Source organism: uncultured Desulfosarcina sp., from assembly GCF_963664155.2.
In the GTDB taxonomy this organism is placed as follows: Bacteria; Desulfobacterota; Desulfobacteria; order Desulfobacterales; family Desulfosarcinaceae; genus Desulfosarcina.
Genome location: NZ_CAXXXH010000001.1, coordinates 1,441,122 through 1,498,792 on the forward strand (window position 1 = coordinate 1,441,122; position 57,671 = coordinate 1,498,792).

Annotated in this window: 58 protein-coding genes, 1 tRNA gene and 4 pseudogenes (2 of these 63 cut by a window edge); 19 read left to right on the top strand and 44 right to left on the bottom strand. The window is 45.2% G+C overall.

Translation table 11 applies throughout. The features are described 5' to 3' along the window. The 3 genes from ACHZBS_RS06425 to ACHZBS_RS06435 form a co-directional block, all read left to right on the top strand. Positions 1 to 826, top strand: the final stretch of a protein-coding gene (locus tag ACHZBS_RS06425; protein WP_319405697.1) for an ATP-dependent helicase. It extends 1,109 nt beyond the left edge of the window; 826 of the gene's 1,935 nt are visible here — the last part of the coding sequence; its start codon lies beyond the left edge, outside the window; the stop codon is at positions 824 to 826. Between the two features lie 744 nt (positions 827 to 1,570). Beyond that, the gene (locus ACHZBS_RS06430) at positions 1,571 to 1,855 is read left to right on the top strand and encodes an integration host factor subunit alpha (protein ID WP_319405698.1); all 285 of its coding nucleotides are present in this window, start codon (positions 1,571 to 1,573) and stop codon (positions 1,853 to 1,855) included. 1 nt (position 1,856) lies between these two features. Continuing rightward, positions 1,857 to 2,681: an SOS response-associated peptidase gene (locus tag ACHZBS_RS06435; RefSeq protein ID WP_319405699.1), complete on the top strand. Its 825-nt coding sequence runs from the start codon at positions 1,857 to 1,859 to the stop codon at positions 2,679 to 2,681. Positions 2,682 to 3,470: 789 nt separating this feature from the next. Here the strand turns inward: ACHZBS_RS06435 and ACHZBS_RS06440 are convergent. Then, positions 3,471 to 3,788 carry a helix-turn-helix transcriptional regulator gene (locus ACHZBS_RS06440; protein WP_319405700.1) on the bottom strand — a complete coding sequence of 106 codons (318 nt, stop codon included), beginning with the start codon at positions 3,786 to 3,788 and terminating at the stop codon, positions 3,471 to 3,473. Between the two features lie 175 nt (positions 3,789 to 3,963). Between ACHZBS_RS06440 and ACHZBS_RS06445 the strand changes: the two genes are divergently transcribed. After that, on the top strand, positions 3,964 to 4,701 hold the full coding sequence (locus ACHZBS_RS06445; protein ID WP_319405701.1) for a hypothetical protein: 738 nt from the start codon (positions 3,964 to 3,966) through the stop codon (positions 4,699 to 4,701). Positions 4,702 to 4,719: 18 nt separating this feature from the next. Beyond that, the gene (locus ACHZBS_RS06450; RefSeq protein ID WP_319405702.1) at positions 4,720 to 5,346 is read left to right on the top strand and encodes a hypothetical protein; all 627 of its coding nucleotides are present in this window, start codon (positions 4,720 to 4,722) and stop codon (positions 5,344 to 5,346) included. 192 nt (positions 5,347 to 5,538) lie between these two features. Here the strand turns inward: ACHZBS_RS06450 and ACHZBS_RS06455 are convergent, their stop codons facing one another. From ACHZBS_RS06455 to ACHZBS_RS06470, 4 genes are all read right to left on the bottom strand, one after another. Next, a complete protein-coding gene (locus ACHZBS_RS06455; RefSeq protein WP_319405703.1) occupies positions 5,539 to 6,057 on the bottom strand; it encodes a hypothetical protein in 519 nt (172 codons plus the stop codon). Between the two features lie 84 nt (positions 6,058 to 6,141). Then, positions 6,142 to 6,444, bottom strand: coding sequence for a hypothetical protein (locus ACHZBS_RS06460; RefSeq protein WP_319405704.1), 303 nt, complete (start codon positions 6,442 to 6,444; stop codon positions 6,142 to 6,144). A 67-nt stretch (positions 6,445 to 6,511) separates the two neighbouring features. Continuing rightward, positions 6,512 to 6,919 (bottom strand): hypothetical protein, encoded by a 408-nt coding sequence (locus tag ACHZBS_RS06465; RefSeq protein WP_319405705.1) that lies wholly within the window; start codon positions 6,917 to 6,919, stop codon positions 6,512 to 6,514. 93 nt (positions 6,920 to 7,012) lie between these two features. Next, positions 7,013 to 7,435: a GIY-YIG nuclease family protein gene (locus ACHZBS_RS06470; RefSeq protein WP_319405706.1), complete on the bottom strand. Its 423-nt coding sequence runs from the start codon at positions 7,433 to 7,435 to the stop codon at positions 7,013 to 7,015. A gap of 174 nt (positions 7,436 to 7,609) precedes the next feature. Here ACHZBS_RS06470 and ACHZBS_RS06475 point away from each other — a divergent pair. Beyond that, positions 7,610 to 7,978, top strand: a pseudogene (locus ACHZBS_RS06475) (DUF4372 domain-containing protein); the annotation flags it as partial. 183 nt (positions 7,979 to 8,161) lie between these two features. Here ACHZBS_RS06475 and ACHZBS_RS06480 read toward each other — a convergent pair. From ACHZBS_RS06480 to ACHZBS_RS06515, 8 genes are all read right to left on the bottom strand, one after another. Continuing rightward, positions 8,162 to 8,419 (bottom strand): hypothetical protein, encoded by a 258-nt coding sequence (locus ACHZBS_RS06480; protein ID WP_319405707.1) that lies wholly within the window; start codon positions 8,417 to 8,419, stop codon positions 8,162 to 8,164. Positions 8,420 to 8,453: 34 nt separating this feature from the next. Beyond that, positions 8,454 to 8,741 carry an integration host factor subunit alpha gene (locus tag ACHZBS_RS06485; RefSeq protein WP_319405708.1) on the bottom strand — a complete coding sequence of 96 codons (288 nt, stop codon included), beginning with the start codon at positions 8,739 to 8,741 and terminating at the stop codon, positions 8,454 to 8,456. Between the two features lie 276 nt (positions 8,742 to 9,017). After that, a complete protein-coding gene (locus ACHZBS_RS06490; protein WP_319405709.1) occupies positions 9,018 to 9,350 on the bottom strand; it encodes a hypothetical protein in 333 nt (110 codons plus the stop codon). Positions 9,351 to 9,666: 316 nt separating this feature from the next. Continuing rightward, positions 9,667 to 11,898: a response regulator gene (locus ACHZBS_RS06495; protein ID WP_319405710.1), complete on the bottom strand. Its 2,232-nt coding sequence runs from the start codon at positions 11,896 to 11,898 to the stop codon at positions 9,667 to 9,669. Positions 11,899 to 12,189: 291 nt separating this feature from the next. Continuing rightward, on the bottom strand, positions 12,190 to 13,122 hold the full coding sequence (locus ACHZBS_RS06500) for a hypothetical protein (protein WP_319405711.1): 933 nt from the start codon (positions 13,120 to 13,122) through the stop codon (positions 12,190 to 12,192). 28 nt (positions 13,123 to 13,150) lie between these two features. Continuing rightward, entirely contained in the window at positions 13,151 to 13,426 is a 276-nt protein-coding gene (locus tag ACHZBS_RS06505; RefSeq protein WP_319405712.1) for an HU family DNA-binding protein, read from the bottom strand. A gap of 75 nt (positions 13,427 to 13,501) precedes the next feature. Next, positions 13,502 to 15,460, bottom strand: coding sequence for a response regulator (locus ACHZBS_RS06510; protein WP_319405713.1), 1,959 nt, complete (start codon positions 15,458 to 15,460; stop codon positions 13,502 to 13,504). Positions 15,461 to 15,552: 92 nt separating this feature from the next. Further along, positions 15,553 to 15,795: a hypothetical protein gene (locus tag ACHZBS_RS06515; protein WP_319405714.1), complete on the bottom strand. Its 243-nt coding sequence runs from the start codon at positions 15,793 to 15,795 to the stop codon at positions 15,553 to 15,555. A 367-nt stretch (positions 15,796 to 16,162) separates the two neighbouring features. Between ACHZBS_RS06515 and ACHZBS_RS06520 the strand changes: the two genes are divergently transcribed. Beyond that, positions 16,163 to 16,250: transfer RNA gene (locus ACHZBS_RS06520), tRNA-Leu, on the top strand. 26 nt (positions 16,251 to 16,276) lie between these two features. Here ACHZBS_RS06520 and ACHZBS_RS06525 read toward each other — a convergent pair. The 5 genes from ACHZBS_RS06525 to ACHZBS_RS06545 all read right to left on the bottom strand — a co-directional run bounded on the left by ACHZBS_RS06525 (position 16,277) and on the right by ACHZBS_RS06545 (position 20,650). Then, entirely contained in the window at positions 16,277 to 16,744 is a 468-nt protein-coding gene (locus ACHZBS_RS06525; RefSeq protein ID WP_319405715.1) for a hypothetical protein, read from the bottom strand. A 77-nt stretch (positions 16,745 to 16,821) separates the two neighbouring features. Then, the gene (locus ACHZBS_RS06530; RefSeq protein ID WP_319405716.1) at positions 16,822 to 17,298 is read right to left on the bottom strand and encodes a helix-turn-helix transcriptional regulator; all 477 of its coding nucleotides are present in this window, start codon (positions 17,296 to 17,298) and stop codon (positions 16,822 to 16,824) included. Positions 17,299 to 17,360: 62 nt separating this feature from the next. Further along, on the bottom strand, positions 17,361 to 18,746 hold the full coding sequence (locus ACHZBS_RS06535) for a transposase (RefSeq protein WP_394707969.1): 1,386 nt from the start codon (positions 18,744 to 18,746) through the stop codon (positions 17,361 to 17,363). A 443-nt stretch (positions 18,747 to 19,189) separates the two neighbouring features. Beyond that, positions 19,190 to 19,828, bottom strand: coding sequence for a TetR/AcrR family transcriptional regulator (locus ACHZBS_RS06540; protein WP_319405718.1), 639 nt, complete (start codon positions 19,826 to 19,828; stop codon positions 19,190 to 19,192). A 591-nt stretch (positions 19,829 to 20,419) separates the two neighbouring features. Beyond that, positions 20,420 to 20,650 (bottom strand): integrase core domain-containing protein, encoded by a 231-nt coding sequence (locus ACHZBS_RS06545; protein WP_394708033.1) that lies wholly within the window; start codon positions 20,648 to 20,650, stop codon positions 20,420 to 20,422. On the opposite strand from ACHZBS_RS06545, the gene ACHZBS_RS06550 reads away from it, so the two are divergent. Continuing rightward, entirely contained in the window at positions 20,567 to 20,812 is a 246-nt protein-coding gene (locus ACHZBS_RS06550; RefSeq protein ID WP_394708055.1) for a hypothetical protein, read from the top strand. The genes ACHZBS_RS06545 and ACHZBS_RS06550 overlap by 84 nt on opposite strands. A 304-nt stretch (positions 20,813 to 21,116) precedes the next feature. Continuing rightward, a complete protein-coding gene (locus ACHZBS_RS06555) occupies positions 21,117 to 22,334 on the top strand; it encodes an ISL3 family transposase (protein WP_319405719.1) in 1,218 nt (405 codons plus the stop codon). A gap of 602 nt (positions 22,335 to 22,936) precedes the next feature. Here the strand turns inward: ACHZBS_RS06555 and ACHZBS_RS06560 are convergent. From ACHZBS_RS06560 to ACHZBS_RS06615, 12 genes are all read right to left on the bottom strand, one after another. Further along, positions 22,937 to 24,175, bottom strand: a complete 1,239-nt coding sequence (locus ACHZBS_RS06560) for a Glu/Leu/Phe/Val dehydrogenase (RefSeq protein WP_319405720.1) — start codon at positions 24,173 to 24,175, stop codon at positions 22,937 to 22,939. Positions 24,176 to 24,620: 445 nt separating this feature from the next. Continuing rightward, positions 24,621 to 24,872, bottom strand: a complete 252-nt coding sequence (locus tag ACHZBS_RS06565; RefSeq protein ID WP_319405721.1) for a hypothetical protein — start codon at positions 24,870 to 24,872, stop codon at positions 24,621 to 24,623. A gap of 1,155 nt (positions 24,873 to 26,027) precedes the next feature. Continuing rightward, positions 26,028 to 26,957, bottom strand: coding sequence for a M14 family metallopeptidase (locus tag ACHZBS_RS06570; protein WP_319405722.1), 930 nt, complete (start codon positions 26,955 to 26,957; stop codon positions 26,028 to 26,030). Positions 26,958 to 27,461: 504 nt separating this feature from the next. Further along, positions 27,462 to 28,445, bottom strand: coding sequence for an ornithine cyclodeaminase family protein (locus tag ACHZBS_RS06575; protein ID WP_319405723.1), 984 nt, complete (start codon positions 28,443 to 28,445; stop codon positions 27,462 to 27,464). Positions 28,446 to 28,708: 263 nt separating this feature from the next. Next, positions 28,709 to 29,581 carry an ABC transporter permease gene (locus ACHZBS_RS06580; protein ID WP_319405724.1) on the bottom strand — a complete coding sequence of 291 codons (873 nt, stop codon included), beginning with the start codon at positions 29,579 to 29,581 and terminating at the stop codon, positions 28,709 to 28,711. Positions 29,582 to 29,605: 24 nt separating this feature from the next. Then, positions 29,606 to 30,607, bottom strand: coding sequence for an ABC transporter permease (locus ACHZBS_RS06585; RefSeq protein WP_319405725.1), 1,002 nt, complete (start codon positions 30,605 to 30,607; stop codon positions 29,606 to 29,608). A 134-nt stretch (positions 30,608 to 30,741) separates the two neighbouring features. Beyond that, positions 30,742 to 32,352: an ABC transporter substrate-binding protein gene (locus ACHZBS_RS06590; protein WP_319405726.1), complete on the bottom strand. Its 1,611-nt coding sequence runs from the start codon at positions 32,350 to 32,352 to the stop codon at positions 30,742 to 30,744. 11 nt (positions 32,353 to 32,363) lie between these two features. Beyond that, entirely contained in the window at positions 32,364 to 33,335 is a 972-nt protein-coding gene (locus ACHZBS_RS06595; protein WP_319405727.1) for an oligopeptide/dipeptide ABC transporter ATP-binding protein, read from the bottom strand. 51 nt (positions 33,336 to 33,386) lie between these two features. Next, positions 33,387 to 34,355, bottom strand: a complete 969-nt coding sequence (locus ACHZBS_RS06600) for an ABC transporter ATP-binding protein (protein WP_319405728.1) — start codon at positions 34,353 to 34,355, stop codon at positions 33,387 to 33,389. A 300-nt stretch (positions 34,356 to 34,655) separates the two neighbouring features. Continuing rightward, positions 34,656 to 35,606: a hypothetical protein gene (locus ACHZBS_RS06605; protein WP_319405729.1), complete on the bottom strand. Its 951-nt coding sequence runs from the start codon at positions 35,604 to 35,606 to the stop codon at positions 34,656 to 34,658. Positions 35,607 to 35,689: 83 nt separating this feature from the next. Then, the gene (gene panB / locus ACHZBS_RS06610; protein ID WP_319405730.1) at positions 35,690 to 36,541 is read right to left on the bottom strand and encodes a 3-methyl-2-oxobutanoate hydroxymethyltransferase; all 852 of its coding nucleotides are present in this window, start codon (positions 36,539 to 36,541) and stop codon (positions 35,690 to 35,692) included. A 105-nt stretch (positions 36,542 to 36,646) separates the two neighbouring features. Further along, positions 36,647 to 36,796 (bottom strand): helix-turn-helix domain-containing protein, encoded by a 150-nt coding sequence (locus ACHZBS_RS06615; protein ID WP_394707970.1) that lies wholly within the window; start codon positions 36,794 to 36,796, stop codon positions 36,647 to 36,649. 263 nt (positions 36,797 to 37,059) lie between these two features. On the opposite strand from ACHZBS_RS06615, the pseudogene ACHZBS_RS06620 reads away from it, so the two are divergent. Further along, positions 37,060 to 37,671: pseudogene (locus ACHZBS_RS06620) on the top strand (reverse transcriptase domain-containing protein). A 147-nt stretch (positions 37,672 to 37,818) separates the two neighbouring features. Here the strand turns inward: ACHZBS_RS06620 and ACHZBS_RS06625 are convergent. The 3 genes from ACHZBS_RS06625 to ACHZBS_RS06635 all read right to left on the bottom strand — a co-directional run bounded on the left by ACHZBS_RS06625 (position 37,819) and on the right by ACHZBS_RS06635 (position 40,715). Further along, a complete protein-coding gene (locus ACHZBS_RS06625) occupies positions 37,819 to 39,042 on the bottom strand; it encodes an amidohydrolase family protein (RefSeq protein WP_319405731.1) in 1,224 nt (407 codons plus the stop codon). 483 nt (positions 39,043 to 39,525) lie between these two features. Next, the gene (locus ACHZBS_RS06630; protein WP_319409067.1) at positions 39,526 to 40,032 is read right to left on the bottom strand and encodes a PLP-dependent transferase; all 507 of its coding nucleotides are present in this window, start codon (positions 40,030 to 40,032) and stop codon (positions 39,526 to 39,528) included. After that, positions 39,984 to 40,715 carry an aminotransferase class I/II-fold pyridoxal phosphate-dependent enzyme gene (locus ACHZBS_RS06635; RefSeq protein ID WP_319405732.1) on the bottom strand — a complete coding sequence of 244 codons (732 nt, stop codon included), beginning with the start codon at positions 40,713 to 40,715 and terminating at the stop codon, positions 39,984 to 39,986. Before ACHZBS_RS06635 ends, ACHZBS_RS06630 begins: the two co-directional genes overlap by 49 nt. 385 nt (positions 40,716 to 41,100) lie before the next feature. Between ACHZBS_RS06635 and ACHZBS_RS06640 the strand changes: the two are divergent. The 3 genes and pseudogenes from ACHZBS_RS06640 to ACHZBS_RS06650 form a co-directional block, all read left to right on the top strand. After that, positions 41,101 to 41,541, top strand: a pseudogene (locus ACHZBS_RS06640) (transposase); the annotation flags it as partial. Between the two features lie 14 nt (positions 41,542 to 41,555). Further along, positions 41,556 to 41,825, top strand: a complete 270-nt coding sequence (locus tag ACHZBS_RS06645; RefSeq protein ID WP_394707971.1) for a transposase — start codon at positions 41,556 to 41,558, stop codon at positions 41,823 to 41,825. A gap of 230 nt (positions 41,826 to 42,055) precedes the next feature. Beyond that, positions 42,056 to 42,754 (top strand): annotated as a pseudogene (locus tag ACHZBS_RS06650) (IS5 family transposase); the annotation flags it as partial. Between the two features lie 475 nt (positions 42,755 to 43,229). Here the strand turns inward: ACHZBS_RS06650 and ACHZBS_RS06655 are convergent. From ACHZBS_RS06655 to ACHZBS_RS06680, 6 genes are all read right to left on the bottom strand, one after another. Then, a complete protein-coding gene (locus tag ACHZBS_RS06655) occupies positions 43,230 to 43,502 on the bottom strand; it encodes a hypothetical protein (protein WP_319405733.1) in 273 nt (90 codons plus the stop codon). 279 nt (positions 43,503 to 43,781) lie between these two features. Next, a complete protein-coding gene (locus ACHZBS_RS06660; RefSeq protein WP_319405734.1) occupies positions 43,782 to 44,567 on the bottom strand; it encodes an IclR family transcriptional regulator in 786 nt (261 codons plus the stop codon). 569 nt (positions 44,568 to 45,136) lie between these two features. Beyond that, positions 45,137 to 45,892, bottom strand: a complete 756-nt coding sequence (gene istB / locus ACHZBS_RS06665; RefSeq protein WP_319404673.1) for an IS21-like element helper ATPase IstB — start codon at positions 45,890 to 45,892, stop codon at positions 45,137 to 45,139. After that, the gene (istA, locus tag ACHZBS_RS06670) at positions 45,889 to 47,355 is read right to left on the bottom strand and encodes an IS21 family transposase (protein ID WP_319404672.1); all 1,467 of its coding nucleotides are present in this window, start codon (positions 47,353 to 47,355) and stop codon (positions 45,889 to 45,891) included. Before istA ends, istB begins: the two co-directional genes overlap by 4 nt. Further along, on the bottom strand, positions 47,352 to 47,729 hold the full coding sequence (locus ACHZBS_RS06675; protein WP_319404671.1) for a helix-turn-helix domain-containing protein: 378 nt from the start codon (positions 47,727 to 47,729) through the stop codon (positions 47,352 to 47,354). Before ACHZBS_RS06675 ends, istA begins: the two co-directional genes overlap by 4 nt. Beyond that, complete coding sequence (locus tag ACHZBS_RS06680; protein ID WP_319404670.1) at positions 47,689 to 48,210, bottom strand: hypothetical protein; 522 nt, start codon at positions 48,208 to 48,210, stop codon at positions 47,689 to 47,691. The genes ACHZBS_RS06675 and ACHZBS_RS06680 overlap by 41 nt, the downstream gene beginning before the upstream one ends. 47 nt (positions 48,211 to 48,257) lie before the next feature. Here ACHZBS_RS06680 and ACHZBS_RS06685 point away from each other — a divergent pair, with 47 nt between their 5' ends. Together ACHZBS_RS06685 and ACHZBS_RS06690 are read left to right on the top strand one after the other, a co-directional pair. Continuing rightward, positions 48,258 to 48,536 carry a hypothetical protein gene (locus tag ACHZBS_RS06685; protein ID WP_319405735.1) on the top strand — a complete coding sequence of 93 codons (279 nt, stop codon included), beginning with the start codon at positions 48,258 to 48,260 and terminating at the stop codon, positions 48,534 to 48,536. A gap of 545 nt (positions 48,537 to 49,081) precedes the next feature. Beyond that, entirely contained in the window at positions 49,082 to 49,570 is a 489-nt protein-coding gene (locus ACHZBS_RS06690) for an EF-hand domain-containing protein (protein WP_319405736.1), read from the top strand. Between the two features lie 492 nt (positions 49,571 to 50,062). On the opposite strand, the gene ACHZBS_RS06695 is transcribed toward ACHZBS_RS06690, so the two are convergent. The 5 genes from ACHZBS_RS06695 to ACHZBS_RS06715 form a co-directional block, all read right to left on the bottom strand. Further along, complete coding sequence (locus ACHZBS_RS06695; RefSeq protein WP_319405737.1) at positions 50,063 to 50,659, bottom strand: hypothetical protein; 597 nt, start codon at positions 50,657 to 50,659, stop codon at positions 50,063 to 50,065. Positions 50,660 to 50,812: 153 nt separating this feature from the next. After that, positions 50,813 to 51,562, bottom strand: a complete 750-nt coding sequence (locus ACHZBS_RS06700; protein WP_319405738.1) for a response regulator transcription factor — start codon at positions 51,560 to 51,562, stop codon at positions 50,813 to 50,815. Positions 51,563 to 51,940: 378 nt separating this feature from the next. After that, positions 51,941 to 52,798, bottom strand: a complete 858-nt coding sequence (locus ACHZBS_RS06705) for a hypothetical protein (RefSeq protein ID WP_319405739.1) — start codon at positions 52,796 to 52,798, stop codon at positions 51,941 to 51,943. A gap of 236 nt (positions 52,799 to 53,034) precedes the next feature. Beyond that, positions 53,035 to 53,655: a hypothetical protein gene (locus ACHZBS_RS06710; RefSeq protein ID WP_319405740.1), complete on the bottom strand. Its 621-nt coding sequence runs from the start codon at positions 53,653 to 53,655 to the stop codon at positions 53,035 to 53,037. Between the two features lie 119 nt (positions 53,656 to 53,774). Beyond that, positions 53,775 to 54,419, bottom strand: a complete 645-nt coding sequence (locus tag ACHZBS_RS06715) for a DUF6515 family protein (RefSeq protein WP_319405741.1) — start codon at positions 54,417 to 54,419, stop codon at positions 53,775 to 53,777. A gap of 230 nt (positions 54,420 to 54,649) precedes the next feature. Here ACHZBS_RS06715 and ACHZBS_RS06720 point away from each other — a divergent pair, with 230 nt between their 5' ends. The 4 genes from ACHZBS_RS06720 to ACHZBS_RS06735 all read left to right on the top strand — a co-directional run. Beyond that, complete coding sequence (locus ACHZBS_RS06720; RefSeq protein WP_319405742.1) at positions 54,650 to 56,044, top strand: ATP-binding protein; 1,395 nt, start codon at positions 54,650 to 54,652, stop codon at positions 56,042 to 56,044. 13 nt (positions 56,045 to 56,057) lie between these two features. Then, positions 56,058 to 56,738 carry a response regulator gene (locus ACHZBS_RS06725; RefSeq protein ID WP_319405743.1) on the top strand — a complete coding sequence of 227 codons (681 nt, stop codon included), beginning with the start codon at positions 56,058 to 56,060 and terminating at the stop codon, positions 56,736 to 56,738. Between the two features lie 265 nt (positions 56,739 to 57,003). After that, on the top strand, positions 57,004 to 57,237 hold the full coding sequence (locus ACHZBS_RS06730; RefSeq protein WP_319405744.1) for a hypothetical protein: 234 nt from the start codon (positions 57,004 to 57,006) through the stop codon (positions 57,235 to 57,237). Continuing rightward, positions 57,237 to 57,671, top strand: the 5' end (the start) of a protein-coding gene (locus tag ACHZBS_RS06735) for an ABC transporter permease (RefSeq protein ID WP_319405745.1). Its footprint extends 777 nt past the window's final position; 435 of the gene's 1,212 nt are visible here — the first part of the coding sequence; it begins with the start codon at positions 57,237 to 57,239; its stop codon lies off the right edge, out of view. The genes ACHZBS_RS06730 and ACHZBS_RS06735 overlap by 1 nt, the downstream gene beginning before the upstream one ends.

Genomic DNA, 57,671 nt, shown 5'->3' on the forward strand with positions numbered 1-57,671 from the left:
AATCTATAGACATCATGGAGATGCATTTGAGTTGAGACAACAGCTGTTGAGAGCCAAGATCCCTTTCAAGGTATACCGCGATAAAAGCAAGCGTGATAGACCTTTTGTGCGTGTGGTGTTTGCTTTAATAAAAATAGTTGAATCCGATAATGTCGATGAAAACGCTTGGTATGAACTTTTGCCTAAAGTCAAAGGGCTCGGCAGAAAAAAAGCAGCCGATATTATATCTTTGCTTCACGGTCAGAATCTAACGAAAATTGAATTTCCTGATAAACTGAAAACATCCCAATCATTAGAAAAGCTGTGTTCAGACATAGGTCACCTTAAAGAATTCAATATGACATCTACGGAAAAGCTTGAAGGGATCTTTGACATAGCAAGAACGTTGCCCAAAGTGAACCGATATGTTGAACACCATATAAAACCGACTTTTTATAAATTGGCTTCAGATGGCGGTTTATTTGACATTATACGCAAATATCAAGATCGTTCCTTTCCATTGTACTATCCAGTTGAAGATAGCCATCCTTATTCAGATTCCTATATCACTTTGTCAACGGTGCATGGCATAAAAGGAGGCGAATTTAGAACTGTTTTCTATTATGGAAGTGGCAACGATTTGTATCGGAAATATCATCTACTTAAAGGGTCCAAAAGACGGGAAAACGAATTACAGGTCATGAACGTTGCCGTAACAAGAGCTACGCAAAAGTTGTATTTATTATTTCCGGTTGATAAAGCAAAGTGGAGCAAAAATGCCAATGTACAAAACCCGATTTCCTTTCTTAGCCAGGCTTCTCGTAACAATTCGCTATTTCGTTATTAAAGGCGAAAGCCTTTAATGTTTACCTGAAGTGAACAGACTTGGGGGATGGATGGCGGACAACAGATCACGCGCATCATTTTCTCCTATATTCCCACGGCGAATGGGGTTTGAATTTGCCCATAGTTTCCGGCCGGCGTTCCAGGCCGCACGTTCGAGGTAACGGGTCCGTTTCCCAACCAAGCGAAAAAGCGCCTGAGAGGCCAATTTGGCGACGATCTCCTGAAGTGCCCCCCCTTTCCTTGCAACCCTCCTTTAACTTGATCATGGGCAGCGTGAGCCAGTTCATGAAAGAAACCGCTTCCTCGTCCGTAGCCAGGAAGATTTCCTTGTGGGTTAACGAATAGCATCCTCAATGCAGTGTACCACCTTAAATTGTATCGTGGAATTTTTGATCTACTTGTGGGGTTCGAAAAGTGGCCTGCTAATCGGATAAGATCCTGTAAAATAAGTTAAAATGGCAATTATTTGCGTCCAAAACGACTGCTTTAGACCCGTAATTAAGTGGTTTTCAGGTCCCTAAATGTGCTCCAAGTGCCATGACCCGTAAATTGCCTGAAAACCCATTTCCGGCGTGATCTCCGGTCCTGGGCAACCAATATTCGGGATGACTGGAACGCTTGGATGGAACTCGGGGATGCCTGATTGTCAACCCGCACCAACCCCTTGACACTAAATGAAATCTTTGCCAACTTGGATTTAATTCCATCGGCTATTTTTACCATTACCAGCATGGAGCAAGACACCATGGCATTGACCAAACAGACTATCGCCGAACGAATCGGGGATGGGCTTGGCATCCCCAAGAACCAGTCCATCGAAATCGCCGAGGCTCTACTTGAACTGATCAAATCCACCCTGGCAGCCGGTGACGATGTGCTGGTGTCCGGTTTCGGTAAGTTCTGTGTAAAGGAAAAAGCAGAACGTAAAGGTCGGAATCCCGCAACCGGTGAGGTTGCCATTTTGCCCGCTCGCCGTGTGGTGACGTTCAAGTGTTCAGCGAAGTTGCGTGATAAGGTGAACGGGGGCTGACATGTGCGGCAGGTTCGTAGGATTCAGACGACTCGAAGAGCTACGAAATCATTTTCCTATTGATGTCGCCGACGTTGAATCAACGGAAAATTTCAATGTCGCTCCCACCCAGGAAATCCTTGCCATCGTTCGCCACGACGACCAGAACCACTTGGAAAAGCTGAATTGGGGCCTGGTGCCTTTCTGGGCCAAGGATACCACCATCGGCAGCCGAATGATCAATGCACGATCTGAAACCGTCGCTACGAAACCCAGCTTTCGCAATGCCTTTAGGAAACGTCGGTGCCTCATCCTCGCTGATGGTTTTTATGAGTGGGCTGGCGAGCCGGGACACAAAAAGCCGATGTTTATCACGCTGCCCAATGGTGAGCCCTTCGCGTTTGCCGGGCTTTGGGAAATCTGGGACAATAAGGGCAAGGAAAAGACTCCGTATCGGTCCGCCACGATCCTGACCCGGGAAGCCAGTGAATCGATGGTGGCGATCCATCACCGGATGCCAGTGATTTTGAAGCCGGCAGCTTTCAATGCCTGGCTCAATCCAAACAATCAGAACCCTGAATCGCTCCAAGAAATTATCCAGGACCAGATTTACACGGAACTCAAAGCGGTCCCTGTATCGAAGGCGGTAAACTCGGTGAACAACAATCGGCCAAGCATTGATGACGTTGCATCAATTTTCGTTCATTCTTGCCTTAATGCAATAGAACAATCAGACCAGGCATCAAGCGGTTGCAGATCAAATGGCGCGGCAGATACCAATACCAAACCGTCATCAATGGGCTTTACAGATACGCTGATCTTTCGCAAGGAGCTGACAGATTGGTAGGCAGCTGATAATATAGGCTTTTATCTACGTTGTAGACGGTAGGTTACCTGTATATATCTTTGTCATGAATGGACGTCACCATAGGGCACCTCCTCAAATTGCAGGGTTTATGGATTGGCTGGTTAGCTTAATCATCCCGGGTTGTTCTGAATGGATATATTGAACGAAAATCCATCAAAAATTGACAAATTTGGCAGATAAGGAGGTCGAAATCCCCCGCTTTTTAGCCATATTTGGGTGGTTTTCAGATCCCTAAATCGGCTCCAAATGCCAGGACCCGTAAATTGCCCACAGAAGCCCTTTCCGGGCATTTTCGGTATCCGTGACGCATGCGTCTGGTCGAGGTACGGAATCGACTCATAATCGTTATGAGTGGGTGCTACTAATCGGAGGCTATTGCGTAATCATTGGGCCGGGTCTGGCACATATTCAACGGTACAACTGCCAAAGGTGATTCTCCCAGAGACCTTAATCTCTGTCGACCGAGAATCCTTGGTTCATCCAGGCCCCGCCAGGCATAAGCTAAATCTTTCCTTTTAGTTGACCGGCTTTGAATATATTGCAAAGCTTTTCCATAGTGAAAAATATCCTTATTTTTGCCCGGCCTATAGTGAATTTTAGGATTATTAAATGATTTCGTGTCTGGATATGAGGCCCGTAATCTTCATCTTATGGGAAAAATCGTGGTAAACCGGTGAAAATGTGGATTTCTATAATGTCGGCAAAGGGAAGGTGGCTTCTATTCATGGGTATTAACCTAAGAATTGCTACATTCGGAAGAGGTTCGCTCTAGTGGAAGAGTGCTGATAGTACCTTTAGTGCTGATCGCTGCTGTTCGGTAGGTGCCTGTTCGATGAGTGTTAAAATAGCCTGGAGCCTCTTTTTAGGGTTTTCCACCTCAAGCTGGTAAAATAGTTCTCCGATGTTAACTCCCAAGGTCTCGGCAACCTTGATAAAGGTGTCCAGCGTCGGGTTTTCCTTTCCACGTTCGATACCGCTCAAGTATTTCGGGTTGATCCCCATCTTCTCGGCAAGCTGTTCCTGTGTAAAATGTCTATTTTTCCGCAGCTCCCTGATCCTTGCCCCGATCAATTGTTTGGTTTCCACTATTCCTCTCCCTTTTTTTGCTGATGATCGCAAAAGCAGGGAAATATCGGAACAATCCTAAGGACAGAAAAACGGTTGATTTTTCAGCCTGATAGACGTAATTGGTAGAGTGACGGGCTGAAATAGACAGATAAATGGAGCCTGTCACCTAAAACTATTAATATGAGAGGGGAAAATGTTATTTGCCGCCAAGCACCGGAAGGATCGAAACTTCAAGCTACGCGAGGACGAAGTCACTTCCAGCATACTCGGCCCCTTGTCGTACATGCCCCCGGAAGACGTCTGGGCGCTGTTTCAGGCATGGCTACCCTTCAAGGTGGAAATGTGGCCCACCGAAACTCCGACTGGTGTGGATCTGTCCTTTTGGCCGAACCTGGAGAATGAAGGACGAACCGAACCCGACATGGTTGTCCGCTTCACTAATAATGCCAAACCAATGTTGACGGTGTTGTTCGAGATCAAATGGGATTCCGCCATATCCGGCAGGCAGGAACTAGTAAACCAGTGGGAAGCCTTGTCCGATGCCGAAAAAAAGACGACTTTCCACATCTACCTGGTGAAAGACACCGGACGTGGGAATCGGGAGTTGATCCAGTCATTGACGGATTCTCCGACGAAGTTGTGGCGTGAACGGTTGATCTGTGTTGGATGGCGCAGTCTGATTGAGATCCTGCGCTACAATCGGCCAAAATTCGGAACAGGCATGAATCTCTGGGCAGACGGCGTAATTGCGTTTTTGCAGCGGCGGGGACAGATGACCTTTACCGGGTTCGAATGGTTGGCCAACGAAATGGTATCCATCGCTCCCGAAAAAAAGCTTTTCTGGAATCCTTTGCCCTGGTTCTTAATTGGAGACAAGGTATCAACGCCCTCATCGGCTCCTGTTTTCTGGAAAGCTAATCCGGACAATTAACCAAAAAAGGAAGGTATAATGAACGGAGAGAACCTATTCAATGCTGCAGCAGTCATTTACAAGGCCGGTGAAGAAATCGAAGCGATGTTGGAAAAGCTGTTCTCCCTGTTGGAACAAAAACTGGAGACGGTGGAGGGAATTCGCAAGGTCGAATTTAAGGATGACAATGCTGATGATACCAGTGAATGGGTTTATCGAGACTTGATCCGTAATTACTGTATCTACAAAAAGGGCGCCAGGAACCCCAGCGCCTACTTGGCCATTCAGATTAAACTGTGTGACCCGGAAGAAGCCGAAATCGTCGGTCGACAGCCTCTGATTTATGTCCTGTTTTCATCCGGCGGGGATTGGGCTCTTGACGAATTCCTGCTCCAGAGGGCGGTTAGTGAGGGATTTGAGTTGGAGGACGGGTGTCTGTGGCAACGGTACGACGACGATGAGGACCGCTCCCAGCAAAAATCCTGGAGTGATACAGAATGTGCCTTTGTGGTTCCCTTGACGGCTTTCAACACGCCTGAGGACTTAAAGGAAATGATTATTGATCCCATCTACCTTCTGATGACAACCGGACTGGACCCAAAAAAGATAGATCAACGGATTTTACGCTTCAAGATAGAAAATTCGAAAGTTAGCCTCCTGTCTTGATTTGAACAGGAAAGAACATTCCCAAGTATGAGATGCTCTGACTTATTGATATCACAAGATTTCCAATAGTATCGATATCAACAGGTTGGAGTAATCTGGACCACAATCAAACGAATTGGGGCACCGTATTCCTAAGGATTTCGAAACATGTTGGATTGGACAGACAGGGGTGGATCTGTGTATCCGCTACGTTTATATCTTAGGCTTCTCATCGGCACTATTGAAAAAGAATTTTTCACCGTAGAAAGATTCATAATTAACCTCTAAGTCCGCACGATCGATTGCATGCTTTACAAACTCTGGTGAGGGAAGTTTTTCCCCTTTGAACTGTAATACGACTACCACACATCGATCTTTAGCGCCCATAGAGTATCGACTTCCCAAATATGAGTGCTTGGCATCATATGGATATTGATCATTTGGAAATAGAATTTGTAGCGCCTTTTTTATCGGTTCCGTTCCCTCACCCGATATAATTTTGTCATCAACCTTTATTGTGAACCTGTTAATCAACGCCGGCCCTAAACCATTGTTCAAAAGCTCAACGGCATAAAAGCCTTGAGTGTGACGATCATGAGTCCAAGAGGTCAGATGTGGACGGAAAGATATTCTGTTGTGCCTCCTGGATTGAACACCCTGCCAAAACGAAAAAATAAGGGCGCAGAGAGCTATAACAACACTCGAAATTCCTACAATTATTTCCCAGTTCAAATTGCACTCCATAACGAAAAATTCACATGCACCGTGGGTTGATAGGCCCTTATGATCAGTTGTAGCGCCAGGCTCGGGGTCAAATTACGCCTCCGCATCGGCCAAGGCATGATGGATGTCAGAGATCGCAGAGTAAATATCTTCAAGCAAAACAGCCACCTCTATTTTCGATATCCGAACTTCCCGTCCTTCTCGTTCAAATTGTTGTGCGCGCTCTAAATATTTTTTATCCACTACCCCTAGATTGTGAGTTATTGGATGCCTCTTTTCGAAACACCTGCCAAAGTGTGTCCATAGATCCAGTTGGGATGGCGTGTAACCGAACAGCCTTAATAGATGTTTCTTTGTTCTTTCGGTATTTTGAAAGGAGTTTCCAATTTTTTTCATTTGATCAGCCGAACCGCCGGACACGTGACCCGTATGTCCGGTAGTGTGGGAGGGGGTAGCTGCGAGCCTACTCCCTATCCCGATATGTAGAGCTTCTCATGAAGTCTGAAGCAAAGGATTCTTTCAGAGGTCCTAAAATTGGCTCTAAATCTGACGAATAAACTATTTTTATTGATAGGCCTTCTTGTTCAGCTTGCTTTCTAAAGACAATATCTGATGGAGAGTTTCCAGTTAAGATTAAAATTTCGGCCCATTGGTTCTTCGCCTGGAATGCAGCTTGAAATAAATCTTTGACGTCCTTTTCTTTAGGAGCTTCATCCACTTCACGTGATAAGACATGCCCCAATACGTAGCAGCTTGCTGCATCCACAAGAACATAAATATCGTAAGGTTCATCCTGGACTAAGAGAAACTCCTCATTAATTCTGACCGCTATCCATGCTTCATTTACACGGAATTGATCTGGGCTGATCATATCGATACTCCATTTGTTGGCTATATGGGATACATAACGAGGCTCTTCAGCGGGCTCGACTTATTGCGATCCGCTGCAAGAGCATGGTTGGACTCATGTGCGATAAACGGTGAAGGAGGTATTCAAGAGTACTGTTTTTCCAGAGAGACTCATCGTTGTCTGGTCAAACGGGAACTCGTTCACGTATTCAGTATTCGCGGGTGGCTTGTGCTGATAGATCATTGTCGCCTCACAACGAACTCGAGAAGTGGCAACAACAGCCCCAAAGCTGTAACAGAGTTGTTCGCCGGCTTTGAGATGCCTCTCCCAGTCCCGTTGCTTTTCATGGTTTGAGATGCGTGAGCGTACATTGTCAGATTCGCCGATGTAGATCAGCATTCGCAAAGAGACGGTGTTTGCCTGTGTATTGTGAGTACATGCATACACGCAATAAATTCCAGACTCAACAGAAACACCAGATTTGTTTGGTTCGCGCCAGTACCCGTCGAATGCGATCGTGTAGGTTTGAGCTGCCATCTTATCCCTCCTTTATTAGTTGATCTCACTGCTGTCCGGTTAAAAATTTTCAAACATGACTTAGGCTATTGAAAAAACATTAAATATTAACAAAATTAAAAGGGATCGATTTGAATTTGCCGTTAGCTCCGTTTCGTGGTTTTTTGGCAGGAAAGTCGCGAAAGGAGCGTTATCATGAATCAGGGACAAACAATTTTTTCTCAAGTAATCGATTTCCTGCCAAAGAAGAAATTTCGTCAGTGTGTCAACATGTATAACGGCAATCTCCGTACTCGCTCTTTTACATGTTACGATCAATTTTTGTGCATGGCTTTTGCTCAACTGGCCTACCGTGAAAGCCTTCGTGATATCGAATGCTGTTTGAGGGCCATGCGCGAGAAGCTTTACCATATTGGAATAAGAGGCAAAGTCTCGCGCAGCACGTTGGCCGATGCAAATGAAAACAGGGACTGGCGTATTTACAGCGACTTTGCTCAAGTCCTGATCCATGAGGCGCGCCGGCTATATGTCGATGATGATTTCGGCCTTGAACTGAAAGAAACGCCAAGACGTTACATATTTGGTTGGCACTTTATACATAAAAAGGCTCACGGCAGTGGAACTACCGGAAGCCTTTAAACTGTTTTCGATTCAATCTCTATCGATTCTCTATCACAATTACCGAAAGCTGGATCATGATCCGTTTTGACAATTGCTTAAACTAATGCGCCAACGCGCTCATAAAAGCTACAACACTGTATTCTTAATTTTTTTTACCTTAGAAATCACTTCAGTAACCCGTTTTTTCCAGTTTTTGACATCTTCATTCGTTGAAAATTCTGCTATTTTCATTGGAGCGGCATTGACAAATTTCTGTTGAAAAATGACCTTTCCACCATTCTTGACCCAATTTTCTACTATTTCAAAATATGCGTTTACTATGTCCAACTTTTCTAAAGTTATTGCATCCTCAACGTCAGTAACTGAAATTGTTAAATCAAGCATCGGTTTTCCCTCCTTTGGTGTTAAAATTCATAAATCATTCTCGGCCGTTAATTTTCTGCCTCAACCGACCGGAACACTTGAACGTCACCACACGCCTTGCCGGTAGGATAGCATCTTCACCCGTAGCCGGATTTCTTCCTTTTCGTGCCTTTTTATCCTTGACGCAAAATTTTCCGAATCCGGAAACCAAAACATCATCACCGGAACCAAGAGAAGATTTGACAATCTCAAGCAGCGTTTCGACCACCTCGATTGACTGGGCTTTGGGAAATCCCATTTGCGCTTGGATTTGTGCTACGATTGATTGTTTAGTCAGCGCCATAAATATCGGACTCCGATTATGCAGATATTAAAAAGAAAGGGGATCGGGCGTTGGGGTTATGGGTCGCTCATTGTTCTGTTCAACGGAGGTCCGCCCGATCCCCAGCGGAATAGTTGGAAATGTTAACCGACCTGTTCCGCGTTGGCCATTTTTACCATGGCCATAGCAAAAGCGACAAGTCTAAAATACTGAATCGATGCCATTTTATATCAAAAAAACAGACAAATGATAGTCAGTCTTTTTCCATGTCGTCAAATCAAATATCAAGCAGAATAATCAGGCGATTTTTTTAAGCGATATGCCCGCTTTGGTCTTTCTAACGGCAAACTTATCACCCTCAGCTAATCCCATACTTTCGATCAATCCTTTAGATAGGATTACACTTCCTCGTTTGCTGATAAAGACTTCATTTGCAGGCGATGTTTTCGATGAAGTTCTGCCTGTCTTGATTTCTGGAGCCTTGCCAGTTTCTATCAACGCGCTGAGATAGTGGGTCTTAAACTGGGTCGCCGTGCTAAATTTAAACGCTTTCATAATTTCGGACTGAGGTGTTCCGCTCTCGACCAATTTAATCAGTTTGGCGTAATCAACTTTTTTTTTCGCTGGCATCAATAAGTTCCTTTCCGGAGGTAAAAGATTAGGTAAATAAGTTTATCCCATCATCGGCATATCAGAATAAAAATCAAGAAAAAATTCTGAGAATATGAACTATCTGGGTCGATTCTGGTGAAATTTACCTCACGATTGAAATCGATAACAGCCAATTTTGAGATTCCGATTATTACTGCCACCCAACTTAAACGGGAGGCATTTAAAAAGGGAAAGGGTTAGAAGATTGGGCCAGAAGTAATATCTAATCGTTCCAAAAGCTGCTTATCGCGGATTTGGATACATCTCAAAAAGGTCTGAGTACCTATAAATTCGTTCAACACAACACCCCTTTTATCGCTTGTCCCAACGCTTTAATAACAACGGGTTTTTTAATATATCTGGCGGCGCCTGCTTCGAGAGCCTTTTTGACCTCGTCGGTTTCGGCGAAGCCGCTTAAAATGATCGCTTTTTGATCAGGATGGATTTCTTTTATTCGATCATAGGTTTCCCGGCCGTTTATTCCAGGGTCCATGATCATATCGAGAAGCAACAGATCAACGCCGCCATGTTTCCTGACATATTCAATTGCCGCTTCTCCGGACGATACAGAATCAGGCGCATAACCCAGCTTATCTAAAATTTGACAGGCGATGTCCCGCTGGCTTTTGACATCGTCAACGACAAGGACACGTTCGCCTTGCCCATAAAGGCTGTTGATTTGAAGTGAGCATACCTTGTCTGCCGGCATTTCACGGGTGGCATGGCAATAGATTTCAAAGCACGTACCCTGGTCATTGCTGATTATGTCGATATAGGCGCCGTGGTCCTGGATCACATTCCATACCAATGTCAGGCCAAGGCCGGTGCCGCTTCGACCCATGACTTTTTTTGTATAAAACGGTTCGAAAATCCGATCGAGCGTTTCCTGGCCCATTCCCGGGCCATTGTCTACCACGGTCAAGACAGCATATTCTCCCTCGGGGATGGTGCCGTAGCCTTTCACGGGGCGGTCCAAATAACGGTTTGATGTCGAGACGATAACCCGTCCACGGCCTTCGATCGCCTCTGCGGCGTTGGATACCAGATTCATGACGGCCTTGCCAAAATGCATGGGAGATCCTTTGATATTGAGCAGTTGGGTTTCCAGGTCCGTTTCTACCCTGACCTTCGGATGGAACATCAACAGCTTCTTGTGCTCCGGGGATCTCACGTAGGCCTCTACGATCCGGTTTATATTCATCACTTCTTTTTCAATGGCCGCTCCCCTGGCGACGGTAAGCAATTCACTGACAATGGCCGCCGCCCGCTGGCCGGATTCCTGAATCGTCAGGATCGGTTGTCTAAGCTTGCTGTCGTCAGGCAAGTCCATGAGAATCAGCTCTGGATAACTGACGATCCCCGAAAGCACATTGTTCAGATCATGAGCGACCCCGCCGGCAAGCAATCCAAGAGATTCCATTTTTTTCAGGCGGGCGACTTTTTCCTCATTTTTCTTGCGTGCGTTCTCCTCGCGAATACGTTCCGAGATGTCCCTCAAGACTGCCAGAAAAGCGGTGCCGGCCTTATAGTGAATCGTGTTAGCGTTGATTTCGATTACAGATTCCTTCTTATCGTTCTTTTCGATTCGCACGGTGGTCGACTTTTCAGGATTTCCGGAATTCATTAGCGAATCGTAAAACCGTAAAAACGTTTCTTTATCGTTTCGGGCGATCTTGGATGAAAAGTCTTCAATCGTACAACCAATCACCGATTGGCCGATCAGAGACTGACAGGCCGGATTTTCAAAGACTGCTATCCCGTTTTGAACCACGAGGATGCCGTCATTTAGAAACTTGGTAACCGTGCGATACTTATCTTCCGATAACATTTCATAAAACGTGCCGGAAACAATCCAAAGCACAATACCTGAGAAGACAAGAAATCCATATTCCATGAGGTACTGAAAGGTCGTCATACCGAGGGCGGCCATGCCGTCATGGATGCCAAGCAGCGTCCAGAGTACAATTCCTGAAAGAAAGGATAGTTTGTAGCGCTTGCAAGGGTCCTTGAGTCGAAACCATATCACAACGGCCCACAGGCTTGCCGAGAAGCCGTACAGTACAAAATAGAGCCCTAATGGTCCTAACGCCGGTTCAATATAAGGTTGGGCCAATCCCAGGAAGTGGCGGGTGACGAATCGGTCGGCTACCAGGAGGTCGGTACGCCAGATCAAAAATAGCAGGATAAGATGGAATAAACCGGCAAGCTGGTGATAGCGTTTGCCATCAATCTTAAAGTAGGCAAACGTAAATCCGTATAAGAGATGGATCAGAAAAACAATCGCCGTCCATTCCAGCCGACCTGCCCATTGATTTACCGGGCCTGGCGGGGAATTGTATTCGAAGAATATTCCAATGGCGTAGAGAACCGCCGAAAAGGAAATTCCCAGGCTCCAGCCATAAAGGATGAATCTATGTTTTTTGAAGAGGAAGATTAATTGGAAGATCACCATTACCAGTGCCAGTACGGCAACGGATAATGAACCGGCCGATTGAAATACTATGTTGTCCACGGTCACGTCTATCACCTTCCCAGCTTTCCATCCAGAATGAGATGCAGTTTCAGAACAATTCCGCGCAGGCCGTTACGGGTTTCAAGACATAATGGTAACTTTAAACCATTTTAACCAGAAGCTACAAGCAATTTGATCGGACTATTTGTGAACGACGTCAAATACAATCTGGAGTTTTATTGATCACAGTCTGCCATTACATTGACTGCGTTGCATAAAAAAGTGGTTTTAACACTGGAGGCGACCAAGGCATCCGACTTTTTCAAACTCACCCGGGTAGACCTGTCAGGCAGCATATTGGCCAAATTAAACGTTTACAGCTTTTTTAGCCGACGGTCTTGAATTAAAATATTTTTCCTCATGAACCATTCGATCAAGCTCCAATACCAGGAATCGGCGATATACATACGCATTGTTTAACATGCTATCAAGCATCCGTTCTCTGTCGGTATAGTCAGGAGTTTCAATCGGGAAAATATGTTTATCCATGATCGTTTGCGGTTTTTCTCCCTGTCGGATACCGACACCGCAGCAATTACCACAGATCGATAATACTATCGTATCCAAAGACCATTCATGGATAATGTCAAACGGTTCACCATCACAGAGAATGCAGCCATATCGGTTTTTATTAACCGTGTACGTTTTGATTCTTCTTTTCAGGCTGGTTTGTAAATCATGGAAGTTTTCCTTAATGAATTTTTTCCGTTGATCCCTTTCCTTCTTGTATCTATTAAAATATGCTAAAAATTCATTGGTTATCGATGCTTTGGAACCATTGCAATCATTATCCTTTAGAGAAAAATCCAGCCCTGAATACGCATGTCGGTCATATACCAGATAGAATATGATCGATGCGACCTCAACATTGGAAAACTCACTGGTGGTGCTTGGCAAAACCAAATATTCTGCACAATAGTTTGTCCCACCCTCATCCATAGTCAGATGGTCAGGATTGATGTACCCGGTTCCTTTGCATTTTGCGCAGTAGGAAAATAAAAAGATTTCACCGTCTGCATTTTTAACGAAATTATCTTGCGCTTTCTTTTCGCAAAAAGGATGAACAGCCCTGACCGCCTTACAACCAGGACACACGCAATATCCCTCGGGAACATGGAAGAGAACCGTAAAAACTCGGTTCACCAACTCCATCGCCTTTTTAAAACGATGATATCTCACCTCGATTGGCATGGCTAACATGTTTTGAGAAATTGAGTTTATGTATGATTTTTTTAGCATGGCTTTCGACTTTGCAAACTGAAAATGTCTATCGATTCATTCTTTCTTTCAGCTCTTTCCCAACCCTAAAAAAGGGGAGTTTTTTCGGTGCTATTTTAACTTTTCTACCGGTTTTTGGGTTTCGTCCAATAAAAGATCGATAATGTTTTATATGAAACGTGCAAAAGCCTCGGATTTCGACCCTTTCACCTCTTGCCAATGCTCTGGCAATGGCATCGAAAAATGCAGTGACCACTTTTTCAGCATCGGTTTTATAAAGTCCACTGGCGTCTCTCAATTCCTGGATCAGTCCTATTTTGTTCATACGTTCAACTCCCCCTGATATACCTTCTGAACTATAGATATTTTGCCGAATGGCGGCGTGACTGCCAAGTGTGAGTCACTCGATTGCTTCGTCACCATCTAATAGTTGACGTATTTTCTGAGACAGGTCCGACAAAATAAACGGTTTTTGAATAAATCCGTTGCAACCTCGCTGCATGATCAGTTGTGCCTGCCCATCGAGGGTATACCCACTGGATAGGATCACCCGCATCTGTGGACAAATCTGATGGATACGGTCGAACACCTCACCCCCACCCATGCCTGGCATGACCATGTCAAGGAGAGCCAGATCTATCTCTGAACCCATCCGTTGAACGATTTCTACAGCGTCATCGCCACTATTAGCCGTTATGACACGATAGCCCAGTTTTTCTAGCAGGGCTCGGCCGACTTTTATAATCATATCTTCATCGTCAACCAGCAGCACCGTCTCGGAACCTTTGGTGATCTTCCCGTCTGACGGAATATCCCGAACCGCAGTTTTTTCAGACACTGGCAGGTAGATATGAAATGTTGAACCTTGCCCTTTTTCGCTGAAGACCGTAATTGCTCCTCCGTGATTCTTGACGATGCCAAAGGCCGAAGCCAGTCCCAGCCCGGTCCCCCGGTTTTTTTCCTTGGTCGTAAAAAACGGGTCGAAGATCCGCGACAGGATCTTTGCATCCATGCCGATTCCGGTATCGGTAACCGACACACGGGCATAGCGTCGCGGTTCCAGCTGATACGCCATGCAGAATTCATCATCCAATCTTGCAATTTCGGTTCCCAGATACAGGTCTCCGCCATCGGGCATCGCCTGCCAGGCATTCACGAACAGGTTGATCAGCACCTGTTCTATCTGTCTCCGATCCGACTCCACCACAATAGGTTCGTCATGGGTTTCAATGTGGATGCTGATCTCTTTTCTTGTCCGGCCAAACATGGTGGCGGTCGAATGCACCAGTTTATTGATGTTGGTGGGCTTGACCTCGTATTTCCCGCCTCGGGCAAATCCCAGCAACTGATTGGTCAGCTCCTTCGCGCTACGAATGTAATCGTCTATGGCCCTCAGATGTTCCACATGGAGATGGGACTCATCCAGCTCCATGGACATCAATGTAGCTCGGCCCTGGATTCCCATCAGCAGATTGTTGAAATCGTGGGCGATGCCACCGGCGAGCGTACCCAGGGCTTCCATCCGTTGGGCGCTGTGAAGCTGGGTCTGGAGTCGTTTCCTTTCGTTGATGTCACGGATAACCCCATGGGTGCCGACAAGCTGTTTCTTGCCATCGGATGTGGAGGTCTCATAGATTCCCATGGACTTGAGCTCGACAGTCACGAACCGGTCTTCGCGGGAAGGGGTTTTCCCGGTAACCTTCAAGCGCAGTTCAAGTCCCGAAGAGATGCGGTCGCCCGATCGTCTCTCGTTGAAAAACCAGTGGGCTTTTTCACGATCCGCTTCACACACAATCGTGGAATAGGGTTTGCCGATCAGATCATCGACCTTTGTTTCCAGCAGGTGTTCCACAGCCTCGCTCAAAAAGGTAAAATTTCCATCGGCGTCCAGGGTGTAGATGATGTCGGGGATGTTCTGGACCAGGTAGCGGTATCTTTCTTCAGATAGGCTCAGCTGTCTGTCGATGGCTTCCTTTTCTCTAAGCAGTGCCCCCTGGGCCAGCGCATTTTCAACGGTCCTAATGAGTTCATCGGGTTCGAAGGGTTTGCGGATATAGTCATAGGCACCGTTGCGCAAGGCCGACAGGGCAGAATCTATATTGGCATCCCCGGTAATAAAGATGACCGGGGTATCCGGACTTTTAATCTTGATGCGGCTCAGGATTTCATGCCCCAGCATGTCCGGCAGATGAACGTCTAGGATGACCAGATCGAATGCGGTTGCCTTTAGAAGCGATAACGCGTCCTGGCCGCAGGTAGCCGTCGACACCTGATAATGCTTGCTTTTAAGCAGAGTCTCCAGGCTGGCGCACATGCGAAGCTCGTCGTCGACGATCAGGATTGCCGGGGATCTGGCCATTGAGGATACCATGGGGTTATGGTGTAAAAGGCTTCATGACACGACTGAACATCCGACTTGTTTCATTATCGGCTTTATGCTTGAAAAGATTGTCATTGGGTGTTGAGCGCGTCTAACAATCCATTTAAATGATCGATTTGCGCATGCAGATCAATTCTACCGGCTTGAAACATGATATCCAGAATCTCCTGACGTATCTGTTCATCCGGGGCGGTGGACAACAGCAGGTCGACTTCGGCCTGCAGCTTTTTCAAATGCGGATGTTGCTCGATCAATTCTTCGGATTTAGCGGTTAACATTTCGACCACCTTGTCCTGGTTATTGTTGTTTTTCAAATCTGTCTCTCCTTGATTGCCAAATTTGGGTTTCCATTATTCACTCTGCAAGCAGTCGGGAAACCGACACATGGTATCTTTAATTGGTACTGTAAAGATGATTTCTTATTGTTTAGATATTATCATTTTAATTTGACATATTCCCATTGAAATTTTGATAAACCAGTATGAGCAATTTCAATTTATAACTAAATTTATTACGATATTTTTTTGTTTCATGGAGACCATAGTATTGATCGTAAAAGATTGAATAAAAAACTATTTATATTCATATTTTATCATTCGTCCTACTTGACATATCAATGGATTTTAACTAGCAAGGTAATCTATCTTTTCTATCAACATTTTTTTCTTGAATCCTACCATTGCCCGGGTGGCGGAACAGGCAGACGCAAGGGACTTAAAATCCCTCGATACATAGTATCGTGCCGGTTTGATTCCGGCCCCGGGCACCAAACAAATATTAGATTTCTTCCTTTTTCTATCCTGGCAATCCATTTTTCGGGATGAGCATTATCGGTATATGCGTTTCATTCATTACCGATGCTACGGTCTGCCCTAAATATCCTTGGGATAAAAACTCATCCGGAACGTCCATGACAATGAGATCCGATTTGTTTTTTGTTGTTTGATTAACGATCTGTTCAATAAACTCACCTTCAACCACAACGATTTTTCTGACAGTGCAACAGCACCTGTCATCGATCCCGGAATCCTCAACAAAGTGTCTAAGAGCTGACTGAATAATTTTGATCGTGTCTTCTTTTGATATTGATCCATCAATAGGGATTATACCATTATTCAGGTAGATTTCATTTAATCTATTTTCTCCAATCAATTCTTTTAAACCATCGATCACTCCATTGGAACTTTCGTTAAGTTGATACATTAAGACCAACGATGCGTTGTATGGGATAGCAATAAAAACCGCCGTTTCAAATGCGGACACAAAACTCTTTGACAACTTTGTCGCAATTAGTATCTCTTTTATCGGTTGATACATAAAACCCAATCTATATGATTTTTTTAGTTCTGCAGAGAGTTAAGGTAGCTGAACAGGTTTTCTTTTCTCTTATTCAGTCCCAGTTTGATGCGGATATTATTACGATGAAAAGAAATTGTCGCAATGGATACGTTCAGCAGGTCTGCAATTTCCTTGCTTCGCTTTCCCTGTTTGATCAGTTCAATGATGTGCATTTCGGTTGGCGTAAAGCCATGTGCCGATAATGCTTTAAAAGCGTTATCTAAAGATACGATCTTTTCCAGGTTATTTTTAATTAAAGTCAGATAGGTTTGTGCAATAGAACTCAGCGGAACGGTTGTCATCCTTTCTATAAAAGGAAACACATTTTTTTTGATATCGGCGGATATCGTCTGGTAAACATCGGCTTTCTCTTTATCCCGGCGTTCCAGCAAGACTTCAAGCGTCGTGCTGATTTTGTCTATCAGGATCTCCTGCTCCCTGACTTTCTCTTCCAGGCTTGTCGCTGCTTCCTTGGTCATCTTCCGGTCCGCTGAAACGTCGCCAATGTCCGTAAAGGATAACCACCTGTTAATCTAATAACTCAACTTTCGGGATTCGCTGAAAAACTGATAGTCCTATTCTTAACGATTCCCAACCTATTTAGAGCGACATCCATGGCCAAATAGAAAAAGGCGTCGAATGTTTTTTGACAATATGCTCCGATGCAGCGCATCCGATCTGCAGCCAATTCCAGTATTCGCATCAAGGCTTCAAGAAACGTAATGTCGCGTATCTCGTCGCAGCAGGCATAGAACAAATCGCCAAAGCTGCGATGATCGATGGATAATCGACAGTGATAGGCCACAAACAGATAGCGCATGAAGACGATGCTGGTATGGCCGATCAGGGCGTCGAAATCACGGCATTGGATCTCCTTGGCCAGACGCAAATGCTGTTTGATCATCTTAAAGAAAACCTCAATGTCCCAACGCTTTCCGTAGATGCGTACAATCTCCTTGTCAGGCAACGCGATGTCCGTCGACAAGACGGCCAGCCAGTCACCGTTGTTCCTGTCGCGAATGAATACCAGCTTGCACGGCAACCCACTGGACAGCGTCACCACCGTACTGGCAAGGATCTTCGCCCGACCCCGGCATTTTTTCAGCCGACGGTAGATGGCCATTAGATCCAGGCGCTGACCCTGAAAAGAGTAATGAACCGTTCGGATCTTTTTGACCATTCCGATGACCGGCATCAGGCCGGCAAGGGAGGTAACCGTCGCTGGCATGGTGAACCAACTGTCCATCAACAGATATCGTGCCGTCAAACCGGCTTTGAGGGCCCGGTTCACCATATCATTGAGATGGTCAGTAGCCTTGACGGTGGCTTCCCTGCGACGCTGGTTGGCACAGCAGCGTCTATCCATCGCCTTGAAATTATGACCAAGGCGTTTTTGGGCATCTGAAGAAGACAGCAGCGCGAAATCGACGGGTAGACAGCTGGCTCCATCAGACCAGCATAATGTCAGCATTCGGAATCCCTTGATGTATTTGCCTGTCGAATGGTCATAAACCCGCGACAGCAACTCTACCGTCTTGGATCGTGATCGGTCGTAGGTGCTGTCATCGATGATGAGAACCGACTCGCGATCATCATCGGTCAGGCGATTGAAGATCAGAAATATTTTTCGGGCCAAGGACAAGATCAGTTTACGCCAATTATGCCGAACCCCTTTGAGAAGTTCGTAGGCTGCATCTTTGCCGAAAGGCAAATCCTGGTTGAGGACAATGCCGCGATAAAAGTTTTGGCCCATAAATGACAGGCTGAAGATCGCTTGTGTAAAAGAACGAACGCTGTGGCCATGCCTTTTTCGGATGCCACATTGATGAAGCAAAGTGCCGATCCGGAATCGATTGAAAAAAGTGTCAATTTGCCCGTGAACACGAATGCCGGCTTGCGATTGGGAGGATATCTTGTTATGGTCCACTTGAGCCCTTTCTCTTTGTATTTATTGTGAATTTTCGCAGATCCACTATAAATCAAAGGACTGGGCTCTTCAAGTATTTTCTATATTAAATCAGATAGATAGACCATAAATTTGCTTCTCTATTCCAATCCCGAAAGTTGAGTAATAAGGCTATTATCTCGATCTTTGTACGGTAAAAATTCTATATCCATTCAACCGCCTTGGATGGTTCAAGGGTAATTGAAAAGATAGAGGACTGGGCACGCCATTTGGCCGTTTAAAAGATGGTGCGCCCAGTCCTCGGCGGGAGGAGGAGGTGCCAGGATGGCTTTTCCCGCAACATCATATATCCTTTTCCGTTCCAACAGACCGGCAAACCACCATATAAAGTACCAATACGGATTCATACGGTTTGACCGCCAAGTTCAACATCGCCAGTGCCAATATTGTTTTTCTTCCAGGCATCAATTTTGCCGTGCTTGCAGGCCTCTGATAAAGATGTCAAAGGCCAGGTCAAGGTTTTTACCGACAAAGTCCTCGTTACCATTAACAACTTTTTTAACTTCTTCTCTTAAAACTACCCCAGAAAAGGTACCCCAGAGGATGTCAGCCAGGGCGATAGGATGGTAATCGCTTAAAGCGTCTTCTTTCATGCTTCCCTCCAGGATCTGAACTATTTTACAAAGGATATTCCGTGCCAGGTCCTTGATCTCTGTCAGCAGTTCCAAAGAGATGTGGTGCAAAGTTTCGCTGGACTGAAGGGTAAACATGTTGATAAGAATCGGAGCGTCAAAATCGTAAACATCCAGCAGGGCATTTTTAAGACTCTCCAATCTCTCTTCGGCGGAGGTGTTCGCCTCTTTGCTTACGTGCTCCAGTCGGATCACCAGATACTGCAATATCCGTATGGAAAGTGAGGCGTACAGCTCTTCTTTATTTTTGAAATAAAGGTAAAGGGTTCCGGCGCTCAGTTCTGCTTCCCTGGCGATATCCTCCATCGTTGCAAAGCTGTACCCCTTTTCTAAAACCACCCGCCTGGTCGCAATCATAATCTGCTGACGCCTCCTGTCTTTTTCTCGCTCTTTTCGCTGTGGGATTCCCATTAAGTTTCTCAAATATTGATTCGCAGATTAAGGTATGTGTTGAATTAAAAATAAATCTTTAAAGATTTGAAATAGATTCCTTAAAGTCATATAGATAAGGTTAATTTATTATCTCATAATATGTCATTAAATAACCAATTTATGCTATCGATAACGACGTTGGCTTTTAATAGACTTTTGTTATATTTTATCACAAAAAATGGGCCACCATTGACAACTCCACAAAAGATAGACCAAAAAAACTGTTTATTAAATGGACACTCAAAATTTCTGGTCTTAATGAAAATAGAAAGGGATTCGTACTTCTCAAGTACATTAATGATTGAAATATTGGCAATTAGGATAATATCTATAACCTGCAGCATTAGTAATTATTTCATTTGATTGATTAAAGATTTCTGCATGGTATGCTCATTTTGGTTAAGTAAACTGGCAGTTATTAAATGTTTCCCATGAGATGCCGCATACTTATATCCACAGCGTATATTGTATTTCTCATTTTTAGTCAGAAGGAGGTGGACCCCATCGCCTGGACAGCCTGATGGCGTGAATAAGCTACAAGCTTAATACTATTGAAATGAGAAAAAGGCATCAGGCCGCCTCGGCGAAAGAATGAGGCAGATCGTAATAAACCTCATCCGGGATTCTGTCGTCAAGGGACGAATGGCCCCTTTCATGATTGTAATATTGCATCCATCCGGCCAAACCTCGTCGCAGCGCCTTGCCGGTACCAAATGAATGCAGGTAAATGTACTGGTGCTTGAGGGTCCACCACAGTCGCTCGATGAAAATGTTGTCCTGGCAGCGGCCTCGACCATCCATGCTGATGGCGACTTGATTATCCTTGAGCACCTGGGTGAAAGCGTTGCTGGTAAACTGAGCACCCTAGTCGGTGTTGAAAATATCAGGCGCACCATAACGGCTCAAGGCTTCTTCAAGAGCATCGATACAAAAGGCCGGCTCCATGGGTATTGGAGACCGTAAATTGACGTTTGCACTGATAGCATTCGTATAACCCTATGCAAAAATGCTGGCTTTTCAGTGCGCATGAATGACCACAACCGCAGTGCGGCCAGATAACAGATTCGAAGAAACGACGACAGGGTTGCTCATTGGGAAACTGTTCATGTAATTAGTTCATGATGACTGCTCCTTTCTGTTTGCTTAGAAGCAGTCTTATCAGCACCCTGTGACAGATCAGGTCACACGGTTTCCTTTTGGTTCCTCGCTGTTTCGTATGGGTAGATAGTTGATTGACTTACCGCACTAGTGATAATCGCTAAGCACTATGAAAGATACAGAACTCCTTCAAATGGCTCTTGGTCTGAAACCGCCCTGGCAGGTTTCGACAGCGGATTTCAACCCCGATGAAAAGCGTCTGGATATCCGCCTTGATTTTCCCAAAGGGAGCACCTTCACTTGCCCGAAATGTGGGCTATCGGGAGTCAAGGCCCACGATACCGTCGAGAAAACATGGCGGCATCTGAACTTCTTCCAGCACGAAGCGTATCTGACCGCCAGGGTTGCCAGAATCGACTGCAAAAAATGCGGCATCCGTCTGGTTGATGTGCCCTGGGCCAGACCCGGCAGCGGCTTCACGCTGTTGTTTGAAGCGATGATTATGATACTGGCCAAGGCTATGCCGGTGAAAACCGTCGCCGAGTTTGTCCGTGAGCACGATACCCGGTTATGGCGTATCTTGCATCACTATGTGGGCGAAGCGCGTAAGGCCGCCGACCACAGTCAGGTCAAGCATGTCGGCATGGACGAAACCTCAAGACGCCGCGGCCACAACTATGTCAGCCTGTTTGTCGATCTTGACGAAACCCGGGTTCTGTTCGCCACCGGCGGCAAGTATGCATCAACCGTTGATCGATTCAAAAGAGATCTCACCGACCATGGCGGCAATCCCGGCGCTATCGAGGAGATGTGCTGCGACATGTCTCCGGCGTTCATCAGCGGTGTCGAAAAACATTTTCCCGAAGCCCATATCACCTTCGATAAGTTCCATGTGCTGAAAGTCCTCAACGAAGCGGTGGACCAGGTTCGCCGGGAAGAATCCAAAGGCCGGCCGGTGCTAAAGGGCAGCCGCTATCTTTGGCTGAAGAACCCATCCAACCTCAAGGCGTCCCAGGCCGAACAGCTTGAACAATTGACGATCAAAAAGCTCAACCTCAAAACCAGCCGGGCGTACCACATCAAACTCAACTTTCAGGAATTCTACAATCAGACCGCCCGGACCGCCGAAACCTTTTTGAAGAAATGGTATTTCTGGGCAACCCACAGCCGCCTGGAGCCCATGAAAAAAGCCGCATACACCATCAAGAACCACTGGGACGGCGTCCTGCGTTGGTTTACCTCCAGGATCAATAACGGAATCCTAGAAGGGATAAACAGTCTGATTCAAGCTGCCAAAGCCAGAGCCCGAGGGTATCGAACTGAGCGAACACTTATCACCATGATTTATCTTATTGCAGGCAAACTGAAGTTCGATTTACCCACATGAAACAGCGAGGAACCTTCCTTTTTTTAGGTCATAGGTCCGAAAACATACTTCCATAATAAAAATTAGAAAAAGTATTTTTACTTAAATAAATATTTGCAGGAATTGGGGCGCTCATAGGAATCAATACCCAAAAACAAATAGCTCACTATAATAACTGTTAGAATTACAACTTATGACGGATCACTGTTCTGCCAGGACCATAAGCCAATATTCCCGAAGCAGTAATAGGTGACTATCTAATTGTGCTGAGTTGGGGAGCGAGCTCATTCACACATAGAAAACAGGCTGTACACTTGTATTATTCAATTCCGACGATAATTTCATTTGGTTCCGGCCGTTTATTGTAAGGGCCGGCTTTAACAGGGTGTTGAAAAAACTATTGAGCTTGGCCATTAGGCGCAAAAGTTCGGCTCAAAATGAAATTTTTCAACTATAAACTACGCTTTCTCGTCGTATATCATCTTGTCTTGTCTTCGTTCATAACGTTTTTCAACACCCTGTTAAAATAGTTCTAAAGCAAATTAACCTTTAGCCGAATCATGATGGCCCCTCACTAAAAATCCCTTAAAAATTTTGCTCATTGATAATACTAAGCGTGCAAATCAGATCCAGCCACGAAATTTCATCGCTTGGGCAATTTTGCGAAGTGCATTGATCCAGGCACCGCTTCTGATAGAATCGATTTCGTATTCCTCTGCTGTAGCGACAGCTTCATTATAGGCCTTCAGGATCCGCGCTTTCATTTTGCTGTTGACAGTTTCCAAGTCCCAGTAGTCATCGGTCAGCCCCTGGGTCCTTTCAAATGAGCAAACAATGGCACTGCCGCAGTTAGCGATGATGTCGGGGACGATTTTAACCTTTTTAGCCAACAACTTTTTTTCAGCATCCGGAGTGATTGGCCCGTTGGCACCTTCAACAATAAGTTTTGCATTGATGTCCATGACGTTGCCGGCGTTAATCACACTCTGGACTGCCGCGGGAATAAGGATTTCGCAATCCACTGCGAAAATTCGATCCTTGTCCATATCTATTGTATCTACTGCATCTTTCACAGTACCAGTTTTTTCGACATGATCTATAAGTGCAGGGATATTGATTCCCTCCTCGTTCTGGACGGCACCGTCGATGTCACTTACAGCCACGATTTTAGCACCGGCCTGGTATAAAAGTTTGGCAGCAATACTACCCACCTGGCCAAATCCTTGTATAGCCACCCGTGCCCTTTGTACAGGAAGGTCAATCTCTTTTGCCGCCTGTGATAGACAAGTAAATAAGCCAGTCCCCGTTGCATCCCATCCACCTTGTGATCCGCCTAAAATCGGTGGTTTGTCGTTTATGGCTGCAGGCTGGTGGTAACCGGAGATCTGTTCATATTCATCGAGCATCCACGCCATGGCCTGCTCGCCAGTACCGATGTCGGCCCCGGGAATGTCCACCCATTCGCCCTTCGGCTGAAGAGCGCGGATGAATGCTCGGCATAGTTTCTCATACTCATTTTGCGTGAGTTTTCTGGGATCTGCTTTCACGCCACCCTTTGCACCACCTGCGGGAATTCCCCCCACTGCATGTTTGATTGTCATAAAAAAGGCTAGGGCCTTAACCTCATCAAGATTTAGATCCGGAACGAAACGCGTGCCGTCTTTACAAGGTCCCAGTGCATCTGTGTAGTGTACACGAAATGCCTGGAATACTTCAATAGTACCGTCGTCCATTTTCAGCGGAATGCTCACCTGTTGAATGCGTTTGGGTGTCGTTAGAATTTTCATTACTCTTTCGTCAATTTTTCCGATTCTTCCTGCCTCCTTCAACGTGCTCAACGCTGTGTCGAAAACATTTGACATTGTATTTCTCCTTTTGATGCAATAGCAATCAAGAATATATTTTAAGATTAATATTGAGATTCCCATTACCCTTTCAATTCATGTTCGTTGCCTTTTTTTTATTGACTTTACATGTACGTTTAATTCTATTTTGTTGAGAGTTGTTATTGGTTGGGATGTTGGATAATATTTTAATTTATGATGTTTGAAAACATACTTATCAACATAATTTTAGTTATTTTTTCATTAATTAGCCCTTTCTATTTGAGATTAATATATCTTATATTACCGACCATTTTTTGTCTGTTATGGGCGGGTGAAATCATGGAGCGGTCTGTAACGTTAGACCTTCTGCGCACTTTCTCGAAGTATTCAGGGCCGGGGTATAAAGTGCCATCACTTGAGGAAAAGAGTTCCACACCAGAATTAAAAAAAGAGCCCACCTCAGTATTAGCACCGTGGGGAATCAGAGTTTGTAAAGAAACTCTTTGGCCAGATACTCATATTCCCTGGCCTCAACATCTACCTTCCTCTGACTTTCATCATCATAAATTGAGATTGACACATAGCCACCGCCCCCTTCAAATTTAATGAAGCATGGAATGCATGTACTCCGCTCATTTTCTATTAAACCTTCACCTTTTTTTCCAAAATACCTTGATGCAATATTTATGATTTCATTTGGATCTAACTTTGTATGCTTAGATATTTTAATCATAGTTACCCATCCATTTATAACCATCGTTTATATCAATCAGCACCCTTTTTATTATTAGCTTGTTGATACCTATTTTCTTTTAGTAATAAAATTTTCTAAGAAATATAAGAGGTCAAAATATTTTTTTATTATAAAATTCACTAAAATGTAATGGTCTTTAAGAGAAAAGATTCGCAAACTTCGATGTAGTATTAACTTTAATCATCGAATTATCGTTGGGATGGTTTACCTCCAATAATACCCTGAAATACGAAATCAAATTACCGAAATATTTAAGATCTAAATTGTCTTTTTGTTTGCATAATAAAAAAGTTTTACAAATCTAATTTCTTGCTTATCCCAATATTTTAGTTGATGCATACTCCGTGACTTCTGCTCTATTCGATAGTTAAACTTAACTGATATCAAGCTTAAAATTTTTTTAGCTTTCCAATTTTGCAGCATTACTTCGAAAACAAACAATGGTTCTAATCACTTTTTAACATCTGACCTTCATTTTTCTTTTCGGCAAGGGTGAGAGGGCTTACCATTACCCCTGGGTTCGCTATATCAGAAAAGGTGTACTCAAAGTCAATAATGTTGGCTAATTAAGAATTTACGTAGAAATCATGAGAATTCGGGATTTTAAAAGATGTGGCTAAAAATAGTGTTTCCTGTACTCCGCTCATTCTCTCTATTAATTCTACAATATTTTGTCCAGCTTCTATCTAATATTGAACACCGAATCATATTGGCTATTAAATTTATTGCAGTACTCTTTGCAATATTTACTACATCATTCAGAATGTCTTTAGAAGTTAATTTCCCAACATACTGTCAAATAGTTCTTGTAGGCTGAGTCTATACTTAAATTGTATTTACTATAGTCATTGTTCTCCTTCTTTTCTGGTCATTAATCTATTTCCTCCTTAACGCGCAATAAGACACAAAGGAGAGTTAATTTTTTATGTATTTGAATTTTTTTCTGGCATTTTACTCCACTTTCGGGATTCGCAGAAAGATTTTATCTAATGTGATTACACAATGATAAAATCTAATAAGTGCTAAAAAAACCGTTTTAAATTAAGTAAATGAAAAAAATTAGCGTTGTAAAGCAATTGATTTTAAAAGACACAAAATGAATCCAGAATTTTGAGTATTTTAAAACTCCAGTAATTAATTTCCGCTAAGTGCCATCAGCAACCCTTTTTCCTTTACTGCAGGACTCGTTGTTATTATAGTTATTTTTCCTGATATAGGCGCATGAATGATCTCAAGTTCATTGCCTAAATAATCTTCAATTGTACCTATAATTTCACCTTGTGATACTTCTTGTCCTAACTCACAATTCCTATAAAAAATACCTTTCTTTTTCGCTCCAACCCAAACAAAATGTGAAAAATGCGGGAACTTTTTATCTATCTCAAGAACTCCTTCTATACAGGCAACGTATTTCAAAACATTGTTCAAGCTTTTCATTATTTTTTCTATATCATTGACCGTTACCTGGCCTATCCCTCCTACTTCTGCAATAATCGAAGGAACTCCAGATTCAGAGGCCATCGCGTAACTGGTCCCTCCGTCCTGGAATCCCAAATTTGTCGATGTAATAACAATCGGAACTTCGAAACACTCAGCCAACTCCTTTGAACTTTTATCAATATTTTCATTTCCAGTTTGATGCATCAAAGCAATAGGTAGTAAATTCTCCACCATATCTCCACAATGTAAATCAATATGGTAATCACTATTTTTTATAAATTTATTAAACAAATGATAAACCAGAACTTCAGTATACGTTCCGTCTAACCTTCCCGGAAAACAGCGGTTGGGGTTTTTCCCGTCGATCGGACAAACAAACATCGTCCTCGTTTCAAAGGCGGGAAGATTGACAATCGGTATGATCTTTATAGTCCCCTGAATTTTTGCTGGTTCCAATTTTTTATATAGTTGTATAGCGCTCAATATTCCGGGATATTCACACCCATGTACGCCTGCTGTGATTGTAACAACAGGGCCTGGCTGTCCGCCTTCAATATATAAGAGAGGAAATTGTATCGTAAAATCCCCTGTTTGATAGGTCAGTATTTCGCTTTTTTTAACCATGATTGCACCTTTTCTCTATGAATTCCTTTAAATGATTCTAATCCCTGATTAAAATCCGTAGATAAAATAACCCGCCGCAGGCAGAAGGTATTGGCATAAAAGCAACTGCAGGGCATCATGCAGCGTATTGTATTTATTCCTATGACTCTTAATGTATTCGCTATTGCGTTGTCATTACCCTGGTTACCGATCGTTTAGGCGAAGCAATTGTCTGATTAATAAAGTTCGCCGTCTGATGAGCTTTTCCGCGATCTTCGAAATTTTTTAGTAAAACTTCTATATATAGAGAAGCATCCTTGATCATGACACCCATACAGGATAGAACACTGACCTACAATAATTGGAAATCAGAATTCTAATATTATTGCTCTCATGGAGATGCCCAATCACATTCCGACATCGCATGTTGCGCCGTAGGCGGCGGGTGATTGGTGATTCAACATAGAAAGGTTAAATCTATTAGTACATAACCCATGGCTAAGGCCTACAATTGTTAATCATTAATTATTCCATGTAAGGCAAAATAATCCCAAGCCCTTTTTCTTTTGCCACCTTCACAACCTGAGAAGCAAGTGCCAAATCATGCATAGCCATGCCCTCGTGCATACTCACTATTTTTTCACTCTTGGTTTCTCGGCCTTTCTTCTTGCCGACAATAATTTCGCTAAGTTCTGCGTATAAAGGAGGCAGCTTAGGATTATAATCATCTATGTGAAAGAGAGTACTGTACTGATTCCAATCGTCAACAACAAATTTGTCGGCATTTTGCAATGCTGAGAACTCCCAACCATGGTTATGAACGGGTAGGACATGTACCCCTTCTTTAAGCCATTCTTCCATAAAGATCGGCGGTTTGCCCGTCAAATCTCCGGTAGCCGTGACAACAACATCCGATTCCCTAATCACGGCTTCTATGGAGGGACTATCTACAATTTTGCAAGAAACTTGTTTCCTCATTGTATCAATGAATTTTCGTGTGATCTTTTCATTTATATCATATACTTTAACAAGTTCTATCTCCTTTAAAACCTCCGTTAGAACATTCAAATGAAACCGTGCCTGCTCCCCGGTTCCGACTATCCCCATCACCTTCGAGTCCTTATTTGCTAAATATTTCGCGGCAACTCCTGAAGCGGCTGCAGTTCGCTGTGCGGTAATATACCCGCCATCCATGACTGCAATGGGTTGTCCAGTGTTCACATCGTTTAATATAATTATTCCCATTGTTGAAGGTATACCAAGTTTAGGGTTGCTTGAGAACACACTTACCCACTTTATTCCAAGAGCATTCAATCCTGGTAAATATGCAGGCATGGCGTTCAAAAAAGCGTCACTAAGCGGAAATACTCCGGGCTTGGGCGGATTTTGAAAATTTCTATTACCATGTTCGACTAATACTTTTTCTGCTGTAACTACTGCTTCTTTAAGGGTTATGCCTGTATCGATAACATTTTTACGTGTCAGATAAATAAGCTCCATTTTCTCCATTTACATTTCTCCTTTGATTAAAAGTGTTTGTGATAATTTTTAGGTCAATTATAAGTACTCATACATATCATTATTGTTATTTACAAGACACTTCCGGTCTATTTAAGAGATGATTAATTAATGGATTACTGACAGATTTATCATCAGAATTGTTTCACACTATTAATCCACAATGTTGGTAGTATTATTTTATAATAGGTGCGTACAAAAGATTCATTCATCGATTATTTTGGACATCAATTCCATTTTATTACTTCACTTTTTTATTTTTTCATCTTTGGGTCCAAAGCATCCCTAAGTCCGTCGCCGAACATGTTAAAGCCTAAAACCGTGAGCATAATGGCTAAACCGGGAAAAAGAACCGTCCAATAAGCTGTGACCACATACTGCCGTGAGTCCGCAATCATTTTTCCCCATTCAGGGGTTGGAGGCTGTGCACCGAGTCCGAGAAATCCGAGTGCCGCAGCGTAAAGCACAGCGGTTGCCACACCAAGCGTCCCTTGGACGATCACGGGAGCAACGCTGTTTGGTAAAACATGCATGAATAGGATGCGCAAATTACTCATGCCTATGACTCTCGCCGCGGCAATGTATTCTTCTTCCTTAATGCTGATGACACGTGAGCGGATTAATCGTCCAAATGTCGGCACATAGACGATAGATATCGCGATCAAAGCATTCAGAAGCCCTGGCCCTAAAACCGTCACGATGGCAATGGCCAGCAGAATTGCGGGAAACGCCATAATGATATCGAAAATCCGACAGATAATGGTATCAGTCCATCGGCCAAAATACCCGGCTAAAAGCCCAAGAATACTGCCTACAATAATCGAACCACTTACTGAAAAAAAGCCAAGCCAAACTGAAAAACGAGCACCGTAAATAATCCGAGTCAGGAGATCCCTTCCTAAATTATCCGTTCCGAGCCAATGACTGAAATTTGGCGATTTTAGACTTTGGGCCAAATCTTGCCCGTCCCATTGCCCGGGGGCAATCAGCGGGGCCAGTATTCCAATCAGGATGAAAAATACGATGATACCAATGCCTACCAAAGCTGTTTTATGTTTTCGCAGCCGTTTCCAGCTTTCTTTCCAAGGGGAGAAGGCCGGATGACTGACTTTGTTATTATTTTCCAACGCCTTTACATCCTCCGATTCCGTTTAGTAGCGAATTCGCGGATCGATATAAGCATACATAATATCGACCAGAAGATTGATAGCCACAAAAATGAACGCCACAATTAAGATGCCTGACTGCACTACAGGATAATCGCGGTAAGAAATGGCGTCATATATATAGCGACCAATTCCAGGCCAACCAAAGATTGTTTCGACCAGGATAGTTCCCCCAATAAGGTACCCAAATTGTATGCCTATTACCGTTAATATTGGTAATAATGCATTTTTCAAAGCATGCTTGTAGATCACCCAAAATTCGTTAAGTCCTTTAGCCCGAGCTGTTCTTATGTAATCCGAATTTATTACTTCCAGCATGGATGAACGTGTCATTCTGGCGATAATTGCCATCGGATACATTCCCAGCGCCATTCCCGGCAAGATTAGGTGCTTAACTACGTCCCATAAGCCGGCCCAATTACCTTCCAAAATAGCGTCGATAACATAGAAGTGTGTGATAATTTGAAGAGGTTCACGCACATTGTAACGCCCGATGGAGGGGAGCAGTCCGAGCTTCAGGCCAAATACCAATTGTTCCATCAGACCAAGCCAGAAAACCGGCATTGAAACTCCAGCAATGGCAATGATCATAGCCACATAGTCAACAGAGGACCCGTGTTTCCAGGCCGCAACTATCCCCGCGTTAATTCCAACAACAAAAGCGAAAATCAAGGCTGAGAGGGAAAGCTCAATTGTGGCCGCGAGATAAGGGAGAACTTCCTGGGCTATCGGATGCTGCGTACGGATTGAATTCCCAAGATCCCCGCTCACTATCTGCTTCAGATAGTGCAAATATTGCATATATATAGGATCATTCAGACCCAAGCGGATGTGCATATCCTGCACGGCTTCTGAAGTCGCCTGTTCTCCAAGAATCACCTGAGCCGGATCACCTGGAATCGCATGAATAATTGAGAAAACAATCAAGGACATGCCCAAGAGAACTGGTATTAATTGAACCAGGCGTCTTCCGATATGAAATAACATCTTCAACACCCCCGCTTGCCTTGCATAAGATTTCCCTCCCAGCCAAGTGAGATCCAGGAAATGGATAGAATTGCCCCGACAGCTGTAACCGGCCGTGTGATCAAATAATATGTCTTTCTCTGCTGATTGATGAATTATTTCTGAATATCTACATTCTCATATTTTTCAAGCGCTTCTAACAAAGGGATAAAATTCTTAACATAATCAGCTGCTGCCAGTACGGGGATCGAATGAACCAGGAATAATATAGGAGCGTCATCATGCGCGATTTGCTGTGCTTCCGCATAAAGCTTAGCTCTTTCATTCTGATTTACATTTTTACGGGCCTGACCAATGAGATCTGTGACTTTATCGCTCTTATACAGCGCAATATTCGTTGCGTTAGGCGGGGTGGCACGATTCTTATCATATGTGAAAGTCATAGCATAATCAGGTTCAATGGTGATGGTCAATCCCCACATAGCCATTGGAATTTCACCATTATACGCCTTCTTAAGATAAGTAGCCCAATCCAGGCTTATAATGTTGGTCTTAACTCCAATCTTGGCGAAATCCGCCTGAAGGGATTCAGCGATTGTTTGCGGCTGTGGCATGTATGGACGCGATACAGGCATCACCCAGAAATCGGTCGTGAAGCCATTGGGATATCCGGCTTCAGCTAAGAGCTTCTTCGCAGCATCCGGATCGTATTGGTAATCTTTAAGGTTCTGATTGTAAGCCCAACTTGAAGCAGACAGGACGCTTTTCGCCGGAATGGCTAGACCGTAGTAGAATGCATCGATCAATCCTTGCTTGTTAACGGCCATGCTAAGCGCCTGGCGAACTTTGACATTATCAAAAGGTGGCTTTGTCACATTGAAGTTAACTTCACCGACATTGACGGCGGGACGTTTGATTAGTTGCAGTTTACGGTCGCCAGTTACAGAGGCGACATCGCTTGGATTTAGTCCATCCATTAAATCAAGTTCACCGTTCTGCAAAGCGGTTAATCGGGCCGTAGCATCAGGAATAGTTCTGAAAATCAACTTGTCGAGTTTGGGTAGACCCTTTTGCCAATAAATTGGATTCTTAACTAGGCTGAGGGTGTCATTGGTTTTCCATTCCTGGAATATGAAAGGGCCTGTTCCTACCGGATGCCTGCCAAATTGGTCACCGTATTTTTTAATTGCGTCTGGACTGGCAATCGGCGTGTAACACATAGCCATATAGTATAAGAATGGGGCAAACGGGCTGTTCAGGGTGATCTGTACATGGTTTTTATCAACTGCCTTAACATCTTGTATTATGCTTTTTGGGTCACCCTTGAATCCGCCAAAGCCAAGGGTAAAATAAGGAAAAGTTCCCCCGGTATGATATGGGTTGCTCTTATCCCACCAGCGCACAATGTTGAAGACTACAGCGGCGGCGTTAAAGTCGGTTCCGTCATGGAATTTCACGCCATCGCGTAAGGTAAATGTATACACTTTGCCATCAGGGGAAATTTTCCACGAGGTTGCCAGAGATGGAATTATGTCGAAATTTTTCGGATTCAAAACAACTAAGTTGTCATAAATTTGTTCAGTGGCTCTCCAAGACTCATTATCACTAGCGTTGATTGGGTCCAGGATGACACTGTCCGCCATCCGTCCTACAACCAGGACTTTTTCCTTTGCTTCGGCAGCTGCACCAGCCTTGGAGCCAGTGCCGGTAAGCACCAGAGAAACTGCCAGCATCATACCAGTAAGCAACGTAATAATCTTTTTCATTTTTTTCCTCCTTAGTTATATAAATGGCAACTCACTCTATGTCCTTCCCCCACATCACGGAGCGAAGGGCTCTCTATCCGGCAGATATCCAAACTTGCGCGACAGCGAGGGTGGAACGTACAACCCCTGGGGGGATTGGCCGGGCTGGGAACATCTCCCTCAAGGATGGTGCGTTCCCGCTTGGCCTCCGGGTTAGCAATAGGTACGGCCGACAGAAGAGCTTGGGTGTAAGGGTGCAACGGCTTGGTATAAATAGTCTTTTTATCTGCTATTTCAACAATTCGTCCTAAATACATAATCCCAATGCGGCTAGAGACATGTTTTATAACGCTCAGATCATGAGCAATAAAAAGATAAGTAATCTCAAATTCCTGCTGCAGCTTTTTAAGCAGGTTGAGGATCTGGGACTGGATAGACACATCTAAAGCTGAGACAGGCTCGTCGGCTATAATAAAATGAGGGTTCACAGCTAATGCGCGGGCGATTCCAATCCTCTGTCTTTGACCGCCGGAAAATTCATGAGTATACCGGGTAGCGTGATGGGAGTTCATCCCGACAACTTCCAGCAACTCATTAACCTTATTTTTACGTTCCGCAGAAGTATAGAGGTTATGGACGATCATTGGCTCCATAATTATCTTTTCCACGGTCATACGCGGGTTCAGGGAAGCGTATGGATCCTGAAAAATAAGCTGCATGTTCCGGTAAACACTGCACATCTCCCGGGAAGACAGCTTCGCGATGTCCTGGCCATTAATATAAATCTCACCCCCTGTGGGTTGTATCAAACGCAGGATGCAGCGGCTTGTTGTGGATTTTCCGCAACCGGATTCACCGGCCAGTCCAAAAGTTTCGCCGGCGAAGATTTCCAGATCTACCCCGTCCACGGCTTTGATATATCCGCTTGTCCGTCTTCGAAAACCGGTTTTGATCGGAAAGTATTTGGTCAGGCCCTTAACTTTTATCAATGGCTCAATATTCATAATTACCTAAGTCGGCAGAATTCGTAAAATCGGAGTCTGCGAAAACGAGTGTCATCGTCCTGCTGCATTGTGGCAGCGTACTTTATGCCCGGAGGTTACCGTTATCAGATCGGGTTCCTTCTGACGGCAGAGCTCACTCGCCTGAGAACACCTGGGCTCAAAGCTACATCCTTTGGGCATGTTCAGAGGAATTGGTACGTTCCCAGGGATAGAGTCCAGCCATTCCCTTTCTGTCTCTAAAGAGGGTATGCAATTAAGAAGCCCAATAGTATACGGATGCATGGGGTTCCGAAAAACAGTCCGAACGTCGGCTTCTTCAACGACTTTGCCTGCGTACATTACGATTACGCGTTCACACATTTCTGCCACTAGTCCCAGGTCATGCGTAATCAATATTGTAGCAGAGTTGCTCTCATTTTTTAATTTCTGCATCAGATCAACAACTTGCGCCTGGATTGTCACATCAAGGGCTGTGGTGGGTTCGTCTGCTATCAATAGTTTGGGATTACACGCCAAGGCCATGGCAATCATCACCCGTTGGCGCATTCCCCCGGATAGGCTGTGGGGATATTCGTTGATAATCGCTTCAGCTCGTGGAATTCCAACCAAGTGGAGCAATTCAATCGATCGTTCAATGGCGCCCTTCCGTTTCAGATGCCAGTGCAATTTCAGAGTTTCTTGGATTTGATTGCCAATGGTAAACAACGGATTCAAGCTAGTCATGGGTTCCTGAAATATCATTGCAATATCATTACCGCGGATCTTGCGCATTTCAGGCTCGCTTAATGTAAGCAGATTGCGCTTTTGAAAATCAATCTGTCCTTCAACAACTTTTCCCGGACTTTGAATCAGGCGCAGAACAGATAGAGCTGTCACGCTTTTGCCACAACCCGACTCGCCAACAAGTCCAACTGTTTCCCCCTGGGCGATTTCAAAGTCTACACCGTCGACAGCCTTATAGGTTCCCTCATCCGTGAAAAAATAAGTTTTCAAGCCAGTAATTTTCAGCAATGATGACATCCTAACCCATCTTTCAAGTTATAATTAGAAACGTCAAATTTTTTGGAACTCATTGTGTAACTCTTTGTATATTCTGCCATAATTGCTACCTCCAAGTACACTCCTATCTTCTGTGATGTACGGTGCGTAGATCGGCCCAGTTCGGGAGGCCAATAGAAAAGTCTACTCACTTTGTTCACTCTCATCTGGTATTGAGCTATAAACCTATCGATGTTCATTCAGTAGTTCGAAATTGCTGGATGTGCTTTGACTCCTGTTAAATTTCCACCATAAGGAAATCAATTTCCCCCAATTCTACTGTTACTCGACCACTGGCAGAACCAGATCTGCCGGTCCCTTGGACGATACCTTCAGTTCGGGGGCATGTTTGTGCATGATTTCCAGAACGATTGAGGCGATTTTGACTTTTTCACGGATCAGGTTTTCGTGCCAGCTTTCCGCGATCCACGGTTTGTAAATGTCGCCCTCCGAAGTTCCCGGCTCGAATTTGAAATAGCAGGGGGAGGCCACGCGGGCGATCTCGGGTGCCTCGTAGGCGCGGAACATGCCACCGAAGGAGTCGACGATGATCACGTAGACGTCCAGTGGCAGATTGGCCGCCAGTCGAATGGAGCCCAGAATCGGCAGGGAGACGTCCGATATGGGGTTCATGGAATTGGCGCCCATGGATTCGATGACCTTGGCGCCGGCGGCGCTGCAGTATCCGCCGAAGACGGAAAACTTGAAAATCGTTTCTTTGGGGATGATCCCCTCGGCACGCATCTTGTTGAGAATGAAGAGCACCCCTTCGTCGTAGACCAGAAAACCCCGATGGCCTGCATCGATGTTGCGCATGATGTCGGCGATGTGATAGGAGATGTTGTCCGACCCTCTCAACCGAAAGCCCTGCATACAGCCTTCCGAAGTGGAAATTTCCTTGGCACCGGCGTCCCATCCTTTGCGGTGGCCGACGGTCATGATCATCTCGATCTTCTCATCGTGAGCCATCTGCGCCATATCCTTGAGTTCCTGGAAATCGCAGTAGGTGGATCCACCGACAGCAGCGATACACCGGTGAATGGTCACGTTGCGCTTGTTCGCCTCGTCGATCATCGCCTGCATGGTCGATGCCCGCTCCACACCGGCGATTTCGATGCGAAAATTGGCGCCATCGGGAAACGATTTCGCTGAGGTGGGCAGATCATAGGCATCTCGACCAGGGATGTCTTCCTTTTCCATGAAATCGCGAATCGTCTTCAACACATCAGACATGAAATCCTCCATCAAAGATTTATTAGTAATAATTGTTATTCTCAAATGCGACGGTTGGAGTGATCTCCTCGGTCAACGGAACATCATCCGCCAAGAAGCTGCCTGAGTTTGGGTAGTTCACCCTCAACCATTTTGTAAGCGTGTTCTTCTTTGGGGAACTCTCCGTTGCGGGCCTCCTGGACGTACTGCTTGAATGCGGTTACCGTCTTTTCTCCAAAATTTTCATATTTTTTGACGAATTTAGGGGTAAACGCCTGGAAAATTCCTAGAACGTCGCTACAGATCATCAATTGACCATCGGCTTCCCACCCGGCACCGATGCTGTATACGGGGATGCTCAGCCGTTCGCGGATAATCCCGCAGACCTCAGGCGGCACGGCTTCGACCAGCAGCGCGAAAGCGCCGGCGGCCTGGATGGCCATGGCATCCTCGATGACCTCTTTGGCGGCCTCGGCAGTTCGGCCCTGGGCCTTGAAACCGCCCTGCTGGCCGGAGCTCTGAGGCGTAAGACCAATATGTCCCATGACCAGCATCCCGCCGTCGGCAATGGCTTGAATCTGGGGGCATACGCGAACGCCGCCTTCCAGTTTAATGGCGTCAACGCCGGCCTCTTTGTGAAACCGCCCGGCATTTCTCACGGCTTCTTCCACGCTGACCTGATAGGATAGGAACGGCATATCACCGATGATGAAAGTGTTGGGGGCGCCGCGCCGAACGGCCTCGCTGTGCCAGATGCATTGATCCATGGTCACTGGCACCGTGCCGCTGTATCCGTAGACACACATGCCCAACGAGTCACCCACGAGGACCATGTCCATGCCGGCTTGTTCGGCAAAGTTAGCAGTCCAGTAATCATAAGCTGTTATCCAAACAGTTTTCATGCGGGCATCTTTCATCTCTTGTAAATCAAAACGTGTGTACTTTTTTGATGCCATTATTCCCTTTCTCCTTAATTATTTATATTCAATTTACTGTATGATCCGCAGGCTTGAGGATAGTTGACGACGTACCTCCGTAAGTTTTAATTACATTTCCCGTCATTATTCTTCTCCACATATCCCAAATCCCTTAAAGTAGCTAAAAAAACGATGAGATGTAGAACGTTGGATAGATAAAAGAACACCAACTTCCGAAACTGTTAATGGCCCCTGCTCTGACAAAAACTCCAAGATCTTTATCCCTTTTTCCAAGGATGTGATTTAGTAATATCTCTCTTTCATCGCATCAAGAACCTTCTAAAAATTAAACGTTCACTATGTGTGACTTGCATCACTATGTGTGACGTCATACATATATTGCAAATAATAGTGTGTCAAGAATTTTTTTTAAGAATTAAAATTTGTCTTTTTTTCCTTAACCAAAAAAAACAAGGTTCTTCTCCAAATTAGTTGGATCTAAGACAAGGGAAATGCCGTGATATCAAATAGAATGGACATCCGGTATCTCCGGGGATATGAGTTTGTTTGGGACGAAAATCCATATCTCGACCCTGACTGACCGCATTGTCCAGCGCGCTATGCTCATGGTCATGGAGCCGATCTGGGAGAGTGATTTTCATCGCTGTTCTTACGGCTTCAGGCCCGAATGTAGCGTGCACCACGCAGTTCGTACCGTGAAATTGCAGTTGCAAGACGGGACCGCTACGAAGGGCCGCTGGGTCATTGAAGGAGATCTGGCGAGCTATTTCGACACGGTCCACCACAAGCTGCTTCTGAAATGTGTCCAGCGGCGTATTTCGGACAAACGCCTGGTCGATCTGCTCTGGCGGTTACTCAAAGCAGGCCATGTTGACAAGGGCCTGTTCATGGCCTCCAGTGAAGGTGTTCCGCAAGGCGGCGTGTTGTCGCCGCTGCTGTCCAACAAAACCATGCTGCACGAATTTTATCAGATTACTTTCAGAAAGAAGATTTACCGGGATATCGAAACACTTCAGTTTGATCTTGACCTGTGGCTTGAGGAATAAAATCATGAGCGAACTCATCAGGGAAAAATGTGTTGCGGCAGAACCCCGATGGAAACGCTTGAAGACGGCAAACGACTCTGGGAAGAAAAAAAAGTAGCCTGAATTTGACCTGACAGACACCTTCTCAAAATCGGTAACTGTCAGATCAAATCTGAACTTCTACAATTAAGTGAAAAGATGAAAGACACCGCCTGATTTGTTAACCAACGTCGTGATACACACATCTAACTATAGTTTTTTTATAACACTTTATATCCGCACACCCTTTTTATAAACTTTAATTATTTTTCTGATGTTACCGATATCAACAATAGGATCTTCTTCTAAAATTATAAAATCGGCCTGTAATCCTGTTTTTACAGCTCCCACGACATTATCTATTCCCAAATGCTTTGCGGTCCTTAATGTGGCCGAATAGATTAATTCTCGATTACTCATTCCACCTTCCTTCATCAGCTCTAAACCTTTTACAAGATTACCAAATGCATTGATTCTCCACCCAGCATCACTTCCTGCTATAAACGATATACCATCCTTCAGCTGTTTTCCAAAATTATCTATTAGAGATTCTTGAAATTTTAACCATTCATCTAACTCTGAATTCTCATTTTCAGTACGTTTTTTATTTTTCAAATACTGTATAAGTCCATATAATACTTGCAATGTCGGACATACATAAATTTTTCTTTTGAATATTTCCTCAGATAGTTTCGGGTCATATACAAGATTGTAATTTTTATCAAAAAACCAGCAATGTTCCATCCCATCTATGTTCGTTTTCAGTATCTGCCGTATACCTTCAATGGTTGTTACATGGGCAGTAACAAACATTCCTAACCGCTGCCCTTCTTCAACCACTGTATTCAATTCGGGCGTCGTGTAGTTTAGACCTGTGGCAACCACGCCATGGGAACCTCCGCCTGTGGCAATCAATTTTATAAAGTTTGCTCCATTTTTAAATTGTTTTCGAACCAAGTGACGAATCTTTTCTTCTCCATCCGCTTCACCTTTAAAATAATGAGTATGACCTCCTGTTGATGTTATAGGACTCCCACACACAATAAGATCAGGACCTGTTATCACACCGTTATCTATACAATTTCTCAATCCAAATATAACTTTAGGTATACTACCACAATCGCGTAATGTTGTTATACCATGTTCAAGTGCTTTAGTTGCGTTTTTTGCTGCGACTAATTGTATTTCGTATAAAGTATGTTTTGCCAGGTGATCTTCCGCAGGAGTACCATCTCCCGGCAATATCAAATGTACGTGTGCATCGATAAGACCTGGCATCATGTAATTATTTGAGTAATCAATTACTTCGAAATTATCTATATTGTATTTATTTAATTTTTGATCATCTACCACCTCAAAAATATCTATGAATTTCTCATCAAAGACAACAGTAACATTCTCCATGGAATTGTCTTTGCTGCCATCATATAATTTCTTGACTTTAATCGCTTTCATCGTTCTATTCCCTTCTTACCTGATTTTTCTAAGTATGACACAAAAAGAATTTCTATTCCCGTTTTTTTGCATGGTTTGCAAAATGTAAGTGGAGCCTGACTCTGTGCTAAAATTAAAAAACAAGTATCAAAGTAGGTTGTCGACCCATGAACTCAATTTAAAATCAATTTTTGGACAATTGGTATTTTCATAAAAATTGAATTCCTTCTAATCTGAACCAATTTCGAATATATTAAGAATAAATACTTATCCTTTTCCAAATGCTTCTTTATCAATAAATGTTATAAGTATAAATTAAATCACCACGCAACGAAGCACATAAGCAATACGGACTAAATTACTGCCGATAATCTTTATGAACAAAGTAAAGATCATCATAGCACACCTGTCAAATATGGAAATCATACTGAAATATCACCTGCCTTATAGGTAAGCATTTCGCTTTTATAACCATATGCAATTACCTACATTTGCTTTATATTTTCATTCAAATACTTCTAATGCTTGGTTAAACTCGGCAATTAAGTCATCTGGGTTTTCAATACCAACAGATACACGCATTAAGCCATCGGTAATACCTATTTCAAGTCTTTCAGCTTCAGGCATATTATGATGGGAGGAAAGAACTGGATAAGCCAAGGTAGTACGATAGCCACCCAAGGTCATAGCATAATGGACAAAATTTAGTTTCCGGATAAACTCGCTGATTTTCGTCCTATTATCAGGCATTACAAAACTGAGCATCGCACCATAGCCGTTTTTAAAGATTCTCTTTGCCAATTCATGTTGAGGATGGCTTTTCAAACTTGGGTGATACACTCTAATGACGTTTGGGTTGGCCTCCAAGGCTTTAGACAGCTTGGCGGCATTATCCATTTGTTTTTGAACTCGAAGATCCATAGTACGAATACCACGTTGGCAAATATATGCAGAAAATGGATCTAGCGAACAGCCAAATAAAACTTGTAAGTTATATGCATTATTAATAATTTATTTACAGAAGCTGTTATCGATCCGGCACAAACATCACTATGCCCGTTAGCAAACTTTGTTAAACTGTTTATGACTACATCAGCACCGAATTCCAAAGGCCTTATAACTAAAGATGTGGCAAACGTATTATCAACTACAAATTTGGCGTTATTATCATTAGAAATTTTAGCAATATCTTCGATATTAACAACTGTGATCATTGGGTTGGAGATAATTTCGGTGTAAACGATTTTAGTATTAGGTTTTATATCGTTTTTTATTTCCTCAAGGTTAGTAAAATCAACAATTGTGACCTCTATTCCATATTTAGGCAAATGTTTATTGAGCAGTTCCAGTGTTTCACCATAAAGAGTACAATTTGATAAGATATGATCTCCATCTTCTAACATAGAAAATAGAGTTGTAGAAATTGCTGCCATCCCTGAAGTACAAATAAGTGAGCTCTCACCATTCTCTAAGTAAGTCATTAAATCTGCCAAAGAATTGCGGTTAGGATTTCTGGTCCGAATATACGCGTAGCCTTTGTCACGATATAAGGCCGCCACCTCATCTAAATCCGGCACAGTAAATGCTGTTGTAAGATAAATTGGAACTGTTTCCGGAATATCAATTCTTCTGCCGTGAATTCTTGCCCCATACTGTAAAATTTGGGTCTCTCTACTCAAATTATTTTTTTCCAATTTTTAATTCCTTTCAAAATTAATAAAACAAGACCGTATGAAGAAGGTATCTCCACTTAGCATTTTTGCTAAGATTAGGGTGTGAGACCAATCACCACCCAAAAGGAGGTAGCTACATGTATTATACAGATATCGATCTGAATCGGAAAACATCTTTTATTACGATAGTTGATTCAGGTGGTCATATCGTCAAGAAATCCTATCTTTGCAATGACAAACCGATTATCTTTGAGTACTCTTAAAGTCTTGACGCTGATACGAAAGTTGTTATCGAGGCAACGGATAGTTAGTATTGGCTATACGATCTATTATCACTGCATGCGATACCGGTGGTCGTTTCCAATCCAGTTAAAACCAAGCCCATTGCCTCTGCCAGGATAAAAATGACAAGCTCGACTCCCATATGCTGGCCCAACAGCTCAGACCCGATCTGCTATCGACGTTCCATGTCAGTAACCAGCAGACACGGCAACTTAAAGAACTGCTGCGTCATCGGCATAAGCTGGTCACAGATACCCTTCGCATGAAGAATCGCATCCATAACATCATGGCCAAAAACAATTTATGCTTTCCTGCCAGCAATCTGTTCGGCAAACTGGGGATGGCGTTCTTGTCTGACGCGGAACGACCGGCTTACCCGCGGCGCCAAGTAGACACCTATCTGAGCCTTTATCGTCCATTGAAAGAACAGGTTGATGCGCTGACACAACAGATCAAGCAGATGGCCAAGGTTGATCCAATGGTGCAATTGCTCATGACGATACCAGGCGGCGGAGCTATCACAGCCATGTCATCGTTGCTGAGGTCCAAGACATTGGCCGGTTAAAATCATATCGACCCATGGTTCCTCGGCTGGATTCCAGTGAGGACAAGCAACGCCTGGGACGCATCACTAAGCAGGAATCGTCGTATCTTCGCACCGCTTTGGTTGAGGCAGCCCAGGAGACAACGCGAACCAAGAGCCGACTGAATGTTTTCTTTCGCAAGCGGATTGTTCGTTCTGGATACCAGAAAACCGTTGTGGCTATCGCCCGTGAAATCATTCAGTATGCCTATTATATTTTGAGAGTTCAAACACCGTATCGAAAAAGCATTGACGCTTTGGCGTAACCCGCTTTGAGATATGGCCCACGTTTAAGGTGAGGCCATGAAGCTGATTGGGACGCCGACAATCAAATGCATGATAATATGACACCTTCGGAGTGAACACGAATAGGTATTTGGCGATGCACCCGGTCAAAGTTCTTTTTTTTGGTTGACGGTAAATTTTTCATAGGTAACTATAGGCTATCTCAAAAATAAATCTAGACATATGCGCAAAAATATAGCAAATACTGGGGATGGAACTCACAAACGAACAATGGACCAGACTAGAGCCTTTAATTCCATCCCCTCAACGCAAACACGGTGGCAGAGGACGTCCTCGGAGGAATCCCTGGGATGTGCTCAACGGTGTCTTATGGGTATTGCGTACCGGAGCACCCTGAAAAGATCTGCCGCAACGTTACCTCCCGCATCAGACCTGCCACCGCTGGTTCCAAACCTGGGTCCGGCAGGGGGTGTTCAAACACATCCTTACTGAACTTGGTGAGGACCTTTACCAACGCGGGGGCATCGATATTCGGGAAACCTTTATCGATGGCAGCTTCACCCCCGCAAAAAAAAGGGTCATTGTGTCGGCCCTACAAAGCGTGGCAAAGGGACGAAGATCATGTCAATCGCTGACGCTTTTGGTCTTCCTGTCGCCATTGACATACAAAGCGCCTCACCCCACTAAATGAAGCTGGTTGAACGTACCCTTGAAAGCCGTTTTGTGTCAGCAAACCGCAAAAACGCATGATCGGTGAGAAAGCTTACGACAGTGATCCCTTGGACCAACGCTTACGGCAGCTATACAGAACCGAGTTGATTTCCCCGCATAAGGCGAACCGAAAAAGCTCAAAACCCAGGATGGCCGCGTATTGAGACGATATCCACGCAGATGGAAAGTGGAACGTTTGTTCTCCTGGCTGTATAATTTCAGAAGGTCTACGACTCGTTGAGGATATCATGCTGATAACTTCCTCGGCATGCTACAACTGGAATGCATTATCATCCTGCAATGGTACTTTGGAGATTGACTATAGTTTCTTTAAACCGTGTCTATTTTTTTGGAGAAAGTCCAGTCCTTTTCAAGATAGAATCGGACTATACTACCCCCCTTTTCCCAGCTGTACTGAAATTCTCGCCGCAGATTCTTCAAGAGAATCGGAAAGTCCCCTGATCTTCTCTTCGGCAATCCGCGTGGTGGGTTCAGATAATCGAAATTGTACCCACTCCCTCATCGCGCTCATTGCGGTAATTAAAGATGGTAGCTGGAAATCTCTTGAACAGAATCTTCTCTTTTTCCTGCTCCAAGGATTAAAAGAATTCCTGTCTGTCGGGAATTGTATTTTCCGACATCTATTTCATTGAGATTTTGGCATCCTTCATTTTTCAGTTAGCATTATTTAATAATGTCAATCGGCTTGATTTTCAGAAAAAATCTAATGTACCACTGACGAACATCTTGGCACCTATCAGAAGGGCCTCCTCATCAATTTTAAATTGTGGATGATGGTGGGATAGGTGCGCGCCTATTTTCCGGCTATCCGTACCGAGGAACATAAATTCGCCCGGCAGGTGCTTGCTATACTTCGGAAAAATCCTCACTATCGATGGCATGATTGTCAATGATGACGGTTTTGTCGCAAACTCATCAAATGCCGTTTCTCTGGCCAACATCACCATCTCGTCATTTTTTTTCAAGGGTATATTTCCATTCACAATATCGACACCTCGCCGCTGGTGGGTAGGTACTTGGAGTCACCCATCAAACGCCGTTTATCAGCATCCAGAAACTCCTTGCTCCAGCTGTAATACAGGTTAGTAGGGATCCCCCCCTGCGCACAAGGCAAAGATGCTCCCCTCTCCTCGAAAACCCACAAGCACGATATGGATCTTATCCTCTGCAGAATACCGTTTTTCACTACTATGGGTTTCATAATTAACCCAGGAGTGTCTATTAATAAAGCCCTTGACTGTGTCTCAATGGCTCTGACGCTCTACAATGTTATGATACCCCAGGTTTGCCGATAGTTGACGACATACCTCCGTAAGTTTTAATTGTACTTTTTCGATTTTTTCCAGTGGTAGCCGCATGATTGGACAGGATATGCTTAAAGCGTATTTTACGCGGCCGGTATGATCAAACACTGGGGCACCAACACAACGTAGACCAAGCGCCAACTCTTCGTCATCGATTGCATACCCCCTCGTGAATGTTTTTTGTAATTCTTCCCGAAGCTTCTTCTTTAAAAGAATCGTTTTCGGGCCGTGAGGGATTAGCTTAGTACGCGAAAGATAATCGTTGAGTTCTGGCTCTGTGAGGTGGGACAAAATAGCTTTGCCAAGACCAGTGCAGTAAGCTGGCGCCTTCGACCATAATGTTGAATCGATACGCAATATTTCCGGAGAATCAATCTTGTCCAAATGCAACACTTCCCCGTCATCCAGGCATCCCAAGTTGACTGTTTCATTAAAAACTTTAGAGAGTATTTGCATATATTTACGGGCATCTTTCTTTATCTCAAAACGTCTTACAACCCTTTCTCCCATTCTCAATATTCGGGTGGTTAATTGGTACCGGTTGTCATCATTCTTTTCCACATATCCCAAATCCCTTAAAGTGGCCAAAAAACGATGAGATGCAGAACGATGGATAGATAAAAGAACACCAACTTCCGAAACTGTTAATGGCCCCTGCTCTGACAAAAACTCCAAGATCTTTATCCCTTTTTCCAAGGATGTGATTTGGTAATATCTCTCTTTCATCGCATCAAGAACCTTCTAAGAATTATACGTTCATTATGTGAGACTCATCACACTATGTGTGACATTTTTTTATATGTTACTAATTCTAATGTGTCAAGAACTTTTTTCATTAATAATTTTATAAGATAACAGTCAACTATCAACTATAAATAGTCGATCTTGAAAAAGTCATTTTATGACTAAGCCAGTTTGGCCTTTGATCTTTGATAAAATAGGAGCCGGAAGTAAAACTGAAACAAAAAATCTGCTGCCCAGCGCAGCAGTTTCCTGAAATTCATACCGGCAGCAGTGAAGATCGCGTTAAGGCAATCGCCGAGCGTTCCTTTGAGTCGGCAGCGATCCATACGATGATTCCTGTTTCAGATGTTCGGAACGGCGCCCATGCATGTCCCCCGCATCAACCTGTTGCGTCTGGAAGAGGAGTTGTCTGCGGTCCACCTGCGCCTGGTGTTAGCGGCGGTCTGAAAATGTTCTATTTTTGGCGATTTCAAATTGCATGATCCAACCAATGAGGATTTCAGTTGCCGGAACCCATTTCGAGTGAGCCCGGCTACGTTTTTACACAACCATCATAATTCGATTTGTTCCTTCATCCGGAAGCTTTTTCCTTGGATGAGAACGGTTTCGGCATGGTGCAGCAATCTGTCGAGAATGGCCGACGTAAGCGTGCTGTCGTTGTTGAAGATTTCCGGCCAGTCCTTGTAGGCGCGGTTGGACGTGATTACTAAGGCGCCCTGTTCATAGCGCTGACTGATAACCTGGAACAAAAGGTCGGCTCCGGCCTTGTCGATGGGTAAAAAGCCCAGTTCGTCGAGGATCAACAGTGATGGGCGAGTATATTTTTTCAGTTCCTGTTTCATTCTTCCCGCCGCCTGGGCCGCGGAAAGCGTGTTGATCACATCGATGGCGGTGGCAAACAGCACCGTATATCCTTTGAGGCAGGCCTCGTAGCCCAAGGCGGACGCCAAATGGGTTTTGCCGAGTCCCACGCCACCCAAGAAAATGACATTGGCCGACTGCTTGACAAACTGCAACCGGAACAGTTGCTGAACCTGAAGGCGGTTGATTTTTTTTGGCCATGTCCAATTGAACTGATCCAGCGTTTTAATCACCGGAAAGCGTGCCTGGTTGATGCGACGTTTGGTGGAACGATCTTTTCGCAACGCCGCTTCGCCGTCGGCCAGTTTCTCCAGATAGTCTTCGTGCGACCAACTGTTTTTGGCGGCTTTTTGGGCCAGCGGATGATGGTGCTCACGCATAAACGGCAATTTCAGGTATTTGAGGTTGAGTTCAAGGGGAGGGTCCGGCAGTTGCGTGTCAGTCATGGTCTCTCCTTTTGGTAGATGCTCAAATCGGGCGATTCCACCGTCAAGTCCAACAGATCTTCACGGCGGGTCAGATGCAAAGCGCCGGGTTTTGGCAGACAACGTGTGTGCTGTTCGAGCAGGTTGGCAATATACTCACAGGAGAACGCCTGGAAGGTAAAAGCGTCTTCCAACGCTCTGGCGACGGCTTCTGGGCTGTAGATTTCGCTTAGGGCGACGATTTTCTGCACATGATGATAGGGGTTCATGCGACGCTGTTCGAGCTTTTGATAGTATAGCGCGGATTGGGGCGACAAGGAGAGAAAGCGCATCACGATTTTCTGTTCACGGGCCTTCTTGCGCCAGAGCAAAAGCTGTTTGGGGTGATCCGGATCTTCGATGTCCAGATGGCGGTCATAGCTGCGAGCGTGGCGGGCAATCAGCTTGTTGTCATAATAAAGGCAAATCCGATCGGGATAGGTTTTCAACGTCAGTTGTCGGCCGGCATACTCGGCCGGCACCGAGTAGCGGTTGGCATCGAGTGCCACGCGGAACTGGCTCGATGCCCGGACCTGGGAGACGGTGGCGATGTCGAACCGGTGATGGGGCAACGGATTGAGATAGGCCCGCTCATTTTCGAAACGCACAATCGGCTGCTCGCGGGTCTCGCCGTGGATGCGCACGTTGGCCACCGTGTCGAGCCAGTGCCGGGCTGCCGGATGAATCGCGGTAAAATCGGAGATATCCAATCCGGCCAACAGGTTCTTTTTTACATAGCCGACACCGTTTTCCACACGCCCTTTTTCATTGCCCTTGCCCACATTGCAGGCCGCGATGGTAAAACCGTAATGATTGGCAAAGTCCAGGTATTTGGGGTTGAACACCGGCGCCGTTCCCACAATGCGCTTGAGCACGGCACTTTTAAGATTGTCGACCATGATTCGTTGGGGAACCCTGCCGAAGAACTCAAAGGCGTTTTGATGACATCCCAAAAAATGCTCCATGGTTTGGGAGACGGTAAACTCGACATACATCATACGGCTGTAGCAAAGGACCATGACAAAAAAGCTCAGTCGTCTGCGGGTGGAACCGACATTAACCGCACCAAAGGAACCCCAGTCCACCTGGGCACACTCCCCCGGAGCAAACGACAAGGTGAGAAAGGCGCGGGTCTTCGGCGGTCTGACCTTGCGGACATACTCCTTGACGATGGAATACCCGCCCTTAAAGCCCTGCTCACGCAGGCGTTGAAGAAGCTGGATTGCCGTGTAGGGATGGGCTTGGAGCAGACGGACAATATCGCTTTTGAAAGGATCGAGCTTACTGGCTCGCGGGGAACTTTGTCTGGGTCTGAACCGCGTTTGGTCGAGCCATTTTTTGACTGTTCTCACGTCCATGGCCAGTTCCCGGGCGATCTGTCGGGCGGTCAACCCGTCGTGTTGGTTCAGATGCCTGATTTTGCTGAAAAGGGCGTAATCGATCATTGTCTGCCCTCCCCGAGGTGCTTGAAAATCTGTTCAACGGATTGGAGGGTGCCGGTCTGCCTGATTGGTTCGGCATCGATGGCCAGGACCTGATACAACGGATTTCGATAGGCAATCAGGCCGATGTCGACCAGTTCGTCCCGGGTCCGGACCGAGGTGTGCTCATCCATGGCCAGACGCTGGGCCAGGGTTCGGGCAGAGTAATAGCTCATCCCCCTGGCATCGGCTACGGTGACCAGAAACAGGTACAGCGCCGCAGCAGCATGGGTACAGCGATCAATATAGTGGTCGCTGACCAGGCGGTGATCGAGCCAACTGAACCGTTTGGGTGTTCTACGGATACGGTCGGGGCAAATGGGTTGTTTGGCTACCATGGCGGCCTCCTTCACATTGGGGGTTAAGGATATCGTTGCCGAATTGTTGCATGCGACGGGCGGCCATGACGATGTCATCTTGTAACGCATACCCGGTTAATTGGGCAATAATGCCAATTAATACGGAAGGTTGTCGCGTTAAGAGATCTTGTAACGCATTGTCTGCAAAATCGGTATTATTATCAATTGTTTCAAGAGTTTGTTGGATCAAGGGATCTTGTAACGCATCGGAGGTGATTTTTGGTTTTCGGAGCCAGTAGCCAGGGTTGTCGTCTCGCCAGCGTTGGACCCGTTGCACATTCTCCGGCCCGCTAAAGTAATCGCGGTTGTCTGGTTTTTGGAGCCATCGCCTCTGACTGGCAGCCTTGCTGGCCTTGCGGCATTCAGGTTGGCGGCAGTAGCGTTGTCTATCTCTATTTCGAGGATCGGGAACGAATAAGATATGGCAATGACAACATTTTTTACGCTTAATCCCTGGCATCGGTCGCAGCCCTCCTGCGTACCAATGATACAGGAATTGAGATCGATTTGAATAATCGGGTGCGGCAAGAAAATGATAGAAGAAAAAGAGAAGAAGATCGTTTAAAATTTACATTATGGAAGAAAATGGACGGGGAAGGACCTGGACTATTTCAAACCGCCAGGAAGAAAACAGTTTTAGAACGCCGCTGGCACCTGGTGGGTGTCAGCATCGAGCATCTGTCCTGGAATGATTTTATCAAACGCTATGACAAGCCCGGGACGCTGTTTTATTGTGACCCGCCCTATTATAAATCTCCGGTACCAGGGCGAGAAAGGATGCGATAATGATGATTGCCAGTGCAGTTAGCTTGAATGTGGTGATGAAAAGTTTTTTCAATAGGCGTTCCTCCTCGAAAGTAAAATGGTTGTTGAAAATCCCACCTATTCAGTAATTCATATATCTACGTACAGTTGTTTAAATGGATTTTAGGAAAAAAAACAGGCTGGGTGCTATTGAACGGGAAAACGGAAAAGTTTTTTCATGATGAAAAATCGGTGCTGTCTGGAAGCGATTTTAAACATTGTCTGATTACCATATTTCCAAAACATCCTCCGCAATTTCCACGGGATACTTATTAAGTATCAAACTCACTATCCTCGCTATAATTTATATGGATATCTTTTCACAGGTATTCGATCATGGCGCCTCATTTATCTATTATCTCTCCTCTTCAACATTGTTACATACTGTTACCTTTCTGTAACACAAAACCAATAAAGACTCTTCTAAACAGGTCGATAACAATAACAGTTCACGATCACGAAACCCGGGAAGGCCATACTGGAAATTCCCGAATTTATCTTACCCAACAAAAAAAGGAGGCACAATCATGATGTCAGGTATTTCAGGGATGAGTGGTATGATGGCCGGAATACGTCCCGACCCGCAACAGATGTTTAATCGTATGGACAAAGACGGCAGTGCCAACATCGACAAGGATGAATTGAGTGCTGTGGTGCAGGAAATGGCGGAGCGTACTGGTACCGAAATCGATGTGGACAACCTGATGGTTGACTTTGATGAAGATGGGGACGGGGTTCTCAGCCAGGATGAGACTCATGCTGCCATGGAAAGCCTTAAGGAACAGATGGGCCCGCCACCCATGAATGGGCCAAAGCCTGGTGGCTCCATGCCGGGGCAGGAGGGTTCGGGTATATATGGTACAGACGGCACGGAAGAGCAATCCGCCATTGCCCAACTGCTATCATCCCTATCCGAAGCGGAGGATGAAGAAGAAGAATCGTCCATCATCCAGCAGTGGATACAAACGCTCAAAGGGGAAAATCAATCATACACTCCTGTCGATACCAAGGTATAGTCAGACACCGATCCCTCCGGGAGACGATCTACAGGTGATAATGGTTTATCCATTCTGCTTTTGAGCAAACGAAAAGAGTTTTCAGCAGTAGCGATGTTTTATCCGTTCCCTTGCGGTCCAGGCTACAAGTAAGAATATGGTTGGAGAGGATTTTCTATTGTTAGCCAGAAGCGCAATAACTGCCTCGATCAGGATATTACACAAGCCCCCCTAAAAGCGTTCGACCTGAATTTACAATTGTTGGTGGGAAATGTAGTAAGTATCATTTCCCACCAACAAACACCTATAGCGTCCGCATCATAATCCAGATTTAATAAATTTGATGCTACAAAAAGTGTTCAGCAAACGATAAAAAATTTGCCTCTTATAAAATCTATCGTCAGAAAATGGGGTAAAGCAGCTGAGGAATCGAAAATTTGTTAAAATGATGGCAAACTCAAAGTGATCCACCATTGAAGCTATCAATGTTGGAATGTATCTTATGGTTATAATTTATTCATTGAGAATTAGGCCAGGATAGTTTTTTTTTGCACAATCGGAGCATATCCCATGACTAAATTTCACAGTTGAATATTTATGAAAGTATTCATCAACCTGCTGCCAGCAATCGGAATCGTCTCTTACCTTGTGGCAGAATGAGCAAATTGGCACAATCCTGTGAAGTTCTGATAGTTCAGTAATATCCTCTAGGGTAAGGATAAAATAGTTATTGTTTTGATATCGGAAGGGTGCGCAGCTTACAATAAAGCATATTTCGTGGATTTTTCCGTTGTATTTAAGACTCATGTCAGCTATCTGCTTGAACACATGTGTTCCATTTATAAAAGCCTCTGAGGTTTGCCGAATAGCGCATTTGAAACAAGCATCAGCCTTTCCACAGGTGCCTGCGGTATTTAGCGTATAGATGCAATTAATCGCATAACCGCACAATCGCTTTTGTTTTAAGCTCCAATCGCTTCCAAGTATTCGTTCGGATGCAATATTTGCATCATGGATAATAAGATCCTTGTCGATAATTAAAACTGGTGAGAGGAAGGCGTTTATCATGGAACGCAAATATTCTTCACCGGCAAAACGTTGCTTTTTCATGCATAGACTCCATCGCAGACGAAAACCAGCTTGCCACATAAACCTATGGGGATTCCACTATATACGCTACCGGCTGTTCATACATTGAAAACCCATTAACAAATTACGATGCATACTTCACAGGCAATCTTTGGTGACTAACAAAAAGACCGCTTAGCGAGCACTACCTTCGTGTTCAACTAACAAATACCCAACGCCTCGAACGGTTTTTAGGTAATTGGGCTTTTCAGCGTCATCACCCAGTTGGTGACGGATTCGAGAAACATAAACATCCACGGAACGATCGAAGCCATTGTATTTCTCCTTGTACAAAGCTTCGTATAATTCTTCCCGGGAAACCACCCGTCCCGAGCGTTTAACCAGGTAGCAAAGCAGGTCGAATTGCATGCTGGTCATTTCAATACTGTGATCGGCCAAAGATACCATTCTCCGGGCTTCATCTACTACCAATTCGCCCACCCGGATCTGACGCTCCCCCACTTTACCAACCAATCTATGACCGCGTCTGAGATGGGCGCAGATCCTAGCCGTCATCAGTTCCTCCGATACGGGCATTACAATATAATCGTCGGCACCCCGCTCGAAAGCCAGCAGTTGAGCAGTTTCTGCGGCATCCTGCCCTTGGAGAAGGATAGGACCACTAAAATATGGCCTAATCGTGCTGCAAACCTCATAGCCACCGGCTCCCGGCAAATGAAAATCCAAGAGAACAATGTCCGGAACACAAGTGATAATTGCATCTATGGCCTGATTGCTTTCCGGTATACAATTAACGATAAAACCTTTGGCTTTCAAATAATCGGATAATGGGTGTGAGGTGCCACAACCTGCTTCACAGATAATGATGGCTGGGCGATTTTTAAAGACATCCGTGGAGTTCAAACTACCACCGTTTCTATTCATGCTTTAAGGCCTGAATGGGATCCAGGTGGGACGCATTTTAGCCGGTACGTATCCAAAAAAAGCAACACCCACAGCCCCGGAAAAAATAAACGCAGCTGCCACAATACTGGGCCTGAAAATTAAGGGACCGCCGAAAAGCTTAGAGCCGCTCCCTGAAGTGCCGAAGCCTATGGAAATGCCGATCACTCCGCCAAAGAAGGCCTACACTATTGATTCCACAAGAAACTGCATCAACACTTCCCGCTCCAGCGCACCAATGTTCAAGCGGGTGCCGATCTCGTGGGTATCAAGACGATAATGGTTCTGATATAAATTGCAAAATTGGCGAACAGATCTGTCTTTTCTCACTCCTTACATCTTTGCGACACGCGCTTTATGCTATCCTGATGCACGGTTGGCCAATTGAACCTGCAGCCAAACTTCAAACGGGTCGTTTTCCTCACCGAGATGGAGACCTTCAGATGCATGGCTAAAGACGCGGCCACCTGCACTTCCTCCTGGACCAGGCCCGCTCATGCCGCCACCGGGACCGCCGCGTCCCATCTGGCCGTTGGTAGGCGCCCTTTTCCGGCTTTCTTTTTCGGGTGTATTGATCTGGATGCCAACGCCTATGTCCATCCCCGGTTCAAGACCGGAAAGGCATGGTGCTGCCTGGAACCCGATGTCGAATTCATAGATCAACCGGCCTTCTTTGGATTGCCCTACCCCAATCTCTATGCCGGTAAGATGGACCTCATCCATTGTCATTTTTAAAGGGCCGGTGGTGTCCTTATAGGTGATTTCGAGCTTTTTTAGCGGCACTACAGAAGGCAGCTTCGGTTGATTGCCCATCGAACTGCCCCGATCATCTGTTGGCCTCATAACACCTGTCTCGGATCGTGACCCCAGAGTCGGTCCTTTGGGATCTCCGCTGGACAGATGAATCCCGAAAGTTTTCGCTTTACCACCCTGAGGATCCAACCAGATGGTTAATCTTCCGAGGCCATTCTGCTTTTTCAAAGCGTTGTCGCTTATTGAAATACAAAGAAACAGCGCCTCGGCATGATTGGCCATCCGGACGGCTATCTGACGGCCTTCATCATAATATTGGGGAATTTCCTGCCATTCATTGTCACACCCGTTGGCAGCAATGTTATAGTTGCACCAATGAGCGGTGAGTTTGTGCACCGCACAGCCTGCCTGGAAGAGAAACAGCATCAGCAAGCCAATACCCAAAGCGATTCGTTTCAGGCGCATCCTCTTAATATTTTTCCTTCTCGCCGGAAATATCGATAAAGTTGAGAAAAAAAATCATCCTGCACTGCCCATCATTGATGGTTTCCAAACCTTCAATCAGATTGCGTTATGATGAGACGAGAGATTCAAACGGAGGAGCCAAATTGTTTGCGTATTGAATCCCTCGCCTTATCACCGTATCTGGGTTTGAAAAAAGGTTTTGAAACCGCTGCCAATCAAATTTGAATACATGAAAGCTATTGCGGCTCAAATTCGGTTTCAGTATATCCATCCGATCGACCCGTTCGATGCTTTGGCATGGATTCTTCTCGGGTGATATACCCGTTATGATCTGCATCTAAACGGTCAAAAAGTTCTGTCGGCCCACTAAACTCCGCTTGGGACACCGCCCCGTCCTGATCAGTGTCATCGTTGAAGAATCCGCTACCTTCGGGAGGTCTCGGCCTGCCGGCAAGCAGTTCCTGGATGCTCAATAATCCGTCACCGTCGTCATCCAGATGATCAAAATGGTCCAACGGTCCGGCAAACTCCGATGCGGAGAGTTGTCCGTCACCGTCGGCATCAAAATTGGATATCATCTCTTTCGGATCAGGCCCGCCATGAGGAGGATCTTGCGGGGCTTCCGCAGCATCGAGATATCCGTCCCCATTGATGTCCAGACGACTGAACTGGAAGTCGTCACCGGGGAATTCATCAACGGCGACCAGGCCATCACCGTCTTGATCAAAATGTTGAATAAAAGGCGATTCATCTGCACCTATTTCGTTATCCTGAGCCCATACAGCCATCGGATTGAAACAAATCGCTGCGGTAATGGCTGCCGTTTTCAACAAATACCGGATACGTTTATCGTTCATCGACATACCCCTTTGATTGATGGTTCTTTCTTTAATTTCTGAAGATAGTCTACCATTGAAATGTGTAGAAAATAGGGAGATCGTATTGAAAACTTGTGTTGATTGGATCGAACCATTTTTTATTCCTGGGCATCGGGGTCCATTATGCGGGTAAACTTCATTGCCACCCAGCCGAAAGTACTGTCGGGCAGACGAACATAGTACCAACCCGGCGAGGTTTCCATTATTACCAGTGTGTCCCAATAATGCACCTGATGAATAACCGCATGGCTCATGCCGGGTCCGGAACGTACATTGAGTACCTCTACCTCCACGACCACGGTTGATCCACCTGCGTTCTGGTTCGCTTCCTGATATTGGACCGGGTCCTGCGGAGTATCCACAACAACGTACCCGGAAGGGGCTTTTTGATAGTAAACGCCGGCAAGCAGGAAGTAGGTGATACCGGCAACAATAATGGTTTCAAATCCCATTGGCAGGCGAGTGACCACGGCACCTCTGGGTGGCCTGACTACTCTAAAGCCTTTCGGATCCCGACAGTAGTAAACGCCTTCATGAAAAAGATAGTGGCCGGATCCGACACGTACAGGCTGATGATTCGGTGGAATTTGTTGGTAGATTCTGCCTGGTTGGGGATAGGGTGCATTTTTTCGAGGCATTGGTGGGCCAGCCCATACCGTTACTCCCATGGCCAACCCGAGGGCCAATATCCCTATGGTCAGGTTGCGCAAACGTGTATGTCGGTTCAGATGAATAAGCGTCATGACAAACTCCATATTAATGAAAGTGATGTAATCATCAGGCGATTACCGGCCACTTCCAGTGAATAAAGTAATATTAGCGCGCAATTGTGGAGAAATTGTGAAGAAAATATGCGTTTTTGCGGAAGAACCGAGATGTCAATTGAAATCAAAGCTAAAATGTTTTTTATTGAACCCAGGTTCGAAAATGCTGAATAACTGTTAAGGTATGCAACGGATTAAATGGACCTCGAATGATAAAAACAAAGTTGTCTTTCAAGCTGTTCGGAGCATTTTTTTTGATCCTGGCCATTGTTGTCGGCGCCATGTTTTTGTCGCGTTATCTTTTTTCGCTTAATTTCAAAAACTTTATCCACCAGATGGAACTGGAGAAATTGCAGGCGCTGGTGCCTTCCTTGCAGGAAGAGTACCGTGCCCACAATAGCTGGGCGGGTATCACGGGCGATTCACAAGCCTGGCAACGCCTGTTGCGCGAGGGATCGGATATAAGGGGACATTTCCCCCCGCCACCTATAGAAGGGCTTCCCGCCGGTGGACCGCCACGGGTTTTCCTGACGGATGCCCAACATCAACCGGTTGTCGGCGTACCTGGACCTATAGACCAACGAGAATTGGTGGCCATTGAGGTAGATGGCCAAATTGTCGGATGGCTGGGGTTACAGAAACATGAACCATTCAAGTCCGGACCGCCGGCAGCCTTGCTTGAGCGCCAGACCATGCAGTTTTATTTTCTAAGCGGTTTTGTGATCGCCATGACCGCGATCATTGCCTTCATGTTCTCACGGCATCTCCTAATGCCCATTCAGCACCTTACCCGAGGAACCCGGGAGTTGGCTAATCGAAATTTCACCGTTCGCATCGAATCCACCACCAGAGACGAACTGGGTCAGTTGTCCGAAAATTTCAATGTCATGGCCCAAAAGCTTGAAAATTATGAAAGGATGCGCAGCCAATGGCTTACCGACATCTCCCATGAACTGCGGACGCCACTGGCCATACTTCGCGGTGAAATCGAAGCACTCCAGGATTGCGTACGCGACCCTACGCCTCATAACCTGGCCTCTTTGCATGCGGAGATACTCCGGATAAGCAAGCTTGTGGAAGATCTGCATCTGCTCTCTATGGCCGATTCGGACAGACTTTTTTTCAATAAGCAGTGGGTTCGCCCTTACAACGTCCTGATTAAAATCCTGGAAAACTATCGTACCCGTTTTATCCAGTGCCAAATTGAACCCGAATTGAAGCTCAGCAAAATCGAATGGCGACGCATTAAAGGGGATGCCGACCGGCTGGAACAGGTTTTTACCAATATCCTTGAAAATGTATGCAAGTATGTGCCGTCGCCGGGCATCCTGAAAATAACAGGTCAAGCTGACAATCAGTATTTAACACTTTATTTCCAGGACTCCGGACCTGGTGTGCCCGACGAAGCACTGTCCCTTTTATTCGACCGCCTTTACCGTGTGGATTCTTCGCGCAGTCGTGATACGGGCGGCAGCGGATTGGGGTTGTCAATCTGCAAGCATATCATTGAAATGCACGATGGCCGGATATGGGCGGAAAACAATCCGTTGGGAGGCCTGTCCATTGGTATCAGGCTTCCATTGGTCAAAAAGGAAGACGAGTGAGCAAGGAGCGTTAATGGCGGAGGAACGTATACTGGTCGTTGAGGATGAAATCAAGATCGCCAATCTTTTGAAAGATTATTTATCTAAAGCCGGGTTCAAAGTGTCCTGCCTGAACCGCGGCGATGAGGCCATCGAGAAGATAAAAAGTATTGCACCGGCTTTGATTCTGCTCGACCTTATGTTGCCCGGTGCGGATGGTATAGCTGTTTGCAGGGAGGTTCGAAAGCTTTCAGATATCCCTATCATCATGGTTACCGCCAAAGTCGATGAAGTAGATCGCCTGGTAGGCTTGGAGATTGGAGCAGATGACTATATCTGCAAGCCCTTCAGCCCACGTGAAGTGGTGGCTCGAGTCAAAGCGGTATTACGACGTGCGCGGCCCAATACCCCACCACGGCGCCTAATCGCCGGGCCAATCATCTTGGATGAGAACACTCGCCAGGTGACAATCGACGGAGAAAAACTCAGCCTGACTCCCAGTGAGTATGGCCTGCTCAATGTCTTGATTTCTTTTCCAGAACGCGTATTCTCACGAATGGAACTGTTGGATAAAGTTCAAGGATATCAATTTGAAGGATATGACCGCACTATCGACAGCCATGTCAAAAATCTGCGAAAAAAAATAGCCAATCAATTGCCGGGAAAAGAGATTATTCTGACCATCTATGGAGTTGGGTATAGAATAAACATATGATGAACCATATTTTACGAATTTCTGACGCATAAAATTTGTGATTCACAATAACGATGTCGCCCGCCGTCCCTTGTCCACATACAAAACGATACTGGAACGCAAACTTTCCAATACCCGTTCCAACCAGTGAACCCCAGACGGGAAAAGTGGATGTCGAATCGCTGGAAGAGATCAATCTAAACCCCAAGCTCTGGGGAACGGTTTTCGGTGCCGGTGATGGCGACTAACGCTGCCGATCATTGTAGCGGTTACGGGCTGTGTAACCGTGGGTCCTAACTACTCCCCACCTGATATGCCGATAGCCGATGAGCCCGCCGGCAATCTGGATTCCCTGCGCAGCAAAGAAATCATGGTTATGCTGCGACACTTCAATCGCCGTGAAGGCATTACCATTGTGATGGTGACCCATGAATCCGAAATGGCGACCTTTGCCGATCGGGTGATCCAGTTCAAGGACGGCGGCATCATCGACGATCGCCAACCTGAACGGGAGGAGTGATGCTCTGGGAAACCTTTTTATTGGCCCAACGCGCCATCCGCCGCAATGTGCTGCGATCGTTTTTAACCATCTTGGGAATCGTCATCGGTGTCGCTGCGATGATCCTGATGGTCACCTTGGGAAGCGGGGCAACCGCAAAAGTCACCAGCGAAATCTCCAAATTGGGCAGTAACATGCTGCATGTTCGTCCCGGCCAGGACACGCGTGAACCCGGTGGAGCTCGTACAAGTGCCGATGCGTTTGATATCTCCGATGTCACGTCCATTCAAAACAGCATTGCCGGGCTCGCAGGGGTGGCTCCGGTTGCCCAAACGTCCCGCCAGGCGATTCAGGGCAGTGCGAACTGGTCCACGACCATGACCAGTTCGACCAATACGTATCTGATCGTTCAGGGGTATCGGTTGGCCGAGGGTCGGAACTTCACAGACACGGAG

Coding starts and splice junctions, on each gene's coding strand:
- ACHZBS_RS06705 (WP_319405739.1), bottom strand. CDS start 52,798: ATGCGCCTGAAACGAATCGCTTTGGGTATTGGCTTGCTGATGCTGTTT.
- ACHZBS_RS06505 (WP_319405712.1), bottom strand. CDS start 13,426: ATGAACAAAATAGGACTGATCCAGGAATTGAGAGACGCCAGTGGACTT.
- ACHZBS_RS06445 (WP_319405701.1), top strand. CDS start 3,964: ATGTTATTTGCCGCCAAGCACCGGAAGGATCGAAACTTCAAGCTACGC.
- panB (WP_319405730.1), bottom strand. CDS start 36,541: ATGGCATCAAAAAAGTACACACGTTTTGATTTACAAGAGATGAAAGAT.
- ACHZBS_RS06700 (WP_319405738.1), bottom strand. CDS start 51,562: ATGAATAGAAACGGTGGTAGTTTGAACTCCACGGATGTCTTTAAAAAT.
- ACHZBS_RS06470 (WP_319405706.1), bottom strand. CDS start 7,435: ATGGCAGCTCAAACCTACACGATCGCATTCGACGGGTACTGGCGCGAA.
- ACHZBS_RS06725 (WP_319405743.1), top strand. CDS start 56,058: ATGGCGGAGGAACGTATACTGGTCGTTGAGGATGAAATCAAGATCGCC.
- ACHZBS_RS06690 (WP_319405736.1), top strand. CDS start 49,082: ATGATGTCAGGTATTTCAGGGATGAGTGGTATGATGGCCGGAATACGT.
- ACHZBS_RS06545 (WP_394708033.1), bottom strand. CDS start 20,650: ATGGATGGTCGAGGCCGCTGCCAGGACAACATTTTCATCGAGCGACTG.
- ACHZBS_RS06560 (WP_319405720.1), bottom strand. CDS start 24,175: ATGTCAAATGTTTTCGACACAGCGTTGAGCACGTTGAAGGAGGCAGGA.
- ACHZBS_RS06460 (WP_319405704.1), bottom strand. CDS start 6,444: ATGAAAAAAATTGGAAACTCCTTTCAAAATACCGAAAGAACAAAGAAA.
- ACHZBS_RS06710 (WP_319405740.1), bottom strand. CDS start 53,655: ATGAACGATAAACGTATCCGGTATTTGTTGAAAACGGCAGCCATTACC.
- ACHZBS_RS06660 (WP_319405734.1), bottom strand. CDS start 44,567: ATGAAAGAGAGATATTACCAAATCACATCCTTGGAAAAAGGGATAAAG.
- ACHZBS_RS06435 (WP_319405699.1), top strand. CDS start 1,857: ATGTGCGGCAGGTTCGTAGGATTCAGACGACTCGAAGAGCTACGAAAT.
- ACHZBS_RS06715 (WP_319405741.1), bottom strand. CDS start 54,419: ATGACGCTTATTCATCTGAACCGACATACACGTTTGCGCAACCTGACC.
- ACHZBS_RS06565 (WP_319405721.1), bottom strand. CDS start 24,872: ATGATTAAAATATCTAAGCATACAAAGTTAGATCCAAATGAAATCATA.
- ACHZBS_RS06605 (WP_319405729.1), bottom strand. CDS start 35,606: ATGTCTGATGTGTTGAAGACGATTCGCGATTTCATGGAAAAGGAAGAC.
- ACHZBS_RS06555 (WP_319405719.1), top strand. CDS start 21,117: ATGAAAGATACAGAACTCCTTCAAATGGCTCTTGGTCTGAAACCGCCC.
- ACHZBS_RS06680 (WP_319404670.1), bottom strand. CDS start 48,210: ATGCCAGGGATTAAGCGTAAAAAATGTTGTCATTGCCATATCTTATTC.
- ACHZBS_RS06530 (WP_319405716.1), bottom strand. CDS start 17,298: ATGACCAAGGAAGCAGCGACAAGCCTGGAAGAGAAAGTCAGGGAGCAG.
- ACHZBS_RS06480 (WP_319405707.1), bottom strand. CDS start 8,419: ATGCTTGATTTAACAATTTCAGTTACTGACGTTGAGGATGCAATAACT.
- ACHZBS_RS06590 (WP_319405726.1), bottom strand. CDS start 32,352: ATGAAAAAGATTATTACGTTGCTTACTGGTATGATGCTGGCAGTTTCT.
- ACHZBS_RS06570 (WP_319405722.1), bottom strand. CDS start 26,957: ATGGTTAAAAAAAGCGAAATACTGACCTATCAAACAGGGGATTTTACG.
- istB (WP_319404673.1), bottom strand. CDS start 45,892: ATGACTGACACGCAACTGCCGGACCCTCCCCTTGAACTCAACCTCAAA.
- ACHZBS_RS06500 (WP_319405711.1), bottom strand. CDS start 13,122: ATGCTAAAAAAATCATACATAAACTCAATTTCTCAAAACATGTTAGCC.
- ACHZBS_RS06575 (WP_319405723.1), bottom strand. CDS start 28,445: ATGGAGAAAATGGAGCTTATTTATCTGACACGTAAAAATGTTATCGAT.
- ACHZBS_RS06675 (WP_319404671.1), bottom strand. CDS start 47,729: ATGGTAGCCAAACAACCCATTTGCCCCGACCGTATCCGTAGAACACCC.
- ACHZBS_RS06465 (WP_319405705.1), bottom strand. CDS start 6,919: ATGATCAGCCCAGATCAATTCCGTGTAAATGAAGCATGGATAGCGGTC.
- istA (WP_319404672.1), bottom strand. CDS start 47,355: ATGATCGATTACGCCCTTTTCAGCAAAATCAGGCATCTGAACCAACAC.
- ACHZBS_RS06450 (WP_319405702.1), top strand. CDS start 4,720: ATGAACGGAGAGAACCTATTCAATGCTGCAGCAGTCATTTACAAGGCC.
- ACHZBS_RS06595 (WP_319405727.1), bottom strand. CDS start 33,335: ATGAATATTGAGCCATTGATAAAAGTTAAGGGCCTGACCAAATACTTT.
- ACHZBS_RS06550 (WP_394708055.1), top strand. CDS start 20,567: ATGCAGGTAAATGTACTGGTGCTTGAGGGTCCACCACAGTCGCTCGAT.
- ACHZBS_RS06720 (WP_319405742.1), top strand. CDS start 54,650: ATGATAAAAACAAAGTTGTCTTTCAAGCTGTTCGGAGCATTTTTTTTG.
- ACHZBS_RS06490 (WP_319405709.1), bottom strand. CDS start 9,350: ATGCCAGCGAAAAAAAAAGTTGATTACGCCAAACTGATTAAATTGGTC.
- ACHZBS_RS06695 (WP_319405737.1), bottom strand. CDS start 50,659: ATGAAAAAGCAACGTTTTGCCGGTGAAGAATATTTGCGTTCCATGATA.
- ACHZBS_RS06540 (WP_319405718.1), bottom strand. CDS start 19,828: ATGGGAATCCCACAGCGAAAAGAGCGAGAAAAAGACAGGAGGCGTCAG.
- ACHZBS_RS06430 (WP_319405698.1), top strand. CDS start 1,571: ATGGCATTGACCAAACAGACTATCGCCGAACGAATCGGGGATGGGCTT.
- ACHZBS_RS06585 (WP_319405725.1), bottom strand. CDS start 30,607: ATGTTATTTCATATCGGAAGACGCCTGGTTCAATTAATACCAGTTCTC.
- ACHZBS_RS06625 (WP_319405731.1), bottom strand. CDS start 39,042: ATGAAAGCGATTAAAGTCAAGAAATTATATGATGGCAGCAAAGACAAT.
- ACHZBS_RS06645 (WP_394707971.1), top strand. CDS start 41,556: ATGGTTCCTCGGCTGGATTCCAGTGAGGACAAGCAACGCCTGGGACGC.
- ACHZBS_RS06485 (WP_319405708.1), bottom strand. CDS start 8,741: ATGGCGCTGACTAAACAATCAATCGTAGCACAAATCCAAGCGCAAATG.
- ACHZBS_RS06510 (WP_319405713.1), bottom strand. CDS start 15,460: ATGGCCAGATCCCCGGCAATCCTGATCGTCGACGACGAGCTTCGCATG.
- ACHZBS_RS06600 (WP_319405728.1), bottom strand. CDS start 34,355: ATGTCATCATTGCTGAAAATTACTGGCTTGAAAACTTATTTTTTCACG.